Annotated in this window: 48 protein-coding genes and 1 pseudogene; 30 read left to right on the top strand and 19 right to left on the bottom strand. The window is 64.3% G+C overall.

Annotated elements, in window-relative coordinates; genetic code table 11:
- Positions 1–350: 350 nt before the first annotated feature.
- The 3 genes from H7F36_RS02500 to H7F36_RS02510 all read left to right on the top strand — a co-directional run bounded on the left by H7F36_RS02500 (position 351) and on the right by H7F36_RS02510 (position 5,509).
- Positions 351–2,252: an ATP-binding cassette domain-containing protein gene (locus H7F36_RS02500; RefSeq protein ID WP_187053190.1), complete on the top strand. Its 1,902-nt coding sequence runs from the start codon at positions 351–353 to the stop codon at positions 2,250–2,252.
- Positions 2,253–2,354: 102 nt separating this feature from the next.
- Positions 2,355–4,100, top strand: a complete 1,746-nt coding sequence (locus tag H7F36_RS02505; RefSeq protein WP_187053191.1) for a phospholipase D family protein — start codon at positions 2,355–2,357, stop codon at positions 4,098–4,100.
- Positions 4,101–4,207: 107 nt separating this feature from the next.
- Positions 4,208–5,509, top strand: a complete 1,302-nt coding sequence (locus H7F36_RS02510) for an OmpA family protein (protein ID WP_187053192.1) — start codon at positions 4,208–4,210, stop codon at positions 5,507–5,509.
- 29 nt (positions 5,510–5,538) lie between these two features.
- Here the strand turns inward: H7F36_RS02510 and H7F36_RS02515 are convergent, their stop codons facing one another.
- Entirely contained in the window at positions 5,539–6,963 is a 1,425-nt protein-coding gene (locus H7F36_RS02515; protein ID WP_187053193.1) for a PLP-dependent aminotransferase family protein, read from the bottom strand.
- Between the two features lie 119 nt (positions 6,964–7,082).
- Between H7F36_RS02515 and H7F36_RS02520 the strand changes: the two genes are divergently transcribed.
- Genes H7F36_RS02520 through H7F36_RS02555 form a run of 8 tightly spaced genes read left to right on the top strand, consistent with a single transcriptional unit; the run spans position 7,083 to position 13,852 of the window.
- On the top strand, positions 7,083–7,682 hold the full coding sequence (locus tag H7F36_RS02520; RefSeq protein WP_187053194.1) for a LysE family translocator: 600 nt from the start codon (positions 7,083–7,085) through the stop codon (positions 7,680–7,682).
- Positions 7,679–8,629, top strand: coding sequence for a DMT family transporter (locus tag H7F36_RS02525; protein WP_187053195.1), 951 nt, complete (start codon positions 7,679–7,681; stop codon positions 8,627–8,629). The genes H7F36_RS02520 and H7F36_RS02525 overlap by 4 nt, the downstream gene beginning before the upstream one ends.
- 52 nt (positions 8,630–8,681) lie before the next feature.
- Positions 8,682–9,890 (top strand): PLP-dependent aminotransferase family protein, encoded by a 1,209-nt coding sequence (locus H7F36_RS02530; RefSeq protein ID WP_187053196.1) that lies wholly within the window; start codon positions 8,682–8,684, stop codon positions 9,888–9,890.
- Positions 9,891–9,921: 31 nt separating this feature from the next.
- Entirely contained in the window at positions 9,922–10,563 is a 642-nt protein-coding gene (locus tag H7F36_RS02535) for a glutathione S-transferase family protein (RefSeq protein ID WP_187053197.1), read from the top strand.
- Between the two features lie 7 nt (positions 10,564–10,570).
- Entirely contained in the window at positions 10,571–11,512 is a 942-nt protein-coding gene (locus H7F36_RS02540; protein WP_187053198.1) for a PhzF family phenazine biosynthesis protein, read from the top strand.
- A 2-nt stretch (positions 11,513–11,514) separates the two neighbouring features.
- Positions 11,515–12,207, top strand: a complete 693-nt coding sequence (locus tag H7F36_RS02545; protein ID WP_187053199.1) for a VOC family protein — start codon at positions 11,515–11,517, stop codon at positions 12,205–12,207.
- Positions 12,208–12,209: 2 nt separating this feature from the next.
- Positions 12,210–12,842 carry a LysE family translocator gene (locus H7F36_RS02550; RefSeq protein WP_187053200.1) on the top strand — a complete coding sequence of 211 codons (633 nt, stop codon included), beginning with the start codon at positions 12,210–12,212 and terminating at the stop codon, positions 12,840–12,842.
- A 47-nt stretch (positions 12,843–12,889) separates the two neighbouring features.
- Entirely contained in the window at positions 12,890–13,852 is a 963-nt protein-coding gene (locus tag H7F36_RS02555) for a threonine dehydratase (protein ID WP_187054769.1), read from the top strand.
- 4 nt (positions 13,853–13,856) lie between these two features.
- On the opposite strand, the gene H7F36_RS02560 is transcribed toward H7F36_RS02555, so the two are convergent.
- Positions 13,857–17,987: an autotransporter outer membrane beta-barrel domain-containing protein gene (locus tag H7F36_RS02560; protein ID WP_187053201.1), complete on the bottom strand. Its 4,131-nt coding sequence runs from the start codon at positions 17,985–17,987 to the stop codon at positions 13,857–13,859.
- Between the two features lie 241 nt (positions 17,988–18,228).
- On the opposite strand from H7F36_RS02560, the gene H7F36_RS02565 reads away from it, so the two are divergent.
- Positions 18,229–18,903 (top strand): histidine phosphatase family protein, encoded by a 675-nt coding sequence (locus tag H7F36_RS02565; protein WP_187053202.1) that lies wholly within the window; start codon positions 18,229–18,231, stop codon positions 18,901–18,903.
- A gap of 21 nt (positions 18,904–18,924) precedes the next feature.
- Here the strand turns inward: H7F36_RS02565 and H7F36_RS02570 are convergent.
- The 8 genes and pseudogenes from H7F36_RS02570 to H7F36_RS02605 form a co-directional block, all read right to left on the bottom strand.
- A pseudogene (locus tag H7F36_RS02570) lies at positions 18,925–19,149 on the bottom strand (methyltransferase); the annotation flags it as partial.
- A gap of 45 nt (positions 19,150–19,194) precedes the next feature.
- Entirely contained in the window at positions 19,195–19,578 is a 384-nt protein-coding gene (locus H7F36_RS02575; RefSeq protein WP_261802473.1) for a hypothetical protein, read from the bottom strand.
- A 4-nt stretch (positions 19,579–19,582) separates the two neighbouring features.
- Positions 19,583–19,918 (bottom strand): DUF4124 domain-containing protein, encoded by a 336-nt coding sequence (locus H7F36_RS22435; protein ID WP_410003064.1) that lies wholly within the window; start codon positions 19,916–19,918, stop codon positions 19,583–19,585.
- Entirely contained in the window at positions 19,860–21,029 is a 1,170-nt protein-coding gene (locus tag H7F36_RS02585) for an ABC transporter substrate-binding protein (RefSeq protein ID WP_187053204.1), read from the bottom strand. The genes H7F36_RS22435 and H7F36_RS02585 overlap by 59 nt, the downstream gene beginning before the upstream one ends.
- 178 nt (positions 21,030–21,207) lie before the next feature.
- Complete coding sequence (locus H7F36_RS02590) at positions 21,208–21,720, bottom strand: hypothetical protein (protein ID WP_187053205.1); 513 nt, start codon at positions 21,718–21,720, stop codon at positions 21,208–21,210.
- 22 nt (positions 21,721–21,742) lie between these two features.
- Entirely contained in the window at positions 21,743–21,991 is a 249-nt protein-coding gene (locus H7F36_RS02595; protein ID WP_187053206.1) for a GlsB/YeaQ/YmgE family stress response membrane protein, read from the bottom strand.
- A 58-nt stretch (positions 21,992–22,049) separates the two neighbouring features.
- Positions 22,050–23,786: a response regulator gene (locus H7F36_RS02600; RefSeq protein WP_187053207.1), complete on the bottom strand. Its 1,737-nt coding sequence runs from the start codon at positions 23,784–23,786 to the stop codon at positions 22,050–22,052.
- Positions 23,787–23,788: 2 nt separating this feature from the next.
- Positions 23,789–25,306 (bottom strand): ATPase domain-containing protein, encoded by a 1,518-nt coding sequence (locus H7F36_RS02605; protein WP_187053208.1) that lies wholly within the window; start codon positions 25,304–25,306, stop codon positions 23,789–23,791.
- A gap of 107 nt (positions 25,307–25,413) precedes the next feature.
- On the opposite strand from H7F36_RS02605, the gene H7F36_RS02610 reads away from it, so the two are divergent.
- A complete protein-coding gene (locus H7F36_RS02610) occupies positions 25,414–26,052 on the top strand; it encodes a YbhB/YbcL family Raf kinase inhibitor-like protein (protein WP_187053209.1) in 639 nt (212 codons plus the stop codon).
- A gap of 37 nt (positions 26,053–26,089) precedes the next feature.
- Here the strand turns inward: H7F36_RS02610 and H7F36_RS02615 are convergent, their stop codons facing one another.
- Positions 26,090–26,893, bottom strand: coding sequence for a molybdate ABC transporter substrate-binding protein (locus H7F36_RS02615; RefSeq protein ID WP_187053210.1), 804 nt, complete (start codon positions 26,891–26,893; stop codon positions 26,090–26,092).
- On the bottom strand, positions 26,890–27,741 hold the full coding sequence (locus H7F36_RS02620) for a creatininase family protein (protein WP_187053211.1): 852 nt from the start codon (positions 27,739–27,741) through the stop codon (positions 26,890–26,892). The genes H7F36_RS02615 and H7F36_RS02620 overlap by 4 nt, the downstream gene beginning before the upstream one ends.
- A 34-nt stretch (positions 27,742–27,775) precedes the next feature.
- Between H7F36_RS02620 and H7F36_RS02625 the strand changes: the two genes are divergently transcribed.
- A complete protein-coding gene (locus H7F36_RS02625; RefSeq protein WP_187053212.1) occupies positions 27,776–28,573 on the top strand; it encodes an SDR family oxidoreductase in 798 nt (265 codons plus the stop codon).
- Between the two features lie 58 nt (positions 28,574–28,631).
- A complete protein-coding gene (locus tag H7F36_RS02630) occupies positions 28,632–29,642 on the top strand; it encodes a zinc-binding alcohol dehydrogenase family protein (protein WP_187053213.1) in 1,011 nt (336 codons plus the stop codon).
- A gap of 38 nt (positions 29,643–29,680) precedes the next feature.
- Here H7F36_RS02630 and H7F36_RS02635 read toward each other — a convergent pair whose 3' ends face one another.
- Positions 29,681–31,039: a PQQ-dependent sugar dehydrogenase gene (locus H7F36_RS02635; protein ID WP_187053214.1), complete on the bottom strand. Its 1,359-nt coding sequence runs from the start codon at positions 31,037–31,039 to the stop codon at positions 29,681–29,683.
- A 127-nt stretch (positions 31,040–31,166) separates the two neighbouring features.
- Here H7F36_RS02635 and H7F36_RS02640 point away from each other — a divergent pair, with 127 nt between their 5' ends.
- The 4 genes from H7F36_RS02640 to H7F36_RS02655 all read left to right on the top strand — a co-directional run bounded on the left by H7F36_RS02640 (position 31,167) and on the right by H7F36_RS02655 (position 36,517).
- A complete protein-coding gene (locus tag H7F36_RS02640; RefSeq protein WP_187053215.1) occupies positions 31,167–31,985 on the top strand; it encodes an alanyl-tRNA editing protein in 819 nt (272 codons plus the stop codon).
- Positions 31,982–34,264 (top strand): protein-disulfide reductase DsbD family protein, encoded by a 2,283-nt coding sequence (locus tag H7F36_RS02645; protein ID WP_187053216.1) that lies wholly within the window; start codon positions 31,982–31,984, stop codon positions 34,262–34,264. The genes H7F36_RS02640 and H7F36_RS02645 overlap by 4 nt, the downstream gene beginning before the upstream one ends.
- Positions 34,265–34,501: 237 nt before the next feature.
- Positions 34,502–35,104: a redoxin domain-containing protein gene (locus tag H7F36_RS02650; protein WP_187054771.1), complete on the top strand. Its 603-nt coding sequence runs from the start codon at positions 34,502–34,504 to the stop codon at positions 35,102–35,104.
- A 114-nt stretch (positions 35,105–35,218) separates the two neighbouring features.
- Entirely contained in the window at positions 35,219–36,517 is a 1,299-nt protein-coding gene (locus H7F36_RS02655) for an MFS transporter (RefSeq protein ID WP_187053217.1), read from the top strand.
- A 13-nt stretch (positions 36,518–36,530) separates the two neighbouring features.
- On the opposite strand, the gene H7F36_RS02660 is transcribed toward H7F36_RS02655, so the two are convergent.
- Entirely contained in the window at positions 36,531–37,646 is a 1,116-nt protein-coding gene (locus H7F36_RS02660) for an NADH:flavin oxidoreductase/NADH oxidase (RefSeq protein WP_187053218.1), read from the bottom strand.
- Between the two features lie 91 nt (positions 37,647–37,737).
- Between H7F36_RS02660 and hemE the strand changes: the two genes are divergently transcribed.
- Together hemE and priA are read left to right on the top strand one after the other, a co-directional pair.
- Positions 37,738–38,877: a uroporphyrinogen decarboxylase gene (gene hemE / locus H7F36_RS02665; protein ID WP_187053219.1), complete on the top strand. Its 1,140-nt coding sequence runs from the start codon at positions 37,738–37,740 to the stop codon at positions 38,875–38,877.
- 357 nt (positions 38,878–39,234) lie between these two features.
- Entirely contained in the window at positions 39,235–41,364 is a 2,130-nt protein-coding gene (gene priA, locus H7F36_RS02670) for a primosomal protein N' (protein WP_187053220.1), read from the top strand.
- Positions 41,365–41,374: 10 nt separating this feature from the next.
- On the opposite strand, the gene H7F36_RS02675 is transcribed toward priA, so the two are convergent.
- Positions 41,375–42,544, bottom strand: coding sequence for an OmpA family protein (locus H7F36_RS02675; protein WP_187053221.1), 1,170 nt, complete (start codon positions 42,542–42,544; stop codon positions 41,375–41,377).
- A 56-nt stretch (positions 42,545–42,600) separates the two neighbouring features.
- Positions 42,601–44,169: a serine/threonine protein kinase gene (locus H7F36_RS02680; RefSeq protein WP_187053222.1), complete on the bottom strand. Its 1,569-nt coding sequence runs from the start codon at positions 44,167–44,169 to the stop codon at positions 42,601–42,603.
- 193 nt (positions 44,170–44,362) lie between these two features.
- Here H7F36_RS02680 and H7F36_RS02685 point away from each other — a divergent pair, with 193 nt between their 5' ends.
- Both H7F36_RS02685 and H7F36_RS02690 read left to right on the top strand, forming a co-directional pair.
- On the top strand, positions 44,363–45,244 hold the full coding sequence (locus H7F36_RS02685) for a hypothetical protein (protein ID WP_187053223.1): 882 nt from the start codon (positions 44,363–44,365) through the stop codon (positions 45,242–45,244).
- Between the two features lie 178 nt (positions 45,245–45,422).
- Positions 45,423–46,169, top strand: a complete 747-nt coding sequence (locus H7F36_RS02690; RefSeq protein ID WP_261802474.1) for a hypothetical protein — start codon at positions 45,423–45,425, stop codon at positions 46,167–46,169.
- 12 nt (positions 46,170–46,181) lie between these two features.
- Here H7F36_RS02690 and H7F36_RS02695 read toward each other — a convergent pair whose 3' ends face one another.
- Positions 46,182–47,162: a hypothetical protein gene (locus H7F36_RS02695; RefSeq protein WP_187053224.1), complete on the bottom strand. Its 981-nt coding sequence runs from the start codon at positions 47,160–47,162 to the stop codon at positions 46,182–46,184.
- A gap of 111 nt (positions 47,163–47,273) precedes the next feature.
- Positions 47,274–48,263, bottom strand: a complete 990-nt coding sequence (locus H7F36_RS02700) for an AEC family transporter (protein ID WP_187054773.1) — start codon at positions 48,261–48,263, stop codon at positions 47,274–47,276.
- Between the two features lie 102 nt (positions 48,264–48,365).
- Between H7F36_RS02700 and H7F36_RS02705 the strand changes: the two genes are divergently transcribed.
- From H7F36_RS02705 to H7F36_RS02715, 3 genes are all read left to right on the top strand, one after another.
- Positions 48,366–50,474 carry an ATP-dependent helicase gene (locus H7F36_RS02705; RefSeq protein ID WP_187053225.1) on the top strand — a complete coding sequence of 703 codons (2,109 nt, stop codon included), beginning with the start codon at positions 48,366–48,368 and terminating at the stop codon, positions 50,472–50,474.
- A 98-nt stretch (positions 50,475–50,572) separates the two neighbouring features.
- Positions 50,573–50,929 carry a hypothetical protein gene (locus H7F36_RS02710; protein WP_261802475.1) on the top strand — a complete coding sequence of 119 codons (357 nt, stop codon included), beginning with the start codon at positions 50,573–50,575 and terminating at the stop codon, positions 50,927–50,929.
- 14 nt (positions 50,930–50,943) lie between these two features.
- The gene (locus H7F36_RS02715; RefSeq protein WP_187053227.1) at positions 50,944–52,101 is read left to right on the top strand and encodes a phospholipase A; all 1,158 of its coding nucleotides are present in this window, start codon (positions 50,944–50,946) and stop codon (positions 52,099–52,101) included.
- Positions 52,102–52,108: 7 nt separating this feature from the next.
- Here the strand turns inward: H7F36_RS02715 and H7F36_RS02720 are convergent, their stop codons facing one another.
- Positions 52,109–52,408 carry a hypothetical protein gene (locus tag H7F36_RS02720; RefSeq protein ID WP_187053228.1) on the bottom strand — a complete coding sequence of 100 codons (300 nt, stop codon included), beginning with the start codon at positions 52,406–52,408 and terminating at the stop codon, positions 52,109–52,111.
- Positions 52,409–52,645: 237 nt separating this feature from the next.
- Between H7F36_RS02720 and H7F36_RS02725 the strand changes: the two genes are divergently transcribed.
- The 4 genes from H7F36_RS02725 to H7F36_RS02740 all read left to right on the top strand — a co-directional run bounded on the left by H7F36_RS02725 (position 52,646) and on the right by H7F36_RS02740 (position 57,387).
- Complete coding sequence (locus tag H7F36_RS02725; protein ID WP_222620426.1) at positions 52,646–53,338, top strand: Crp/Fnr family transcriptional regulator; 693 nt, start codon at positions 52,646–52,648, stop codon at positions 53,336–53,338.
- A 476-nt stretch (positions 53,339–53,814) separates the two neighbouring features.
- Positions 53,815–54,534, top strand: coding sequence for a DUF6088 family protein (locus H7F36_RS02730; RefSeq protein WP_222620427.1), 720 nt, complete (start codon positions 53,815–53,817; stop codon positions 54,532–54,534).
- A complete protein-coding gene (locus tag H7F36_RS02735; protein ID WP_187053230.1) occupies positions 54,531–55,604 on the top strand; it encodes a nucleotidyl transferase AbiEii/AbiGii toxin family protein in 1,074 nt (357 codons plus the stop codon). Before H7F36_RS02730 ends, H7F36_RS02735 begins: the two co-directional genes overlap by 4 nt.
- 454 nt (positions 55,605–56,058) lie before the next feature.
- Positions 56,059–57,387: a tyrosine-type recombinase/integrase gene (locus H7F36_RS02740; RefSeq protein WP_187053231.1), complete on the top strand. Its 1,329-nt coding sequence runs from the start codon at positions 56,059–56,061 to the stop codon at positions 57,385–57,387.
- The last annotated feature ends 65 nt before the right edge of the window (positions 57,388–57,452 follow it).

The raw sequence follows: 57,452 nt of genomic DNA on the forward strand, positions 1-57,452 counted from the left end.
ATGACATGTTTACTTGAAACCCGTCAACCCCTGGGGCCTTTACCTTTTTCGACTTCTAAGAAAGTTCAATCAGAACTTTTATTTCCGTCGCATCCAGCGCAGCCTTCGATTATGACGTGGTTTTCGCAGCCCCGTCAACTTCTGCAGCTTTTCTTTACCTGGCCCGCATTTCAGGTCACCCATCTGTCCGCCAAGACGCTAAACAGATTGCGCCAGGCCATCGAGTATAAAAAATCTCGATGCTCGCGCAAGGAGGGCAGCACACAGAGGGCGAACTACAGCGTCGTTTCGAACTCTGCACCGCGTGCCGCAAGTGAAGAGACCGTCTCGCCTCCGATAATCCGTGCCACATGGCACTCATCACTCTCCTCGACGCACAACTCGCGTACGGTCACGTTCCGCTGCTCGATCATGCGGACTTCTCTCTCCTTGAATCCGAACGAATCGGCCTGATCGGCCGCAATGGCACGGGCAAGTCTTCGCTCCTCAAGATCTTGGCCGGCCTTGAAAAGCAAGACGACGGAACGCTGCAGCTCCAGCAGAACCTTCGCATCTCCTACGTCGCGCAGGAACCGTTACTGGACATGGATGCGGACGTCTTCACAGCCGCGAGTGCCGGCCTCGCCGAAGTTATCGCAGTTCGAGACCTCTACCTATCAGGTGCGGACGGGCTGGATCTCGATGCGCTCCAGTCGAAGATCGAAGCTTTCGACGCCTGGAATTGGGAGCAGCGCGTAGAAGAAACGCTGCACCGGCTGCACTTGGACCGCAACGCCCGCGTCGGATCCCTTTCGGGCGGTACGCGCAAGCGGGTCGCCCTGGCACAAGCGCTGGTGGCATCACCCGACGTGTTGCTGCTGGACGAACCCACCAATCACCTTGACCTCGATTCAATCGAATGGCTTGAGCAGCTATTGATCGACTTCAAAGGCAGCGTCGTGACTATCACGCACGACCGCAGCTTTCTGAATCGTGTTGCCACTCGCATCATCGAGCTGGACCGGGGCAAGCTTGGCTCTTATCCGGGCAATTTCGAGCAGTACCTCATACAGAAGGAGGAGCAACTCGCTCAGGAGGCGGTGATCAGCGCCAAGGCCGACAAGCTGCTCGCTCAGGAAGAGATCTGGATTCGCAAAGGCGTGGAAGCACGCCGTACCCGAAGCCAGAGCCGCATCAGCCGACTCGAGGCGCTACGCGACAACCGCACCGCGCGCCGCGATGTGCAGGGCAGCGTCAATATGGATGTTGCGTCAGGCCAGTCGAGCGGGAAGATCGTGGCCGAGCTCACAGAAGCCTCAAAGTCGTTCGGTCCCAAGACTGTCATCCGCAACTTTACCGGCACGATCCTGCGTGGCGACAAGGTGGGGCTGATGGGCCCAAACGGCGCCGGGAAGACCACTCTGCTCAAGCTGATCCTTGGCGAACTCGAGCCCGACAGCGGGAAGATTCGCCGTGGCACCAATTTGCAGGTCGCGTACTTCGACCAAATGCGCGACAAGCTCGATCTCGACGCCACGCTCGAGGATTTCATCAGCCCCGGCAGCGAGTGGATCGAAATCGGCAACCAGCGCAAGCACGTCAAAAGCTACCTGGCCGACTTCCTGTTCTCGCCGGCCCGCGGAAACTCACCCGTTCGATCGCTCAGCGGCGGTGAACGAAATCGCCTGCTCTTGGCGCGCCTGTTCGCGCGGCCAGCCAACGTGCTGGTACTCGATGAGCCAACCAACGACCTGGACATCGACACGCTCGAACTGCTTGAAAGTCTGCTGCAGGACTACGACGGCACGGTCTTCCTCGTGAGCCACGATCGCACCTTCCTCGACAACGTCGTCACCAGCACGATCGCTTTCGAAGGCGACGGCCACTGGCGCGAGTACGAAGGCAGCGTCCGAGACTGGATGATTCAGTCGAAGCGCGCACGAGAGATCGCTGAACAGCGCGCCGCAGCGGCGCCGCCCGCCGCGCCTGCCGCAGCGGCCGCTGCGCCGAAAACCGCAGCCGCACCGGCGCGCGTCGTCACACGCAAGAAGCTGAGCTACAAAGAACAGCGCGAACTGGAAGCGCTACCGACACAAATCACAGCGCTCGAGGACGAACAAAAGCGGATTGCAGAAATGCTGGCAGTCGACGGCGGCGCGATCTATTCGAGCGAAGCCTCGCGCGCAGCCGAACTGGGCGAGCGCCATTCGCAGATCGACGAAGAGTTGCTGGTCGCGCTCGAGCGCCAGGAAGAGCTCGGCACTACGCGTTAGCAATTGCGGGCGCCAAGCCCGCAGCGATTAGCCTGGGTTGTCCGACGCGTCAGCGTCGGCGACTGCGCTATACAAACGCACCTCACATCACACCGCCTCAGCATGTCCTTGTCCAGTGCCCCGCAGCATCCGATCAAAACCATGCAGCGCTGGTGTGCCGCAGTGGCTGCGGCGCTGCTCCTTTCGGCCTGCGCACAGTTGCCCAAGAATGTCGAACGGCCGGTGTCGAGTGCATTGGCATCGAAAGGGGATACCGCGCTTGCCATGCTGGTCCAGCGACGGCATGACGCCGCCTCGGCCCGGTTCGACTCCGGCTTCGTTTTACTCGACGGACCACAGGCGGCCTACGGCAGTCGGCTCGCGCTGGTCGAATCTGCGCAAAAGACGCTCGACCTCCAGTACTACGCCATCCACGCCGATGCCAGCACCGGCCGGTTGCTCTCTGGTGTACGTGATGCGGCGGCACGTGGCGTACGCGTACGCATCCTGATCGACGACTTCCACAGCACCGGACGCGATGCGCTCGTGCTGCGTTTGGCCTTCGAGAAAAACATCGAGATGCGAATGTTCAACCCTTTGGCCGGCGACCGCGACTCAGCTCTTTCTCGCATGGCCAACTCGCTGGGAGAAGCGTCGCGGGTACAGCAGCGCATGCATAACAAGCTCTTCATCGCCGACAACGCCATGGGTGTGGCCGGTGGTCGCAATTTAGGCGACGCGTACTTCGGCAACTCCACCGTCGGCAACTTCGTCGACCTCGACGTGCTCGCAGCCGGTCCCATCGTGCGCGACTTGTCCAGGAGCTTCGACACCTACTGGAACAACGAGCGTTCCTATCCTGTCGAGTCGTTGGTGTCGCAAGCGGAGCTCGCCCAAATTCGGGAGCGCTCCCGCGATGCCACCGCCGCGGCGCGCGAGGGAGCCAGCGCAACAGCATCAACCTCGCCCGCAACACGCACCGACGACGGTCCGACGCCCGAACAACGCTCGCACGCATGGGACGAAAAGCCAATCGACCTCGCAACCGCCGCTTTCGTCTGGGCGCCCGCCGTCGTACTGGCAGACCAGCCTGGCAAGATTCCGCCGGACAACAGTAGCCCCAACGCCGGCGACGGGCGGGCGCCGGCCCTGGTCATCAGCCAGCAGAACGGCACGCAAAATTCCCCGGCCAACCGGGCCCTCGATGCGGCTGCAGACCTTGCCGCCGGAAGCGACACCGTCGTCGAAGGTTTGCTCCAGCTGATCGGCCAGTCGCGCCGCGATCTGTTGATCATCTCGCCGTATTTCGTGCCGGGCGACGATATGAAGCAGGCGTTTGCCGCGGCGCGGGCGCGCGGCGTGCGCGTTCGCGTGCTCACCAATTCACTCGCGTCCAACGATGCGCCTGTCGCCCACGTCGGCTACGCGCGGCATCGCGAAGAAATGCTGGCGATGGGCGTCGAGCTGTATGAGTTGCGAAGCGGACGGGCAGACTTCGGCAGCGCCTTCGGCGCGTCCGGTGCAAGCGTGACCGGCGCGTCCAAAGCCATGTTGCATTCCAAAGTGCTGGTGCTGGACGGTCGCTTGCTGGTGGTCGGCTCCATGAATCTCGACCTGCGCTCACAGCTGCAAAACACCGAAGTGGCATTGCTCATTCGCAGCGACGAGCTTTCACGCATCGCCACGAGACAGATCGAGGCTGCGCTGCACGAAGGGGCCTGGCACGTCGAACTCACTGACGGCAAGCTCATCTGGCGCGCGCCGACGGGTAGCGGTTTGCAGGACACGACGACCGAGCCAGATGCCAGCGCCAGCCTGCGTTTACTGCTCAAGCTCTTCGGCCCGCTGGCGCCCGACAAGCTGCTCTGAGCAGCCGGTGGGCAGCGAGCGGACGGCGAGGTTGGTGGTCGATTGGCTGAGTCGACTCGGCCAAACGGCCTGTTGTCCGCCCATGGGCGAGACCGGATGATCGCTCGATGAAATCTTCCGCATTGGTCTTTGCGATGATCGCCAGACCGCTCGCCATGCTTGCCCTCGTGACCCTGACCGCATGCGGCACGCAGCAACCTGCCGCTTCCGCTTCGCCACCCGCTGCTGCAGCGGCGACAGCATCTGCGCAAACCAGCGACAGACCGCCATCGCCGGCCGCGGTCACTGCGGCACCACCCCCGCCACCCATCATGGCGTTCGACGACGCCGTAACCTTTGCCGCCACCAACCTCTTCGGCAAGGCGGTGTTGCCGGACGGCGCCCGCAGGTTGCCGCTGGTGATCGACCCGCTGATCGACGGCAACACCGGTGCCCAGTCTGTGTCGACCCAAGCAATGGAGCAACGCATCGGCGCGATGCTGCGCGCGAACTTTCCGCGCTACGACCTGCAGCCTTTCACGACCACGGCATTGACGCGTTCACCGCTGCTTTTCATCGGCACGGTGACGGCTGTCGACAAGGCCGGCAGCAATGCGCCGGGGCCGCGCGAGTGGTACCGCGTGTGCCTTGCGCTGATCGACTTGCAGAGTGGCAAGATCGTGTCGAAAGGGCTGGGGCGCGCCCGCCCCGACAGCGTGGACTCCACGCCCATCGCGTTCTATCAGGACAGTCCGGCGTGGGTTCCCGATGGCGCCACCGACGGCTACGTGAAGACCTGTCAGGGCACCAAGGTCGGCGATCCGATCAACCCGGCGTACTGGGACAAGATCGTTGCCGCCGCCATGATCAACGACGCGATGAACAGCTACAACGCGGGCCGCTATGAAGACGCACTCGACCTGTATCGCGGCATTGCGCGCTCGGGCGGCGGCGACCAGCTGCGTGTTTACAACGGCGTCTATCTGTCCAGTCTCAAGCTCGGCCGCAAGGACGATGCAGCGCAGGCCTTCGGCAAGATCGTCGACTACGGCATCGCGCAAAAACGAATTGCGATGAAGTTTTTGTTCAGGCCCGGCTCGACGCTGTTCGTGAATGATCAACAGATCAACACGCAGTACCAGGTCTGGCTGAAGCAGATCGGTGCGCGCACCGGAACAGCCAACGCCTGCATGGAAGTGTCGGGCCATACCAGCCGCACCGGGCCAGAACCGTTGAACGATCGATTGTCATTGGTGCGGGCGCAATACATCACTCAACGCCTCGATAACGGTCTGCCCGGAACGGCCAGGCGAACCGTCGCCGTTGGCAAGGGCTCGCGTGAGCCGATCTCCGGACTCGGCACCGACGACGCGCGCGACGCGCTCGACCGGCGCGTGGAGTTCAAGGTGATCGCCTGCCCGACGACCTGAGCGCTGAACGCCGCAGCCAGCCCATCACATCACATCAAATCGCGAACCCGGGAAAAAGTCTTCCAGAACGTCGCGTCCTGCGCGGTCGCAAAGTTGATGCGCATCAGCGTCGATGGCGGCCGCCTTGCATGGAACAACGAACCCGGCGCCAGCAGATAGCCTTCGTCGAGCATGCGCTGCGTGAGCGCATCGGTGTCTACGCCGGTATCCACCCAACCGAACAAACCCGCCGGCTCCGACACGAAGCTGCAGTCGTGCGCCAGCGCGAGCTTGACGCTGCGGGCACGCGCACCGTCGAGCCGAAGGCGGATGCGGTCGGCGTGCCGGCGCAACTGCCCCTGGTCGATGCACCACGCCAGCGCCCGCTCGAACAACGCGGGCGTCGTGAGAGTCGTGAGCAGTTTGGTTTCGAGCAAGCGGCTGAACACATCGGGAGGCGCCGCCAGAAAACCGATGCGCCAGTTGGGCGCCAGAATCTTCGCGAAGCCGCTCACGTAGATCGTGCGCTGCAGCCCGTCGAGCGCGCTCAAGCGCGTCGCATGTTCGGGCGCGAGGTGGCTATAGGTGTCGTCTTCGACGATATGAAAGTCGTGCTGATTCGCAAGCTTCAGCACACGGTGCGCGCTGCCCGGCGTCAGGCTGTAGCCGGTCGGGTTGTGCAGCACGCTCACGCTGACAAAAAGCTTCGGCTGATGCGCTTCGCAATACCGCGCCATCACTTCGAGATCGGGCCCATCGGCACGGCGCGGCACCGGCAGGATGCGCATGCCGAGCGATTCCAACCGTGCAAATTCAATTGCCCAACCCGGCTCTTCGACCATCACAGGATCGCCCGCACGCAGCAGCGTGCGGCTCACGATGTCCAGCGCGTGCGTGGCGCCGATGGTCGTGATGATCTGGTCGGGCGACGCCGGCACGTTGATGCTGGCGAGTTTTTGCGAAAGGCTGCGCCGCAGCGCAGAGTCGCCAGCCGGCTCGCCGTACTGCAAAGACAACTCTTGCAACGCGCTCGTACTGGTCAACCGCCGCACCGAGGCCGGCATGAAGGTCGACTCCATCCAGTCCGGCGGAAAAACGCCCATGCCCGGTTGCGGCTTGTCGCTCTGCCGATGGAACATGCCGCGAATCAACGAGCTAGCGTCGGCCGGCACACCGGAAATAAGCAACGGCTTCAGCACAGCGCTGGCCTCCCCGGCCGCACGGGCGTCCTGCGATTGCGTCGGCGCTGAATCGCGCACGTAGAAGCCGCGCTGCTTGCGGGCCTCCACCAGGCCTTGCGCCAGCAACTGGTCGTACGCCGCCACCACGGTGTGCGGGCTCACGCCTTGCTGCCGCGCGCATTCGCGCACCGAGGGCAAGCGCGCGCCTGGCGCCAGCAGCCGGTTTCGGATGCGCTCGGCAAAGCGTCCGGCGAGCTGTTCGGTGAGCGATTGGGTCGAAGTACGTGTCAGCATGCGTGTCCGTCTGTGCCCCGTTTTTCACCTCTGTACCGAAGGGCCGGCCAATACAGACGAGATCCTTGTCCGACGATCTGTGTCGGTACTGTAATGGTCAAGAGTTTAGAGTCTGTTCCATGGACTGGCAAGAATTCACCGCGCTGATGGTGTTGGCTACGGCGATGAGTTTTTCGCCGGGGCCGAACACGACGCTGTCGACCGCGCTCGCGGCCAACGGTGGTCTGAAGCGCGCGATGCGTTTCATCGTCGCCGTGCCCGTGGGCTGGACTTTGTTGCTGGTGCTCTGCGCTGCCGGCATCGGTTCACTGGTGGTTGCGGTGCCCGCGCTGCGCCTGGTCATCAAGGCACTCGGCATCGCTTACTTGCTGTGGTTCGCCTGGAAGCTGAGCCGCAGCGCAACGCTCGGCAGCGCCGATGAGGCGCAGCTGTCGGTCGGCTTCGTCCAGGGCGTGATGCTGCAGTTCATCAACATCAAGGCCTGGTTGCTGGCACTCACGCTGGTGGCGGGCTGGATCGCCGGGCAGCCCGATGCGCTGGGTCGCTTCGCCATCGTCGCGCCAGTCATGCTGTTTTATGCATTCGCGAGCAACCTGGCCTATGCGGTGGTCGGTGCCGTGCTGCGCACCTGGCTTACCGAAGGAAAGCGCCTGTTGTGGTTCAACCGCGGCATGGCCGCCGTGCTGGTGCTCACGGCCTGGTGGATGGTGGGCGTATGAAGGGCTTGCAGCTCAAGGACGAAACGCTGGGCATGTGGCTCGGCGTATTAGGCGTCGCCATCTTCGCCGTCACGTTGCCGATGACGCGGCTGGCGACGGGTACGCAGGCAGCGCCGCAGCTGTCGCCGTGGTTCGTCACCGTCGGCCGCGCGGCGCTGGCCGGCGCGCTCTCCGTCGTTTTCTTGCTGGCGACGCGATCGCCGCGGCCGCAACGTCATCAATGGAAGCCGCTCGGCATCGCCGTGCTTGGCAACGCGGTCGGCTATCCCTTGTTGCTCGGGTATGCGTTGCGCGTCGTCACCGCGAGCCATGCGGCTGTCATCACTGCGCTGCTGCCGCTTGTCACCGCCGCCGTTGCAGCTTGGGTGTTGCATCAGCGCGCGCGGCTCGGCTTCTGGGTGTGCGCCGTGGTCGGCAGCCTGCTCGTTGTCGCGTTTTCGATGCTGCGCGCCAGCAGGCACGGCGGCGGGTTCGGTTTCGAATGGGCCGACCTGTTGCTGGTCGGCGCGGTGATCGCGGCGTCGTTCGGCTATATCTACGGCGCGCAGGTCACGCCGTCGCTCGGTGCCGAGCGCGTGATCTGCTGGGTCTGCGTGATGGCGTTGCCCTTCACCTTGCCGGCGACGCTCGTCTTGTGGCCGGCACAAGTCGTCGCGGTTTCGGCGTGGGTCGGCTTCGTCTACGTCGGCGTGTTCTCGATGTGGATGGGCTTCTTCGCCTGGTATCGGGGCCTGGCGCTCGGCGGTGCACTGCGCGTGAGCCAGGCCCAACTGTTGCAACCGTTTCTGTCGATCCTCGCGTCGATCCCGCTGCTGGGCGAACCGCTCGACGTCGTCACACTGGGCTTCGCGGTCGCAGTGGTCGCGACCGTGGTCATCGGCAAGAAGCTGTCGCAGCCGCGCGCGATGCCGACGGTTGCCACCCCCGCGATCGACACGCTCCGTTGAAAATCGACCGCTACCAAAAATCACCCGCTCATCAGGCAATCAAGGAAAAAGCATGAACTGGAAAATGGCCGCACGAGCCGAAAAGATGAATCCCTCGGTGTTGCGGGAAATTCTGAAGGTCGCCGAACAGCCCGGCATCATCAGCCTGGCGGGCGGCCTGCCCTCACCCAAGACCTTTCCCATCCAAGAGTTCGCCGACGCATGTGCCGAAGTGCTGCACACCGATGGTCAGGCAGCCTTGCAGTACGCGGCGAGTGAAGGCTATGGGCCGCTGCGGCAAGCTGTTGCCGACATGCTGCCGTGGAACGTCGATCCTTCGCTGGTGCTCATCACCACCGGCTCGCAGCAAGGACTCGACCTGGTCGCCAAGGTGCTGATCGATCCGGGCAGCAAGGTGCTTGTCGAAACCCCGACCTATCTTGGCGCGCTGCAGGCTTTCGGCCCGATGGAGCCGGTGCCGGTGAGCGTGGCGAGCGACAACGACGGCGTGCTTGTCGACGACCTGTTGGCCAAGGCCAAAGACGCGCGCTTTGTCTATCTGCTTCCCAACTTCCAGAACCCGACCGGCCGCACCTGGACCGAGGCGCGGCGCGCCGCCGTCTCGGCCGCCGCAGCCAAGGCAGGCCTGCCCATCGTCGAAGACAACCCCTACGGCGACCTGTGGTTCGACGCACCGCCGCCGCTCTCGCTCACCTCGCGCAACCCGGAAGGCTGCATCTACCTCGGCTCTTTCTCCAAGGTATTGGCACCGGGACTCCGCCTGGGCTTCCTGGTCGCGCCCAAAGCGATCTACCCCAAGCTGTTGCAGGCCAAGCAGGCGGTCGATCTACACACACCGATCTTCACGCAGCGCATGGTGTCGTCGGTCATGAAAGACAACTTTCTGGACCGCCACGTGCCGACGATCCGCGCCCTGTACAAGCGCCAGCGCGACGCGATGATCGCTGCCCTGCGCCGCGAGATGAAGGGACTCGACGTCGAGTTCAACACGCCGGTCGGCGGCATGTTCCTGTGGGCGCGCATGCCCGAAGGCATCGACACCGTGGCGCTGTTGCCCAAGGCGGTGGCGCGAGGGGTGGCTTTTGTGCCGGGTGCGCCTTTCTTCGCTGGAGAAGGCGATCCGCGCACGTTGCGACTGTCGTTCGTGACGGCCAGCGTCGAAGAAATCGACATCGCCATCGCCGCGCTGGCCGCCACGTTGCGCGAACAGTTGGCGCACAACGCCGCGGCCGAGGTCGAGCGCGAGCTGGCCTCGACCTGAACGACTGAAACAGAAACCTAAGAACCGAACCATGCTCAATATCTGGGGCCGCATCAGTTCACTCAACGTGCGCAAGGTCGTCTGGTGCGCGCAGGAGCTCGGGCTCGACTTCCAGCGCACCGAAGCCGGCGGCCGCTTCGGCGTGGTGCAAACGCCCGAGTATCTGGCGCTCAATCCGAACGCGATGGTGCCGATGATCGACGACGGCGAGGGTGCCGAGCGCGTCGTGCTGTGGGAGTCGAACGTCATCGTCCGCTACCTGTGCGCGAAGCATTCGCTCGGCAAGCTCTATCCAGACTTGCTGGGCGAACGCTTCGATGCCGAGCGCTGGATGGACTGGCAGCAAACCGCGTTGAACCCGGTGAGCGCGGGCGCTTTCGTGCAGTGGATTCGCACGGCGCCGCATGAGCGCGACGATGCAGTGATTGCGCGTTCGGTCACCGCAGCCGAGCCTCTCTTCACCCTGCTCGACACGCATCTGGCGGACCGGGCCTACATGGCGGGCGACCGCTTCACCATGGCCGACATCCCGATCGGTTGCGAGGCGCATCGCTGGTTCGGCTTGCCCGTCACCGAGTACACGCGGCCGGCCTGGCCGAACCTCGAGCGCTGGTTCGCCGACGTGTCGGCACGCATCGGCGCACGCGGCGTGCTCGACCTCGCACTGGAATGATCTGCCCATGAAAACCCGCGCCTTCAAACAAGTCGACGTGTTCACCGCGGTGCGGTACCGCGGCAACCCGCTGGCCGTGGTGCTCGATGGCACCGACCTCGACGACGCCGAGCTGCAACGCTTCGCGCACTGGACCAACCTGTCGGAAACGACCTTCGTGCTGCCGCCGACCAACGATGCCGCCGACTACCGCGTGCGCATCTTCACGCCCGGCGGCGAGATGCCCTTTGCGGGCCATCCCACGCTGGGCAGTTGCCATGCCTGGCTGGAGGCCGGCGGTCGACCGAGATCCGAAGGCCACGTGGTGCAGCAATGCGCCGCCGGGCTTGTCACGGTGCGGCGCGAAGCCGGCGCCAACGGCGATCGGCTTGCCTTCGCGGCGCCCAAGCTCAAGCGCAGTGCGCCGAGCCCCACCTTGCTGGCCAAGGTGGCGAGTGCGCTCGGACTGAAGGCGCATCAGATTCTGTCGGCCCAACTGCTCGACAACGGACCGGTGTGGCTCGGGCTGCTGCTGAACGATGCGGACACGGTGCTCGCGCTGACGCCGGACCATCGCGCGCTCAAGGAACTGGGACAAGCGGTCGGCGTCGCCGGCGTTCCTGCGCCTGCCAAGAACGGCGCGCTTATCGGTCGGTCGAACCGCGAGGCACGCGCCTTCGGCAGTGCGGACAAGGCGAGCGTGAAGCCCATCGCCCCGATCGCGGCCGACCTGGAAGTCCGCGCGTTCGCTGCCAACATGGGCATCGAAGAAGACCCGGTCACCGGCAGCTTGAACGCCGGTCTCGCCGAATGGCTCATTGCCGACGACCACCTGCCGGCCCGCTACCTCGTCGCACAAGGCCAGACGCTGGGCCGCGACGGCCGCGTGACCGTCGAGCGCGATGCCGACGGCACGATCTGGATCGGTGGCGATTCGGTCACCTGCATCGACGGCACGGTCACGTTGTAGCGATGCCAGCCCGCCTCGACCACCTCGTCATCGCTGCAGCCTCGCTGGACGAAGGCGTGGCCTGGTGCGAGGCCACGCTCGGCGTCACGCCCTCGCCAGGCGGATCGCATCCGATGATGGGCACGCACAACCGCTTGCTCGCCATTTCGAGCGATGCGTTTCCGCAGAGCTACGTAGAGATCATCGCGATCAATCGCAAAGCGACGCCGACGCGCGCAGCCAGATTGCGCCGCTGGTTCGACTTCGACGATGCGGTGCTGCAGGCGGGCCTCGCACGCCACGGTCCGCACCTGATCCATTTCGTCGCCCGCGTGGACGATGCGCGCGCCTCGCTGGAGGCGCTGTCGCGCCACCACGCACACATCGATCGCGGCCCCTTGATCGAAGCCGCACGCGACACGGCCGCCGGCCGCCTCGAATGGCAAATCACCGTGCGCGACGACGGCCAGCGCCTTTTCTACGGCGCGCTGCCGACGTTGATCCAGTGGGGCGCAGTGCACCCGGTCGAGAGCCTGCCAACTTCGGGGGTCTCGCTGCGTTCGATGCATCTGACACACCCGCGCGCCGACGACCTTGCAACCGCGCTGACAGCCATCGGCCTCGTTGACATGAACGTGCTCGCCGGCGCACCGAATCTTGTCGCCGTGCTCGACACGCCGCGCGGCCCCGTCACGCTCGAATCCAAGGGACTCTGACCATGCTTTCTGTCACCGAACTCACCTGGTTCGCCATCGCCTCGCTGCTGCTGGCGCTGACCCCGGGGCCGAACATGATCTATTGCGTCTCGCGCACGCTGGTGCAGGGGCGGCGCGCGGGGTTCGTCTCGCTGGCGGGCGTGTTGCTGGCGTTTCTGGTGCATCTGGTCGCCGCGGCGCTCGGGCTGACGGCGCTGTTGCTCGCCGTGCCGCTGGCCTTCGATGCGATACGCCTGATCGGCGCGGCTTACCTGCTTTGGCTCGCATGGCAGGCGGTGAAGCCCGGCGGCACAGCGCCCTTCGAGCCGCGTGCACTGCCGGCGGACCGGCCGGGCAAGCTCTTTCGCATGGGCTTCCTGACCAACCTGTTGAACCCGAAGGTGGCGATGTTCTACCTCTCGTTCTTTCCGCAATTCATTCACCCGGAGCGTGGCTCGGTGTTGCTGCAAAGCGCGATGCTGGGCGCGGTGCAGATCACAGGCAGTGCGCTGGTCAATGCGACGCTGGTGTTCGGCGCGGCGGGCATCACGGCAGTGCTGTCGCAGAGCACCGGCTGGCTGCGTACGCAGCGCTACGTGATGGGCGCCGTGCTCGCAGCCATCGCAGTGCGCATCGCGCTGACGGAGCGCAAATGACCGCCGTGCTTTTGTCGGAGAACACGCCCGCACCCGCACCCGCACCCATGCTGTTCGACCGCGAAGAAATCGAAGCCGCACAACGAACGGTGTATGCCGCCATGCCGCCGACGCCGCAATACGCGTGGCCGCTGCTGTCCACACGGCTCGGCGCTACGGTGTGGGTCAAGCACGAGAACCACACGCCGGTCGGCGCCTTCAAGATCCGTGGCGGCCTCACTTACTTTGAGATGCTGGCGCGGCAACAGCCCACCGTGCGCCATGTGATCAGTGCAACCCGCGGCAACCACGGGCAGTCGGTCGGCTTCGCAGCACGGCGCCACGGGCTCGCCGCCACCATCGTCGTGCCGCACGGCAACTCGGTCGAAAAGAACGCTTCCATGCGCGCGCTCGGCGTCACGCTGATCGAACACGGCAACGATTTTCAGGAGGCGAGCGAACATGCCGGCATGCTGGCCACGCGCGACGGCCTGCACCGCGTGCCGTCGTTTCATCGCGATCTGGTGCGCGGCGTCGCCACGGCGTATGTCGAATTCTTCGACGCCTTGCGCGACACGCCACCCGACGTTCTGTTCGTCCCGATCGGGCTCGGTTCCGGCTTTGCAGCCGCCGCCGTGGCGCGCGCGCATTGCGGCGTGTCGACGCAAATCATCGGCGTGGTGTCGTCGCACGCCACGGCCTACCGCGATTCCTTCAAGGCAGGACGGATGATGGAGGCGCCTGTCAGCACGCGACTGGCTGACGGCATGGCCTGCCGAACGCCCGTGCCCGAGGCACTTCAGGTCATCCAACGCGAAGCCGACGATGTGATTGCGGTGAGTGACGACGAAGTCGCCGAAGCCATGCGTGCGCTATTTATTGATACGCACAACGTGGCCGAGGGTGCCGGTGCTGCGGCGCTGGCAGCGGCCCTGCAACAGCAGGACCGCTGGCGCGGCAAGACGGTGGGCATTGCGCTCACCGGCGGCAATGTCGACACCGGCATGTTCGCCGGTGTCCTTGCAAGCTAGCCAGTTAGAACGCGAACTTCACACCCAGCGATCCCTGCACCGAAGTCTTCACCCGCGCATCGCTGCCACCGGAGTGAAACAGCTTGCCCACTTCGCCGTACAGGCTCACCGACTTGGTGACCGACAGCGTGGCGCCGACAGCCAATTCGGTCGACGTGTAGCCGATGCGGCTTGAGATCGTGGTCGCACCTGCCAGTCCGACGAAGGTCGCCGTATCGGTACCACCGAATCCGTGCCACAGGTTCACCCGTGCGTACGGCTGGAAGCGACCCATAGACGTCATCATGTCGCCCGCAAAGCGCACGCCGATGCGGCCGAGGATCTGACTGTCCGGGTTTTGCTGCACGTTGGTGAAGCCGGTGATGCCGGTGTTGTCCAGGTTCAGGCGGTGATACACCAACTGGGCCTGCGGCTCGATCGCCCAGCCGTCGCCGATCGCAAAGCGCTGGCCGACTTCAGCCGAGGCCAACAGGCTGTCGCCCTTGGTCTTGGCGCTCGGCTTGAACAGCGCATCGGCGGTCACGTCCTGGCGGCCGTACTGCAGCACAAAGTCGGCGTACATGCCTTGCGGGATCTGGTAGGTCGCGTAGCCGGCCAGGTACTGGCTGTCGGCGCGGAAGCTGCCGGCATAGCCGCTCAGGCCACCGAGGCCGAAGTTGCCGTTGACGTTGGCATCGGTGCGCAGTGCTCCGATGTAGACGCCGGCGTTCCAGCGGTCGTTGGCGAAGAGGTCGACGCCAGTCTGGAAGCCGGTGGTGCTGGCGCGGGTGTCGGTCCCGACGGTGCCGTTTTGCGCGATGGTGGTGGTGCCACCGAAAACACGACCCCAGGCGCGGCGATTGCCACTGCCCCAGCCGGTGTCGCCGGTTGCACTGCTTGCGCCGGTGGCGGGCGCCGCAGCGACGTTGGCTTCGTCGCCCATGCGGCGGTGCAGGTTGCCGAGCATCGCCAGGTCGCCCTGGCGCAGCACATTGCCCATTGCCGAATACACCGGCACTTCGGCGCGGTAGCTCGGGACGCTCAGCGTCGGGAAGGTCGGCGTGACGGGCGTGCCTGGCGTCACGGGCGCGACCTGCGTGGTGTCCTGCGAACGCAAAAAGAAACTGCTGCCGTTGCCGGCCGCATCGGCTGCGTACAAACGGTACTGGAAAGCGCCGGCATCGACGTGGCCCCCGGCCAGTGCGAAGGCGGTCTTGGTGCTGGTGGCGCCGCCTTGTGCGGTCACGACTTCGATGCCATTGCCGGTGGTCAGTGCGCCCAGGCCGCCGAAGTTGGTGATGGCGACGTTGGTCGAGCCCGAGGCGCTAGCACCCGCGCCGTTCAACACCAGGCGGTCGGAGGTGCCGTTGGCGCCGAGCAGGGTGCCCAGTGCCAGCGTACCGCCGTTGCCCACGTACGCGCCGTTCACCGTCAGCGTGGTGCCGGGTGTGGTGCCGACGATCGATACGATGCCCGAGTTGGTGAGCGAGGCGACGGTCTGGCTGTTGCCGTTGAGCGCCAGGGTGGCGCCAGAGGCGACGGTGTGGGCCGAGGCGGCGCTGAGGGCATTGGCTGCGGTCGCCGAGAGCGTGCCCTGGGCCACGGTGGTGGTGCCGGTGTACGTGTTGGCACCTGAGACGGCGAAGACGCCGGTGCCTGTCTTTATCAGCGAGCCGCTGCCGAAGATCGCGCCAGTGAAGGCCGTGCTGGTATTCGCGCCGCCGGTGGTCAGTGCGGCAGAGCCGAGCGTCACGGCGCCTGCGCCGGCCAGCGAGCCGATGGTCTGCGCCTGGTTGGCGAGTGCGAGCGTAGCGCCGTTGGCCACGGTCACGGCCGTATTGGATGGCAGCACGTTGGCCGCACTGGCCTGAAGAGTTCCGGCATTCACGTTGGTGGCACCGGCATAGCTGTTAGCGCCGCCGAGCGTGAAGGTGCCGGTGCCCGTCTTCACCAGCGACCCGGTGCCCGAGACCACACCGTTGAAGGCCGTGCTCGCGTTGTTGCCACCGGTCGTGAGCGTTGCACTGCCGAGCGTGACAGCGCTGCCGGCGACGCCGGCCAGGGAACCGATGGTCTGCGCCTGGCCATTCAGGTCGAAGGTGGCAGCATTTGCAACGGTGAGCGCCGTACCGACCGGCAGCACATTGGCGGCACCGGCGCGCAAGACGCCCGCGTTGACCGTGGTCGCGCCGCCGTACGTGTTGACGCCCGACAGGACGAGGGTGCCGCCAGTGTTCTTGATGAGGCTGTCTGCGCCCTGGATCGAGCCAGCGAAGTTGCCAGCGTTGACCGTCAGCGCCTTGGAAGCGTCCGTGCCCGTCAGTACCGTTCCAGCACCTTGCAGGTTGGCAACGCTCGTGTTGAAACTGTTGAGATCGAGCGTTGCGCCCTTGGCAACCGTCGTCGATGCATTGATCGAGGTCAGAGCGTTGAGGCCGGTGGCGTCGCCGGCGCGCAGTGTGCCGCCGGCCACGTTCAGGCTCGCCACGTTGGTCGTTGTGACGGACGCAGGCGTGAACAGCACCACGCCGTTGTCGGTCGCGTTGCCGAAGGTCGCGACCGATGCCTTGTTCGTGATGCCAGCCGTGAAAGTAAACGTCTTGCCTGTCGCTGCGGCCACGGTGGCCGATCCGTTGAAAGTGATGCTCTGCAAGGCATCGCCGAACGCCACATCGTTTGTCGCCAGCAATTCACCACCGGTCATGACGACCGCGCCAGTGCCCAAAGCTTGCGCGTTATTGAACGCCAGGGTTCCCGCAGTGATGCCCGTACCGCCCGAATAGGTGCTGGCGCCGGTCAGCGCCAGCGTTCCGGCGCCGACTTTGACGACTGAACCGCCGGTCGCAGTGGCGGCGTTGTTGTAGCCGTTGCCATTGAGGTCCTTGAACTGCTTGCCCAAGTCAGAAATGACGCCGCTGACGGTGTCGCTGTCACCCAGAATGCTGGCAGCGCCGACCGTCAACGCTTTTCCGCCCAAGACCACGTTGCCGGCGCCTGACAGCCTGCCGATCGCAACGCCGGTGGTGGAGTCGCTGATATAGACCGTGCCGGCGACGGCGTTGTTCACCTTGGCACCGCTCAGATCTACCGTGCCCAGGAGATACAGCCGACCGTCGGTGTTGTTGATCGTGGCAGTGCCGCCCGTGCTGTTGCCCTCGAAATAGATTCGACCGCCGCCGCTGTTGTTGAGGGTCGACGTTGCCGCCGTCGTACCGGCTTGAAAGTCGATCAACGCGCCGGCAGCCTTGCTGCTGATGGTGGCATTGCCAGCCGACGCGCCGGCAGCGAACGTCACGCCGGAGTTCGTTCCCAGCGTGTCGGTACTTCTCAGCGTTTGGATCTGCAAGTTGCCGGCAGTAACACCAGTGCCCGTGAAGTCGAGCTCGCCGTTGTTGTAGATGCTGACCGCGTTGCCGCCCGTCCCGAGGGCGCCGTTGCTCGTGATCGCGATATTGATGCGGCCCGAAGCGGGGACATTCGGCACATCGTTGCGGCCGACTTGCGTGGTTCCGGTAAACCCTGCGCTGCTGCCCGACAGTGTCAGTCGCGTCGTTTCGCTCGGGCTGGTCCCGAGGTTGACCAGCGCCAGTGCACCGCTGCCGGCGAAGCCGCCGCTCAGGACATTTGCGAAGGCGTCGTTGACGTCAATCGAGCCACCGCCAACCGATACGGTTATGGCCCGCGCGCTCGTTACGCCGCCGGCTCCGAACTGGAGTGTGCCCCCGTTGAGTTGCAAGCCGTTGGCCGCGTTTCCCAATACAAGATCACTGGAAATGCGCAAAATGCCGGCCGCAATCGAGGTGACGCCGACGTAGGAGTTGCCTGTGTTACTCAGTTGCAGCGTGCCCGTACCGTCCTTGACGATTCCACCGGCAGTCGTGAAGTTACTGATCAAACCGGTCTGGTCTGCGACAGCCGTCGGAGCCACCGTGAGCGTCACGCCGCCCGATGCGTTGATCGGAGTGTTGTACGTGCCGGTCGCCCCATAGGAAGTCGACTGCGCAAGCGCCCCGGTCGCACCCAATCCACCAATCAGCGCTGCGGCCACGATGGCCACAGTCGACCCGGAACGTTTGCCGCGCGAACGTGTGACTTCAGAAACGGCAACCCATGCGCCGAGTGCATGGTTCCAGACGCTGCGATACGAGGTGTTCAAAAGAGGCTCCGATGACGGTGAAAATGTCCGCTACGCCCAGTAACAACTAAGCCTGCGAAATAACGAAATTGAGTATCTTAGTGTTACACAGGTTTGGCTTGTTGCTGTTGCTGATAAGTACCAAGTACTACCTTCTAAAGCGAACTGCCAATTTGTTCCACCTCATTGAATGCTATAAAAACGATAGCAAAAGTCGCAAGCGGGACAAGCTTTTCCAGCCTTGCTATTGCCAAATAGACCCATGGGAACCCTCTACTTCGTGCGCCACGGACAAGCAAGCTTCGGGGCGTTGGACTACGACAACTTGAGCGATTTGGGAATCCGTCAGGCCGTGCGGCTTGGCGAGTACTGGCGCGAACGGGGCGTGAAGTTCGACGCGGTGATCACCGGAACGCTCAAGCGCCATGTCCAGACATGGAACGGCATCGCCGAGGGTTTGGGCATCGAGCGCGACGACGTGCTGCCGTGGCCGGGGCTGAACGAGTACGACAGCGAGGCCATCATTGCGACGATTCACCCGGAGAAGCTTGAAAAAGCCGATTCACCGGAGATGTACCGCCATCATTTCCGGCTACTTCGCACTGGCCTCGCCGCGTGGATGCAGGGCAAGACCGAGCCGGTCGGCATGCCCAGCTACATCGACTTTCTGGCGGGTGTCACGACCGCGCTAGACCACGTGCGAGACAGGCACCATGGCGCCAAGGTGCTGGTGGTGTCGAGCGGTGGGCCGATCAGCACGGCGGTCGGCCACGTATTGGGGACCAGCCCCGAGACGACGATCGAGCTCAACATGCGCATTCGGAACACCTCGATCACAGAGTTCGCGTTCACACCGAAGCGCCACATGCTGGTCACCTACAACACGCTGCCGCACCTCGACGGGCCGGACTACGAGAGTTGGGTTACGTACGCCTGAAACGTGCGCCTGAAGCCGCCTTCAGCGCAGCGGCTTCACGAACTTCAAGGTCATGCGGTCGGACTCGCCGATGCCTTCGAACCTTTTCCGGTCGACATCACCACCGCGCAACGTCGGCGGCAGCGACCAGACGCCGTCCGGATGGTCTTTGGTGTCGAGCGCGTTGGCGTTGATCTCGTTGCGCGCGGCCAGCTCGAAGCCCGCTGCGCGGGCGCGGGCGATGACGAAATTTTCGGGCCCGTAGCCGCGTCCGGCAGCGGACATCGTGTGCCAGCCGAGGCACCTCGTGCGTCAAGCCTGCCAGACACCGAAACCGAGTCTGCGCAGCGAGATGCCGAGCTCGACCTCCATGTCACGCGCTGCGTCGTATGGCATCGGGTTGTAGCGATCGTAGAGTTTCGGCAGCAGCCGCACACCGAAGTCGCGCACGAACACGTTGGCCTGGATACCGGCCTTGTGCTTGTCGAAGCGCACGTCGGGATCGAGCCCCGTCATGCCGACGTAGACGAAGGGCTTGCCCAGCGTCCAGCCAGAGTTGGCCTTGCGAAAGCGCGTGCTGTTCCAGACCTGGTCGTCGAGCTCCACGACATACACGTGGTAGTGGTGACTGCGGGGAATGCGCGGGACTTTTGGCGCCTTGGGGACTTTTGGAACGCTGGGAACGCGAGGCGGCATGCGGTCATCGTATTTGACGAACCTGCACAGGTCGGGCGTTCGGTGGTGGAACCATCGGCAGCGGCGCACGATAGCCCTCCGGCTTCCACTGCTGGCTTGCCGTCGACCCCGAACTGAAGACTTTGACAGCGCGGTTGCCGTCGCATAACGCGTCCGAAAACGAAACCTTGCCGTTCTCGTCGGTGCATCGCTGCACCTGCGCTTGAACGCTGCCGACGCTGACGGCTGCGAGTACAGCTGCGCACGCCATAAGCCACTGCCTCCGCGACGCGTGCACGGCATCAGCGCAGTACGCGCCCCTCGGCCGTGATGTAGACCAGGTCGACCGCGCGCGCCGCATCGTGCAGTGGCGGACGCAAATTCACGCGAAAGCCGCCGACGTCGTAGTCGGTCATGCCGGTCATGGCTTTTTGCAGCGCCACGCGTGTGGGGGACGGCCCGGCTCGACGCGCAGCCTCGGCCAACGCCTTGGCGGCGATGAAACCTTCAAGTCCTTCGTACGATGCGATCTGATCCGAGTCGCCGACCGCCACCAGATATTCCTTGACGATGGCGACCGTGGCCGAACTGCGCGGCGACGGCACCACCTGCGAAATGATGACGCCACGGATTTCCTTGCCGAGCGCTGTGTAGAGCGGATCGATGCCAACGACGGAGAACGTCATGAACGCGCTCCCGTAGCCGGTCTTGCGCATCTCGCGGACGAACGCTGCGGTGGTCGATGAGAGCGACGCCTGAATGATGGTCTGCGGTTCAGCCTTGGCGATGACGGCTACCGCCGCGGCCACTTGCGTGCTGCCCGGCTTGACGAAAACGGTCGCAACCGGCGGCGGCAGCTTCAGCTCGACCGCGGCGTCTTCTACCGCCCGCAATGCGGCGCGGCCCATCGCGTCGTCGTCGGCGACGACTGCGATGCGTTTTTGCCCGAGGATGCCGCAGTGCCGGAGCATCGCGAAGGCCTCGTCGGCCATGCTCGGCCGTACATGGAAAACGTTGGCGTGCGCCTTGTCACGCAACAAGTCGGGAGCCGCAAAAGGGGCGAAGAACGCTGCGCCCTGCTGCTGCGCCACTTGTGCGCCGGCCATGCTGCTGGCGGTACCGACATAGCCGAACAACACATCGGCGCCGTTGCCCAGCAATTTGGTGGAATTGGCCTTGGCTCGCTCTCCGTCGTAGCCATCGTCGAGCTGGCGCAGTTCGAGCGTCGGGCCGGTGGTGCCATGCTCGTTCCATGCGTCGACGTAGAGCTTGGCGCCCGCCGCAAATGCCATGCCGATTTCGTTGGCCGCGCCGGTCATGGGAATGGACTGGCCGACGATGATCTTCCAACCCGGGACGCGACGCGCAGCCTGGGCAAACGACGTCGTCCCGATCAGGGCGGCGGCGCCCGTCGCCCCCAACAACCCGATGGCAGCAGCCGTCCGGGCAAATCCTCTTCGAGTGGCTTGCATGATCGTGTCCCTGGAGCGCATGAAAACGGTTGCAAATTGATTGCCATGAAACAATCAATTACAAAGGTCATCATACGCAAACCTCAGGGTTTGTACGACTGCAGCGCATGGCCGCCGGGCGCGCCTGTGACTTTATGCGCACTCTGGCAACCCGGCGCCATGCGCGCCTGACTTCAGGCTATCCGCGCGTTGTCGCGTTCTCTTTCATCTTTGCGAGCGTGACCATCAACGCAGCGCTGCCGAGCATCTTGATGAGCCCCGAATGCTGCGCATAGAACTGGCTCACCTGGTCGACGATGCCGGGGTGCGCCTGCTCGGCATGCGCCGCGATGTCGGTCACCTGGGCCGGCGACAACTGCGATGCCTGGTCCGGTGTGACCTGTGTCTGGCCGGGCGACAGGATGCGGCCGAGCGCACCGCCTGCGATGGCCGATGCGGCAGCCGGCCCGAGCGTGGCAAGAATCTGGTTCAGCACGCCCGCCTGCTGCGTGGAAGACGATTGGCCGAACAGCTTTCCGACCATGTCGCCGAAAGGCGGCGTCTGGTCGGAGCGCATCGCGCCCGCCAGGCCGGCTCCCAATTCGTCGGTCGACGCGTGCTGAGCCACTTGATCGAAATGCTGTTCGGCATTTGCTCCGTTCGCAGCGCCGTTACCAGCCAGCGCGCTCTGAAGAATGTCCATCAATCCCATGATTTTCTCCTTGTCTTTCGGTTCAGCTCTTGCGCGCGACGAGCCCGTAGAGCACCAGCAACACGATCGCGCCGACCACCGAGGCGATGAAGCCCGCGCCCGCACCCGCCGTGTACCAACCCATGGCCTGCCCGATGTAGGTCGCGATGAGCGATCCTGCAATTCCGAGGACCGTGGTCAGGATGAAGCCCAGTGACTGGTTGCCCGGCAGCACGGCACGTGCCACCAAACCGGCGACGAAGCCGATCAGAATTGTCCAGATGATTCCCATACTTTTTCCTTTTGTCGGTTGTTGAGCCCGCCCGATGATAGAGCGACCAAGCTGACGGCTAACTGTGTTCTGCCGGCGCGACGAGCGCAGGCTGGAGCGCCTTTGACACGGCCGTTGCGAGCGTCGAAATATCGAAAGGCTTGATCAGGATCGACTGCGTACCGAGCACACGTCCGACCTCGGCCATGTCGGCATAGCCGGTCGCCAGGATCACCGGAATATCGCCTGCCTGCTCGCGCGCCCTGGCAATCACTTCGGCGCCATTCATGCCGGGCATCGCGTAGTCGACGATCAGCAAATCCTGCGGCGCAGCCCCGAGCGCGGCCAGTCCACTGGCACCGCCAGCCGCTTCGCTCACCGCGTAACCCAGCATCGTCAGACTGTCGACGATGGCGCGACGAACCTCGGCGTCGTCCTCGATCACCAGCACCCTTTGCCGCTCGGCGGCGACCTCCGGCGTCGGTATCGCGGCGTTCGAGGCCCCGGCTTGGACCCGATCGTTGGACGCCGGAAAGCGCATCTCGACCACGGTGCCGCGACCTTCCTCGCTGCGCACCGTGGCAATGCCGCCCGACTGCTGCGCGAAGCCATAGACCTGACTCAGCCCCAGGCCCGTGCCGCTGCCTACCGGCTTGGTCGTGAAGAACGGGTCGAACACCTTGGTCAACAGATGAGGAGGAATGCCAGCGCCGGTGTCGACCACCGACACGGCGACATAGGAACCGGGCTTCAACAAGGCGCCCACAGGATCAGCGACATGCCCGGCGTCTCGGCCGTCCGCACTAGAAGCCATGTGGGCCACCGATGCGCAGATGGTCAGGGCGCCACCACCCGGCATGGCATCGCGCGCATTGACCGCCAGATTGAGCACGGCCATTTCCAGCTGATTGGCATCGAGCACGGCCCAGGCGGGTTCGTCGGCCAGCTGCAGTTCGACGTTGACGGACGGGCCGACCGACACCGCGACCAGTTCGCGCAACCCTTCCAGTAGCGCATTGACGTCGGTCAGCCGCGGCAACAGCGACTGGTTGCGAGCGAAGGAAAGCAGTTGCCCGGTGAGCTTGGCACCGCGTCCGACCGCACCCTTCGCGCGCGCCGCGATGCCCAGCACCTTGTCGTCCTTGGCGACACGCGACACCATGTCGAGGTTCATGTTGACCACGTGCAGCAGGTTGTTGAAGTCGTGCGCGATGCCGCCCGTGAGCCGACCGATCGCCTCCATCTTCTGCACCTGGATCAACGCGGCCTGGGCCCGCTCCCGTTCAGCGATCTCAGCCATCAGGCGGTCGTTGGCGCCGGCCAGCTCGCGGGTGCGCGACTCGATGCGTTCCTCGAGCGCGCCGTTCAGCCGTTCGACTTCGGCACGCGTGTCCTGCAGTTGCTGCAGGTTGAGCCGCGTCGCGTATTGGCGGCGACGCGCACGCACTGCGGCATCGGCCGCCCGCGCCAATGTTTCGGAATGCACTGGCCGCTCCAATACGAATACGTTGCCGAGTTTCTGCAGCAGCGCAAGCGCCCTTCGCGACCGACCATTGGCATCTCGCGAAGCCAACACGATAAAAGGAAAATCAGACCAGCTGGGCTGCGCGGTGACCCAGGCGCTCAACGGCATCTCCGGCACTTGCAGCAAAGACTCTTCGGTCAGGATCGCGGTCGCCGCGCCTTCATCGAGATTGGTCAGCATCTCCTCGGCCGACTCGCACACCAACGCCACCAGATCGCGACCGGCCAAGACCTTTTGAACCACCGCGGCATCGCGTCCGCGCGGCGTATGAATCAGTACGCGCCCTTCCATGCTCAGGCGACGGCAACCATCGCGTCGCCGAGCAAACGAACACCACCGTTGTAAGACGGCACGCCCGACAGAACGCCCTCGAAATCGGTCAAGGCAGGCCCCACTTCGACGCCCGCATCGCCCAGCCTGAACTCGCGAATCGTCAGCTCGTGCCGGTTAGTCCGGCTCTTCACCACCGACACCGCCTTCAACAGTTGCCCGCGCGCCTCGAAAAAACGGAACAGCACGATGGCGTCCGACAAGTAGCTCAGGTCGAGGTCGCTGCGCACGTCGCCGACGATGCCATGCTGCCCGAGCACCAGCAAAGTAACGATGCCCTGCTGATTCAAGAAGTTGAGCAGCTCGTGCATCTGCAGCAGCAGGAACTTGGCGCCCGGCATGGCCTGCAGGTACGCGTTGAGACTGTCGATCACCACGGTGCAGGCGCCGCGCTTTTGCACTGCATTGCGAACCATGTTGGTGAACTGCCCAGGTGATACCTCGGCCGGGTCGAGCGCGAACACCTCGAGCTGACCGTTTTCGAGGTAGCTGCGAATCGGCAGATTCAGCGAGTCGCAGCGCTGCAGCAAGGTGCCCATCCCTTCGTCGAACAGGTAGTAAGAAGCGCGCTCGCCACGTTGCAATGCCGCGAGCACGCAAGACATCGCGGTCGTCGTCTTGCCCACGCCCGACGGACCAACGAACAAGGTATTGCTGCCACGCGCCAGGCCACCGCCGAGCAACGCATCGAATGCGGTGGTACCTGTGCGGACCGATGACGCCTCGAACTCGGTCCTGTGTTCAGCGGCGATGAGGCGCGGGAATACTTCGAGGCCACCGGTGTCCAAGCTCACGTCGTGGTCGCCACCGCGGTACTTCACGCCCCGCATCTTCACGATGCGCAGATGGCGCCGTACCGGGCCGTAGTCTCCGCTGGCCTGATCCAGCCCCAGCACACCGTGAGCAATGCTGTGCAATTGCAGGTCGCCCCCGGAAGCCGTCATGTCGTCGAGGAGAAGCACCGTGCATTCGCGCGCGGCGAAAAAATGCTTGAGCGCCAGAATCTGGCGGCGGTAGCGCAACGGGTCTTGCGCCAGCAAACGCATCTCGGAAAGACTGTCGAAGACGACACGGCTGGGCGTCAGCCGCTGGACCGCTGACATGACTCCGCGCGTCGTTTCTCCCAGCTCGACTTCGGACGAATAGAGAATCGACTGCTCCGCCGACGCACTCAAGCCCTCCTCAGTCACGAGCTCGAAAACCTCGATGCCTTCGAGCGACCAGCCGTGCGAAGCGGCGACGATGCCGAGCTCGGCAGCGGTCTCCGAAAGGGTCACGTAGAGACCGCGCTCGCCGCGCTCACGACCGTCCAGAAGAAATTGCAGGCCGAGCGTGGTCTTGCCAGCGCCCGGCGTTCCTTCGAGCAGGTAAAGATGGCCCCGCGGCAGGCCGCCGCCCAGCACGCTGTCGAGTCCGGCAATGCCGGTAGAAGCGCGCGGCTGCGCCGGAAAAGATGCGGGAGACGAGGGCGGGGTGCGCATGGAGAATGGCTTGTTCGTTTCGAAAACATTCTGGTGGCAAGCTTGTGCTGCGCATGTCATGCACCGTCCTACAACCCGCGCCGGACAGGCGCGCTATACCTCGTCCCATGCTTGAAAAATTACCCGACGTCATCGGTCACGCATTGCACGATGTGCGTGCCGGCCTCGACCAACTCGTATTCAACACGCTCGGCCTGCGCAGCGGGCTCGCGGCGATCGAAGTCTCGAGCCTCGCCTTCGTCGATCACGCACCCATTCCCGATCGCTACACGGCCGACGGCATCGGCCACTCGCCCCCGCTGCAATGGGCCAAGGTACCGGCCGATGTCGCGAGCCTGGTGCTGCTGGTGGAAGACGCCGACTCGCCGACGCCCAACCCGCTGGTGCATGCGATCGTGGTCGACCTGCCACCGCAGGACGGCGGCATCGCCGAAGGCGCACTCGCGAGTTCGGAGCACGACGGCACTGGCCTGCACACCGGTCGCAACTCTTATCTGCAGTCGGCCTGGTTGCCGCCCGATCCGCCACCCGGTCACGGTGTGCATCGCTATGCATTTCAAGTCTTCGCGTTGAAGCCCGGCGAGGCGTTTTCCGAAACACCGGGGCGCGACGAGCTCGTGGATGCGCTGCGTGCGAGAGCCGTGGCGAGCGGATTGCTGATCGGCACCTGCGAGCGGCCTGACGGCTCGGTCAAGGTGGGCAAGACCGAATCCGTGCCTTTCGGAATGACGCCAGCCGCCGGCTGATCAGGGGCCGGTGAAGGCCGAGCGGCGACCGATAACGTCAGGGCGCCAACATGCCTTTGGAACGAATGACGTCGGCCGCGCCCGCACCGGTCATGCGCGACATGAAGGCTTGCGCCGTGGCCGCATGCATCGACGCCGCACCGACCCCGCCGGCATAGCTGGTGTAGTTCTGGATTTCTTCAGGCAGTGGCCCGACCAGCGTGACGCCGGCTACCGGCAGGATCTCGCTGATCTGCTGGATCGCCAGATCGGCCTCGCCTGTCACGAGCTTGGCCGCAGAGTACCCACCCTGCACGAGCACCGCCTTGGCCGCGACCTGCGAACCGATGCCGAGCCGATCGAACAAGCCTTGCAGGTAGATGCCGCTCGAGCCCCCCGCTGCCGGGTCGATGTACGCGACAGCGCGGGCGTTCAGAACCGTCTGCTTGAACTGTTCGACCGTGCGGATCTCCGGCAACAACGAGCCCGCCTTCACACCCACGCCAGCGCCGACTTTTGCCAGGGTGGCAACGCTGGACGGCACGACCTTTCCTGTCTCGGCGTATCGCGCGAGTGCCGCCGGCGTGATGACCACCACGTCGAATGCCTCACCGCCGTCGACACGCTTTTGCAGGGCGCCGGCGGTGCCATCCGCGACTTCGACCTTGTTGCCGGTTTCAGCTTCGAAGGCGGGCACGAAGGCCAGCACCACTTGCTTGAAGGCGCCCGATGTCAGCACCTTGATCGTGTCGGCGAAAGCAGCCGGCGTGAAGGCCAGGGACGCTGCGCAGGCAATGCCAGCAAGCGATCTTCCCGCCGATCGGATAGGTGTGCTTGTTTCTGTTTTCGTTTTCGTTTTCATTCCGGGTCCTTTCCCAAAATCGACAAGGGCAAGCGTGCCACTTCGGCGAGCAGCAGCGCGAGTTGTCGCGCAGCAGCTTCGACCACCGCGCGCCCCTTCACCGCCGTCGCCGCAAGCGCGTTGCCAGCCGCGCCCTGCGCGTTGTAATCCTGCATGGCCCAGCCCAGCTTGGCGCTCTTGCCGTTGCCCAAAATGGCGTAGTCCGCGGCGCGCTGCCGAGATGCGGACGCAAAGTCTTCTGCCGCCTGCATGCGGACGAGTTCAGGATGCAGCGCCAGCACCATCGAGGTCTCGATGTCGCCGGCATGCACGCCGAAGCGATGCTCGTCGGCACCGAACTGCGTGCCTGCGTCGCCCAGCGGCAAATTGAACCAGCTCACGCTGTAGACGATGAGGTCGTGCGCCTCGCGCAGTTCGCGCGCCACGACGTCCATAGCACCGACATGCCCACCGTGGGCGTTGAACAGAACCAGCTTCTTGATGCCGGCACGCGCCACGCCGGCGCCGATCTCTTTCCACATTCGGATGAGCGTTTCGGCCGACAGCGTCAGCGTGCCGGCAAAGCGTGCGTGCTCCGGGCTCAGGCCGATCGCCTGCGTCGGCAGCACCAGCACCGATGCATCGGTCGGCAACAACGGGAGCATGGCGGCGACGATGCCATCGGCCAGCCGCGTGTCGACACCCAGCGGCAGGTGCGGCCCGTGCTGCTCGGTCGCGCCGAGCGGCAGCACCGCGACGGTGCGGGTCGCGTCGAGCGCCGCGAAGTCGCGCGTCGTCAGGTCGGCCCAGAAGCGATGCGGCGCGATAGTGTTGGCGGCACTGGGGGCACTGGCGTTGGATGCGGTCATGCAGCAATCTTAGAGCGGTGTTTCAATTGGCGGCATGGACCTTCAACTCGAACACCAGCACATCCTCATCACCGGCGGCAGCAAAGGCATCGGCCTGGCTTGCGCGCTCGGTTTTCTGCGCGAAGGCGCGCGCGTCAGCCTGGTCTCGCGTGACCAGGCGAATCTCGACCAGGCCAAGCGCACGCTCGTTGAGCAACTGGCCGACGCCGCCAGCCGCGTGGCGCTGTATGCCGCCGATCTCAAGCTGCCCTCCGAGGCGATCGAGGCGCTCGACGCTGCCGAAGGCAACTTCGGCCCGGTCGACGTGTTGGTGAACTCAGCCGGTGCCGCCAAACGCACACCGCCGGATCTGCTCGACGCCATGGTCTGGCATGAAGCGATGGAAGCGAAGTACTTCACCACCATCCACATGATCGATCCGGTGGTCAAGCGCATGGGCCAGCGAGGTCGTGGCGCCATCGTCAACGTCGTCGGCGCCGGCGGCAAGGTCGCGAGCCCCGTGCACATGCCGGGCGGCGCGGCCAACGCGGCGCTCATGCTGGTCAGCGCCGGCATGGCTGTCGCCTACGCGCCGCGGGGCGTACGCGTGAATGCGGTGAACCCCGGCCTCACGCTCACCACCCGGCTGCAGGAAGGCCTGGCCGTCGACGCCAAGGCACAAGGCATCGACATGGACGAGGCGCTGAAGCGCGCCACCGCGCGCTTGCCACTCGGCCGTATCGCCACGCCGGAAGAAATCGCCAACGCGGTGGTGTTTCTGGCATCGTCGAAAGCCAGCTACATCACCGGGGCGATCCTGGCGATGGACGGCGCCGTGACACCGATGGTGTGATCCCACAAACAACGACAACAACCGATCGATACCGATCGAAAGCAAGAGAGAACGATTCATGAAAGCTGTCGGATACCGCCACGCATTGCCCATCGACGATCCTGCGGCGCTCGAAGACTTCGAGCTGTCCGCGCCCAGCCCCGGCCCGCGCGACCTGCTGGTGCGCGTGAAAGCGATCTCGGTCAACCCGGTCGACACCAAGGTGCGCAAGAACGCCGCACCCGAGCCCGGCCAGACCAAGGTACTGGGCTGGGATGTGGTCGGCCTCGTCGAGGCGATCGGCGCCGAGGTGAAGAACTTCAAGGTCGGCGACCGCGTGTACTACGCCGGCTCGATCACGCGGCCGGGGGCCAACAGCGAGCTGCACGCAGTCGACGAGCGCATCGTGGCAAAGGCACCGACGAGCCTGGACGATGCGCAAGCGGCCGCGCTGCCGTTGACCACGATCACCGCCTACGAACTCCTGTTCGATCGGCTCGGCGTGCCGAAGGGCGGTGGCGCCGGACAGACGCTGCTGATCGTCGGCGGTGCCGGTGGCGTCGGCTCGATCCTCATTCAGCTGGCCCGTCAGCTCACGCAGTTGAAGGTCATCGCCACCGCGTCGCGCGCGGAGACACGCCAGTGGTGCCTGGACCTCGGCGCGCATGCGGTCATCGACCATTCCAGGCCGCTTGCAACCGAGCTCAGGGCCGGTGGTTTCGGCGAGGTCGACATGGTCGCCAGCCTCACGCAGACGGTGCAGCACTACGCGCAGATCATCGAAAGCCTGAAGCCGCAGGGCAGCATCGCAGTGATCGATGACATGCCGACGCTGGACGCGATGCCGCTCAAGACCAAGTGCCTGTCACTGCATTGGGAAATGATGTTCGCGCGCTCTCGTTTCGAGACGCCCGACATGGACGAGCAGGGCAAGCTGCTGGCCGAAGTCGCAGCGCTGGTCGACGCTGGCAAGGTCCGCACGACTGTCAACGCCAATCTCGGCACCATCAACGCGGCCAACTTGAGAAAGGCACATGCGCTGGTCGAGAGCGGCAGGGCACAGGGGAAGGTCGTGCTGCAGGGGTTCTAGCCCAGACGTCTAGCCCGTCTCGGCCCGGCCCGGCGCTCTTACCTCGCCTTCGACACCCGCCAGACAGCGTTACCCACGTCGTCTGCCACCAGCAGCGCACCCGACTTGTCCAGCGCGACGCCGACCGGTCTGCCTTGCGCTTTCTCGTCGGCAGTCAGAAACCCGGTGAGCACATCGACCGGCGCGCCGCTAGGGCGGCCGCCGATGAAGGGCACGAACACCACTTTGTAGCCCGACAGCGGCTTGCGGTTCCACGAGCCGTGCTCGCCGATGAACACGCCATTGGCGAAGTCGCCCGGCATGCCACGCGCGTTGGAGAAGGTCATGCCGAGCGGCGCCACGTGGGAACCGAGTGCGAAATCGGGCGGGATCGCCTTGGCCACCATGTCGGGCCGCTGCGGCGAGACGCGCACATCGACATGGCCCCCGTAGTAGCTCCACGGCCATCCATAGAAAGCGCCGTCCTTGACGGAGGTGAGATAGTCGGGAACCAGGTCGCTGCCGATCTCGTCGCGCTCGTTGACCACGGTCCAAAGCACCTGGGTGTCGGGCTCGAAACCCAAGCCGTTCGGATTGCGCAGGCCGCTCGCGAAGAGTCGCTTGGCGCCGCTCTTGACGTCGACTTCCCAGATGGCGGCTCGGCCTTCTTCAGCCGGTATGCCGTTCTCGCCGATGTTGCTGTTGGAGCCGACCGTCACATAGAGCTTGGTGCCGTCGCGGTTGGCGATGACGTTCTTGGTCCAGTGGTGGTTGATGCCAGCCGGCAGGTCGGTCACCAGCGTGGGCGCTGCGGTGATCTTGGTCTGGCCTTCGGTGTAGGGCACCTTTACCAGCGCATCGGCGTTGGCGATGAAGAGTTCGTTGCCGACCAGCACCATGCCGTAGGGCGAAGTCAGGTTCTGCAGGAAGATTTCCTTGACCTCCGCCACACCGTCGTTGTTAGTGTCACGCAGCAGCGTAATGCGGTTGGCACTGGGCGTGCCGGCGCCGGCACGCTTCATGACCATGCCCATGATCTTTTGCCTGATCTGCGCGAAGAGGCCGTCGCCACCGTCCTTGGGCTCGTTCGGCTTCGGGGGCTTGTTGCTTTCGGCCACCAGCACGTCGCCGTTCGGCAGCACGTAGACCCAGCGCGGATGGTCGAGCCCGCGCGCCAGGGCCGTCACCGCGAACCCGCTGGCGGGCGTCGGCCCGGCGGTGTCGGTCCAGCCGACGGCGGGTGCGATGTTGACGGTGGGAATCAGCGTCGGGTTGGGGGCGGCCAGCTGGGGTGTGGGGCCGGTCGTGCGTTCGGGCGGCAGCTTGGCGGTTTCACTGCAAGCGGCGAGCAGCACTGCACTGGCGACAGCCATGACGGTCAGCACCCCGGCGGGCCGGCGCGTCGTAAATCGGTTCATTCGGAATTCTCCTTGCACGTCGATCGGACGTCCCAACAGCTTGCTCCACTGGCAGGCGAACGCTGTCGGCGACAGGCGCTTTCTGCCGTGAGCGCCCCCCTTTGGCGCATCGCCGCTACCATGCCGCATGACCGAAGACCTGTTCCGCACCGACGCCTACCTGCGCGAATGCGAAGCCCATATCGTGCGCGTCGACGATGCGGGCATCGTGCTTGACCGCACCGTGTTTTATCCGCTGGGCGGCGGTCAGGCCGGGGACAGCGGCGTTTTGACGCTGGCCGACGGGCGCGAAATCGTCATCGTCGACACCCGCAAGGCGAAAGATGCCGACGGCAAGCCGACCGCCGAGATCGTTCATTTGCCGGCGCCCAATCAGGCTGACGATGCCGTTTTGCTCGCCACGCTGCAGCCGGGCGATCGCGTCATGGCTCGCATCGACTGGGAACGCCGCCATCGACTCATGCGCTTTCACACCGCCACCCATCTGCTGTGCCATCTGGTGCCGCAACCGGTCAACGGCTGCTCGATCACGCCCGACTACGCGCGGCTCGACTTTCATATGACCGAGCCGCTCGACAAGGACGCGCTGACCGCCGGCCTCGCACGGCTCGTGGCCGCAGCGCATCCGCTGGCGGTGGGCGCCATCACGGATGCCGAGCTCGATGCCAACCCGGCGCTGATCAAGAGCATGAGCGTGCAGCCGCCGCGTGGCAGCGGCACAGTGCGCACGATCCGCATCGGGCGCACTGGCAACGGCGAGGAGGAAAGCGAGCAGATCGACTTCCAGCCCTGCGGCGGCACGCATGTTGCAAACACGTCGGAGATCGGCGCCGTGGTGGTGACGAAGATAGAGAAGAAAAGCGCTAACAGCCGACGGGTCGTCCTCGGTTGGGCCGCGCCGACCGGAACTAACCCGATCACTCCCCGCTCCGACACTCCGGCATGAACCCCTCCCCATCGCTTCTCCCCGCTCGACCGACGTCCGGCGTGAGGGGACTGTCCCGGACGTTGTCCAGTGACGCGTCCAAAGCGGCACGCATCAGCGCTACGGCGGCTCTCGTTTCCGTCGCAGCGTTGCTGTCGCTCAGCTTTCCGGCCCACGCCCAGTTGTCGCCCAAGACCAGCGCGGTCGTCACCACCTCGCACGTGCGCGCCGAACTCATCGCCTATGCGCCCGATGGCGTGGCGCCTGGCGCCCCAGTATGGGTCGGCCTCCAGATCGCCCACCAGCCGGAATGGCACACCTACTGGAAGAACGCTGGCGATTCCGGCTTGCCAACCGAGTTGGCGCTGACGCTGCCACCCGGCATCACCGCGGGCGACATTGCCTGGCCGGTGCCCGAAAAGATCGCGGTCGGGACGCTGGCCAACTACGGCTATGAAGGCACGGTGGTGTTGCCGGTGCCGCTCACGGTCGCGCCCGACTTCAAGCCCGCCACCTCGCTGACTGGCAGCCCCGACATCGACATCCGGCTCAAGGCGTCGTGGCTGGTGTGCCGGCAGGAATGCATTCCCGAGCAGGGCGATTTTTCTCTCAAACTTCCGGTTCAGGGCTCGACCGCGCTCGACAAAGCCGGCTTCGACGCGGCGCTGGCAGCGCAGCCGGTCTCGCTCGCCCGGCCCGGCACGATCGAGGTGCAGGGCAAGACGCTCAAGGTGCGCCTCGACGGCCTGCCCGCCGCGGTGCAGGGCAAGACGCTCGGCTTCTTCCCCGAAACCGGCGACGTGATCCATACCGCGGCGATTCCGGGCAAGGACTGGACGCAGGCGTGGGACGGCGCGGCGTGGACCGCCACCATCCCGTTGGCCGACCAGCGCAGCGCCCGCCCGACCGTCATGCCGGTGGTGGTGACACTGGCAGTGTCGGACCGGCAGCCCGGCCAGCCCATCGCATGGCGTGCCGAAGCGCCTGTCTCCGGCATCTGGCCGACCTCCGCACCGCGCGCTGAAGTCTCGCCGGCCCTGCAATCCGCGCTGGCTGCCAACGCGGCTGCGGTACCGGCTGCGGCCCCGAACTCAGCCACTGCTGGCAGCTTCATCGCCGCCCTCTTCGGTGCCTTCATCGGCGGCCTGCTGCTCAACCTGATGCCGTGCGTGTTCCCCGTGCTGGCGATCAAGGTGCTGGGTTTCGCACGCCAGGCTGGCGACAAGCGCGGCCACCGCAGCGCCGGCGTCGCCTACACGGCCGGCGTGATGTTGTCGTTCCTGGCGCTGGGCGGTGCGATGCTGATGTTTCGTGCCGCCGGCGAACAAATGGGTTGGGGCTTTCAATTGCAGTCGCCGGTGGTCGTTGCGGTGCTGGCCGGCCTCTTCACGATGATCGGGCTCAACCTGGTCGGCGTGTTCCAGTTCGGCATCCTGGTGCCGCATTCGCTGTGCGCCGCGCAGGTCAAACACCCGGTCGCCAACGACTTCTTGTCGGGCATCCTGGCCGTCGTCATCGCCTCGCCCTGCACGGCGCCTTTCATGGGCGCCTCGCTCGGCTTCGCCATCGCGCTGCCGGCTGCGCAGGCGCTGATGCTGTTTGCCGCACTCGGCTTCGGGCTGGCCTTGCCGTACCTGGCAGCGGGCTTCATTCCAGCGGTCGCACGGCTGCTGCCAAAGCCGGGCGCCTGGATGGAAACACTGCGGCATGTCATGGCGTTTCCGATGTTCGCCACCGTCGCCTGGCTGGTCTGGGTGCTCGGCCAGCAAAGCGGCATCGACGGTGCTGGCGCGTTGCTCGGGCTGCTGGTGTGCCTCTCTGCCCTCGCCTGGTCGTTCACGCTGCGCGGCCGCACTCGCATGCTCGTCTCGGGCTTGCTGGTGGTGTGCAGCGCGGCGGTGGTGGTCGCCATCGGCGGCAACATCGTGCGCACGGTCGAACCGGCGGTCGCTGCGAGTGGCGCGCGCTGGCAACCGTGGTCGGCGGCGCGCGTGGCCGAACTCAATGCCGAAGGCCGGCCGGTGTTCGTCGACTTCACTGCGGCGTGGTGCGTCACCTGTCAGTACAACAAGAAGGCGACCTTGAACAACGCCGCGGTGCTGGCTGATTTCGAGGCGCGCAACGTGGCGCTGCTGCGCGCCGACTGGACCCGCCAGGACCCGACGATCACCGCCGCCCTGACGGCGCTGGGCCGCAGCGGCGTGCCGGTCTATGTGCTGCACGTTGCAGGGAAAGCGCCGGTCGTCATGACAGAAATCCTCAGCGCAGAAGAGGTCCGGGCAGCGCTCGCGGCGCTGTAAGACTCGGGCGGCTACGGGTTGTCACACCGGCGTTAGAAAAGCGGCCTAAGCTGTCGTCAGTGTTAGATTTTTCACTGTCAGGAGTCCAAGTTGGCCCAGCCATCTCCTTCCCAAACTGAATCCAGCGAATCCCGCGGATCAGCGACGCCCTCGTCTTCTCCATCCCGCACCCGCCGTGTCGCGCAGACCGCGCGCAACGCCCGTGCCGCCCTCGATCGCGCCTCGCGCCGCGCCGTCATGGCGGCGGCTGTGGCGCTTGGCGCCACCTTCTTGGTGGGCACCACCGCCTTCGCAGCGCCGTCCGTCGGCCAACAGGCGCCCGACTTCATCGCCGTCGACACCCGCGGCCAGCAGCACAAGCTGTCTGACTTCGCCGGCAAGTTCGTGGTGCTCGAATGGACCAACCCTGGCTGCCCTTTCGTTCGCAAGCACTACGGCAGCGGCAACATGGCCGCCACCCAAAAGTCCGCAACGTCCAAGGGCGTGGTCTGGCTGTCCATCAGCTCGACCGAACGCGCCGCCAGCGACTACCTGAAGCCGGCCGCGCTCGACAGCTGGATGAAAGAGCACGGTGCCGCGCCGAGCGCTGTGCTGATGGACGAAGACGGTGCCATCGGCCAGGCTTACGGTGCGCGCACCACGCCACATATCTCCATCGTCGATCCCACGGGGATGCTGGTCTACGCGGGCGCCATCGACAGCATCGCATCGTCTCGGCCCGATGACGTCGAGACCGCGACCAACTACGTGAACCAAGCGTTGGGCGAAGCCTTCGGCGGCAAGCCGATTTCGGCTGCAACGACGCGCGCCTACGGGAACTCGGTCCGGTACAAGGCCTAGCCGGTCCAGGCCTGAACGCAGGCGTGGACCAAAGCTGACCAATAGAGTCAGCCTCCGGTCAAGTGCGGTGAGCTAGCTTCGCGAGTTGCCCGCCAACGACGTGAGACGCTGACCATGACCCCAGGGACGACTTCCATCGCCTCCTCCTCGAAATTCGCCACCGTCCTGCGCGTGACCGGCGGTAATTTCATGGAGATGTTCGACTTCTTTCTGTTCGGCTTCTACGCCACGCAGATCTCGAAGGCGTTCTTTCCGACCGGCAACGAGTTCGCATCCTTGATGCTGACTTTCATGACCTTCGGCGCGGGCTTTCTGATGCGCCCGCTCGGGGCCATTTTTCTCGGCGCCTACGTCGACCGGGTCGGACGGCGCAAGGGCCTGATCGTCACGCTGGCGCTGATGGCGGTCGGCACCCTGCTCATCGCCTGCGTGCCGGGCTACGCGACCATCGGCCTGGCGGCGCCCGTTTTGGTGCTGATCGGCCGCTTGCTGCAAGGCTTTTCGGCCGGCGTGGAGTTGGGCGGCGTGTCGGTGTATCTGTCTGAAATGGCGACGCCTGGCCACAAGGGCTTTTACGTGGCGTGGCAATCGGCCAGCCAGCAGGTGGCGATCGTCGTCGCGGCGGCGCTGGGCTACTGGCTCAACGTGACCTTCACTCAGGTCGAAGTCACCGACTTCTACTGGCGCATTCCGTTTTTCGTCGGTTGCCTGATCGTGCCGGTGCTGTTTTTCCTGCGCCGCTCGCTGCAGGAAACCGAAGAGTTCATGGCGCGCAAGCACCGGCCGGATGCGAGGGAAATTTTCCAGTCGATGGTCGCCAACTGGCGCCTGGTGGTCGCCGGAATGATGCTGGTGTCGATGACGACGGTGAGCTTCTATCTCATCACCGTGTACACGCCGACCTTTGGCAAGGCGGTGCTGCACCTGAGCACGACCGATGCGCTGATCGTCACGCTGTGCGTGGCGATTTCGAACTTCATCTGGTTGCCGGTGATGGGCGCAGTGTCGGACCGCGTGGGCCGCAAGCCGCTGCTGATCATCTTCACGGTGCTGGCGATCTTCACCGCGTACCCCTCGCTGAAATGGCTGGTCGGTTCGCCAAGCTTTATTCACATGCTCGAAGTCGAACTGTGGCTGTCGTTCCTGTACGCCAGCTACAACGGTGCGATGGTGGTGGCGCTCACCGAGGTGATGCCGGTCAACGTGCGCACCGCCGGCTTCTCGCTGGCATACAGCCTGGCGACGGCCATCTTTGGCGGCTTCACGCCGGCCATCGCGACCGGTCTGATCGAGATGACGGGCGACAAGGGCGCTCCCGGTTTGTGGATGACGGCGGCTGCGATGTGCGGGCTGATCGCCACGCTGGTGCTGTACCGGCGGCAAGCGCCGCGGCCTTACGGCGTGCCGGCCTGAGCTGAAGCCCGCGTCAACGCGCGCCGAACGCGGTCTTGCCGAATACGGCCTGATGCTCGCGCGGCGGCGCGCGCCAATACGGCGGCGGCGCTTCGACGGTCGCACCCAGTTCTGCCGCGGCATGCCAACCCCAGCGCGGGTCGTACAGCATCGCTCTGGCGAGCGCGACGAAGTCGGCCTGCCCGCTGGCAATCAAGTCCTCGGCTTGACGCGCTTCGGTGATCAGGCCGACAGCCATGGTCGTCACGCCCGCGGCGTCTTTGACCGCCTTGGCGAAAGGCACCTGGTAACCGGGACCAACGGTGATTTTCTGCAGTGGCGAGATGCCGCCCGAGGAGACGTCGATCCAGTCGACGCCGCGCGTCTTCAGCTCCTTGGCGAACGCAATGGTCTGCCCGATGTCCCATCCGCCTTCGACCCAATCGGTCGCGGAAACTTTCAGCCCGACCGGCTTGTCGGCGGGGAAAGCGGCACGGACCGCGTCGAACACTTCGAGCGGAAAGCGCATCCGGTTCTCGAGCGACCCGCCGTATTCGTCGTTGCGCTGGTTGCTAATGGGCGACAAGAACTGGTGCAGCAAATAGCCGTGCGCGCCGTGAATTTCCAGGCCGTCGATGCCGAGCCGCGCTGCACGCTTCGCCGTAGCGACGAAGGCATCGCGCACGCGCTGCAAGCCGAAGGCATCCAGCGCCAGTGATGCCGCTTCGCCTGCTTTCTGCGGCACGGCCGACGGCGCGTGCGGCACCCAACCGTCCGGCGCGTCGGCTGGAATAAGTTGCCCGCCATCCCACGGCACGTGGCTCGATGCCTTGCGGCCAGCATGGGCGATTTGCATCACGACAGCCGTGTTCGAAACCTGTCGGATGGCGGCCAGCATGGGCACCAGTGCCGCTTCGGTGACGTCGTCCCACAGGCCGAGGTCACCCGGTGTGATGCGGCCGAGTGCCTCCACGGCAGTCGCTTCGATGATCAGCATGCCCGCCCCCGACAAGGCGAGGCCGCCGAGATGAATGAGATGCCATGCATTGGCTTGCCCGTCGGTCGCGGAGTACTGGCACATGGGAGAGACGACGATGCGATTGGGCACCGTGAGATCACGCAAGGTGAAAGGCGAAAAAAGGGCACTCACGAGCAAACTCCGGTAGGGGGGCGTTTCAAGCATGCCAACAATGCGGCCCCTCGACGCACCCGCCCTCAAAAGCCCCTGCGACAATCCCACGATGCCCTCCGCCTCCACCTTCGCACCTCTTCAAAACGACACGTTTTTGCGCGCCTGCTGGCGTCAGGCCACCGACCACACGCCCGTCTGGCTGATGCGCCAGGCCGGCCGTTATCTGCCCGAATACGTCGCCACCCGCGCACGCGCCGGCAGTTTCATGGGGCTTGCGACCAACGTCGACTATGCAACCGAAGTGACGCTGCAGCCGCTGGCTCGCTACCCGCTCGACGCCGCGATCCTGTTCTCGGACATCCTTACCGTGCCCGACGCCATGGGCCTCGGCTTGTCTTTCGAAGCAGGCGAAGGCCCGCGCTTTGCCCGACCGCTGCGTGACGAAGCCTCGATCGCCGCGCTCGAGGTACCGGACATGGAAAAGCTCAGGTACGTATTCGACGCCGTGACGTCGATTCGCCGTGCGCTCGATGGACGCGTGCCGTTGATCGGCTTTTCAGGGAGCCCGTGGACGCTCGCCTGCTACATGGTCGAGGGCGCAGGCAGCAGCGACTATCGGATGGTCAAAAGCATGCTCTACGGTCGCCCTGACCTCATGCACAAACTGCTCGCGGTCAATGCCGACGCCGTCGCCGCCTACCTCAACGCCCAGATCGAAGCCGGCGCGCAAGCCGTGATGGTGTTCGACAGTTGGGGGGGCGTGCTGGCCGATGGCGCTTTCCAGGAATTCAGCCTCGCCTACACCGCGCGGGTGCTTGCCAAGCTGCGGCGCAACGGTGTCGACGGCACGCCGGTGCCGCGCATCGTCTTCACAAAGGGCGGAGGCCCGTGGCTGGAGGCCATGCGGTCGCTCGATTGCGAAGTGCTGGGGCTCGACTGGACGGTGAACCTCGGCAAAGCGCGCGCGCTGGTGGGTGAAGGCCAAGGGGCCAAGGCGCTTCAAGGCAACATCGACCCGAACGTGCTGTTCGCGCCGCCGGCGCAGATCGAAGCAGAGGTCGTGAAGGTGCTGAACAGCTTCGGCGTGCCGCACACTGACCGCACGACAACCGGCCCGACGCACATCTTCAACCTCGGTCACGGCATCAGCCAGTTCACGCCGCCGGAGCACGTTTCTGCGTTGGTTGATGCGGTTCATTCGCACTCTCGCATGGCGCGCAGTTCCCTGAAGAATTCGAAAGAACTGTGAGCGGCTGTAAGGCCGACCAAGCCAGTTCACGTTTGTCAACCCTTAAAAACCACGAGCGCCGATTGACTTATGCACAAAAGTCTTGCTGCGGTGCGCAAAAACAGCATGCGTGAAGTATTCCCTGCTACCAAAGCGATAGCGCTCCTAAGTCATTGATTTATATGGATTTCCAGATTTGCTTTTTTTGTGGGCATTCCAGCGAAGCCCTTGATTTGCGGGGCTCTGCGACGTCTCAGGCAAGGATATCAACAAAGTTATCCACACAAACTCTGGATGATCTGCAAAGGGCAAGGAAATCAACGACTTAACCCGTCTTGTTCAACTTCGCTTTAAGAAACACGCGTACCGGAGGCGGCCATGAACTGGCACGTTGAGGTGGCGGTGCAGACCCCAGCGCACAGCGCGATGGGAGAACTTTTGACTTACGCAAGCTCCGTGCCACTCGTTGCAGGCACCCTCGTCCGTGTGCCTTTTGGTTCACGCGAGGTGCTCGGCGTGGTATGGGGCGAAGCGCTGCCGGACCCGCAGCTGACACTCAAACCCGTGGGTGCCGCATTGGATGCCCTGGCGCCGTTGGGCGATGCGTGGCGCGATCTCGTGGCGTTCTCTGCGCGCTACTACCAGCGCTCGCTGGGTGAAGTGGCGCTGGCAGCGCTGCCGCCGCAGTTGCGCGATCTGAGCACGGCGCAACTTGCGCGGCGGCTCAAGCGCAAGGTGTCTGGCCGGGTCGATGTGCTGTCCGAAAGCGCCGAGAGCGCCGTGGCGCTCAGTTCCGAGCAGCAGATTGCGCTGACACGATTCGATGCGGAGGCCGGCCCGTTCCTGCTGTTCGGCAGCACCGGCAGCGGCAAGACCGAGGTCTATCTGCGCGCGGTCGCCGAGCTGCTGGTACGCGATGCCGCAGCGCAGGCGCTGGTCATGGTGCCGGAGATCAACCTCACGCCGCAGCTCGAAGCTCGCTTCAAGACACGCTTTGGCGCCGACGCCGTCGTGTCGCTGCACAGCGGCATGACCAACCCGCAGCGCCTCGCGAGCTGGCTGGCGGCGCACAGCGGCACGGCGCGCATCGTGCTCGGCACGCGGATGGCGGTGTTCGCGTCGATCCCGGGGCTGAAGCTCATCGTGGTCGACGAAGAACACGACCCGAGCTACAAGCAGCAGGAAGGCGCGCGTTATTCGGCACGCGATCTGGCCGTGTGGCGCGGCCAGCGTGAAGGCGCCAAGGTCATCCTCGGCTCGGCCACGCCGTCGTTCGAAAGCTGGCACCAGAGCCGTCCCGCGGAAGGCGACGACGCCGGGGGCCGCTATGTCCGACTGGCGATGCCGTCGCGCATCGGCGCTGCAAGCAGAGGCAGCAGCGACGGCGGGGCCGCTGCAGGCGCCGGCGAGCTGCCCACGGTACGGCTGGTCGACATGAACCTGCAGCCGCCGAAAACGGTGCTGTCGGGCGCGCTGCTCGCCGCCATCGGCGAACGCATCATGCGTGGCGAGCAGAGCATGGTGTTCCTGAACCGCCGCGGCTACGCGCCGGTGCTGGCCTGCGGCGATTGCGGCTGGAAAAGCGAGTGCCCCCACTGCAGCGCATACCGCGTGTTCCACAAGATCGACCGCACCCTGCGTTGCCACCATTGCGGCTTTACCGAGCGGGTGCCGCGCGCCTGCCCGGCCTGCGGCAACCCTGACATCGCGCCGGTGGGACGCGGCACCGAGAGGCTGGAGGAACACCTGGCAGAGCTCTTCGCCGATGTGAAGCGACCGGATGGCAGCGCCGTTCGCATCGCGCGAATCGACGCCGACAGCACACGCAAGGAAGGCGCGCTCGAATCGCAACTGGCGGCCGTGCATTCCGGCGAGGTCGACGTGCTGGTCGGCACGCAGATGATCGCCAAGGGCCACGACTTTCGCCGAATTACGTTGGTTGCCGCGGCGAACCCGGACGGCGCCTTGTTTTCCAGCGATTTCAGGGCACCCGAGCGTCTGTTCGGATTGCTGATGCAGTCGGCAGGACGCGCAGGGCGCGATGCCGCCTACCTCGCGGCGCAAGGCAGCCGCGCCGAGATGTGGCTGCAGACCTCGCACCCGCAGCACCCGTTGTTTGCAGCCCTGCGCCGGCATGACTACGCGGCGTTCGCGGCGTCGGAACTCGAGCAACGCCGCGCCGCCGGCATGCCGCCTTTCGCGTTCCAGGCGCTGTTGCGTGCCGACGCGCGAACGCAGGAGTCGGCGCAGGCCTTTTTGACTGCCGCGAACACGGCGGCCGATGGGTTACCTGGCGCCGAACACGTGACCCGCTACCCGGCGGTGCCGCTCGCGATCCAGCGGGTCGCCAACGTGGAGCGCGCGCAGATGCTGATAGAGAGCGGCTCGCGAGCCGCGTTGCAACGCCTGTTGGCGGCGTGGCAGCCGCTGTTGCAGACCGTGCGGCGCAGCGCCGAGGGCAAAGGCGTGATCCGCTGGCTGGTCGATGTCGACCCGCAGCAGATCTGACGGGTTCGGATCAGCCGGCGCGGTCGCAGCCGACGATCTTGAACTCGACACGGCGGTCCAGCGCATCGACCGCGTTGTCTGTTCCGCTGCCGATGAGGTTCTCCCGAAAGCCCATGCCGGCCGCGCGCGTGCGGTCGCCCAGCACGCCAGAGACGCCTGTCAGGCGCTGGCGGATGTAGCCGGCTCTTTGCAGCGACAGCGCATCGTTCAGCGACTCCGCGCCGGTGCGACTGGTGTGGCCGACGATGTCCATGCAGACGTTCGCTTGCGTACTGACCTGCGCGATGCGCGCGAGCCACAGACCGTAGGAACCGCTGACCTTGGGATCGGACCAGAACACGGTGGTGCCGGGGTTGAAAAGAAACTTCACCCCGAGTTGCTTGTTGGCGATGCCGAAAGCGACGATGTTCCCAAACGCCTTGTCGGCTTCGGCGGCGCGATCGAGCTTGACCGATGCAAGGTAGATCCCGCTCAGCACCCGAAGTTGCTCACCAGCGGGTGTCGCGTTGGCCAGGTTGTATTGATTCAGTGCGTCTTCATAGCGGCCCGCGTTGTAGGCGGTGCCGGCCTCGCTCACGATCGGCGCCACCGGCAAGCGTTGCATGTAGTACGCGTCGGCCGGCTGCCCGGCCGGCGTGACGGTGGTGCGCGCATAGCCTTCGATGAGCTGGTCTTTGGGCAGCACCGGGCTGTCTTGCTCGAAAGCCAGCGGCGTGTTGTCGAGCTCGTCGTCGCGCAACACGGCCGACGATTGCGCGACCACCATGCCCTTGCGCAAATCGGTCAACGCGAGGTTGATCTGTAGTGCGCCGCGTGACTTGCCGACCTGCCGCTGACGTGTGAGCGTGCCCGTCAAAAGATAAGTGGCCTTGTCGAGGTTGGCGCGTTGAAACGGCAGCAGCTCAAGCGACGCGTGCTTCGACCGGATGCGATCCGAAACACGACCTTGCAGCAGCTGCGTCGATACGGTCTGCTGCCCACTGTTCGCATCGATCATCGGATCGAGCACCACACCGCGGCGACCTGTGTCCAACATGCCCGACAACGATTGCGTTTGTGACACCAGCGCGTCGGTGACCTGCGCGACGGCCTGGTCGACACGTTGCGCTGCAGTCGTCGGTGCCGACCCGGTGCTGGCACAGCCTGCGATGGTCAAGCCGAGCATCAAGGCTGCGGACAAGGACACTGCTTTGAGCCCCCGCAGCCGAGGAAAGGAGAGCACGGATACGGAAAAAGTCATGGTCGACATTCGCTTTTGAGAAGAGAGGTATCGCCGGCCCGAAGTGGTCCGAGCGAAGCGGATTGAAGAAGCTCGCTGCATCTACTGCGAGAGGCGACGGTTGGATGGACGGTCGCGCTGGCGGCCGCCGCTTTTGCTTTGGCCGATGCGGTCGACGCCATTGAAGAAATCACCATGGGCTCCGGCAATGTCGACGCCTTTGGCTCCGTGGCCAACCCGGTCATTGCGGACGGCGCAGGTGGTGCGGCCTGGGCGGGAAGTCCAGGAAGCGGAGAGACCTCCGTGTGAGTGCGCGTGACCGCCTCGCGCATCTGCCTCAACTTCAACGCCTGTTTCTGCCCGAGTGCAGAGCGTGCTTCAGCGTCGGCATGGCGCGCCTGGAACATCGTGCCGCCGATGACTGCAGCGACCAGTGCGACGCAAAGCGCTGCGATCACGAAGTAACGTGCACTGCCCTGCCGCCGGACTGCGCCACGCGATGTGGCGGAGAGCGCGGCGCCGCTCGACCAGAGTGGGTCCATCTCACTCAGATCGAGCCGCGTCTCAGCAGTCGACTGCCATGCGCCTTGCTCGATCGGTTCGAGCGGGGCCGGGTAGGTCGGATACGTCCCGGTGTTATCCGATGAGCTACCGGAGTTCGTCGATGGCGTTTCGGTTTCGCGGCCATTCAGTTGCGCCCAAAACGCTTCAGTCGTTTGCGTTCGGTCTTGCGGTCGCAGCGCCAATGCGTTGTCGATGGCGGCGAGAAACGGCACGCCGTAGCGGCCTTTGGCCCGCTCTGAAATCGGCGCCAACCGGTCTTCCATCAAACGCTCGATCGCGGCCATCGGCCGCTCGCCGGTGATCGCTGCGTACACCACGCCCGCCAGTGCATACACGTCGGTCCAGGGGCCTTGCTTCATCGACGGCGCCTCGCCGTATTGCTCGATGGAGGCAAAGCCGCGCTGGCGCACAGCATTGGGTGTCTGCGCGATGTTGCCGATAACGCGACGTGCCGCGCCCAGGTCGAGCAACACCGGGCCACTGCGCGATACGATGATTTTTTCGGGCGCTACGTCGCGGTGCAGGCAACGCACCGCGTGCATCGCGGAAAGCCCGGCAAGCAACGGGTGCAGCAGATCGAGCAGCTGCTTTTCGTCCGGAGCGTGACCGAGATCGGCGAGCCACTGCGCCAGCGTCGGGCCTTCGTAGTACGGCATGGCCATGTAAGCCGTGTCATTGGCCTCCCACCAACGCAGCACCTTCACGACGGCCGGATGATCGAAGCGCGCGAGCGTCCGGGCTTCGTTGATGAAGCTGCGCAACCCTGACTGATAAAGGTCGACATGCCGCTCCGACTTGACGACCACCGCGGGCGATGCAGCCGACCGAGCAGCCAGCGCAGCCGGCAGGTATTCCCTGATGGCAATGCGCTCTCTTGAAGAAGGATCGAAGGCAAGGTAGACGATGCCGAAGTCGCCTTCGGCGATCAGACCCGTGATCTCGTATTCGAACGGCTTCGTGCTCTCGGCCGATGCAGCCGCGCCCGCCCCGTTTTCCTCGATGCGATGCCGCGTCGACGTCATTGAACCCCCCTGTTTTGGGAGGCACTCTAACAGTGTCATGAATACAAAATAGCTACACGATTCGACACATTCAAGTTTGAATGTGAACCGCTGCAGACGTCCCGCCCAACCCTGTCGAGGTTTGTTTTTGTCCGTTCTTCCTACGCCGCGAGAGGCGCTCGCGCCCTAATCTCTGGCGATGAAAAATCAGTCGATGCCAATGCCGAGACGTCTGCTGCGTTGGGTCATGCCTTTGATGATTTCCCTGGCGCCTTGGTCGGCCCATGCGCAGGAAGACTCGAGCGCCGAGGGCTTGCGAGCGCAATACAAGACGATGACGCCGGCCCTGGCCAGCAATCCGTTTCATCGCAAGTTGGTGCTTCAGTCCGAGGAAGGTTCGGGCAAGCTGAGCGGCAATATCTATGCGGTGGTGGACCATCCGTATGCCGACGTCGCCAGCGCCTTCAAGCTGCCGGCCACCTGGTGCGGTGTGCTCATGCTGCATCTCAATACCAAATACTGCGGCGTGCAGGGAAGCGGCGCCAGCCCGACGCTCAATGTTGCAGTCGGGCGCAAGTTCGATCAGCCTGTGGCAGACGCCTCACAAGTCAATTTCGTTTACTCGCTCAAGGCCGCGACAGCGGACTACCTCGACGTCAATCTGAATGCCGCGAGCGGGCCGATGTCGACGCGAGACTACCGCATCGTGCTCGAGGCAACGCCTATCGACGCCAGCACGACTTTCATTCATCTCGGCTATTCGTATGGCTACGGCGCGGCGGCCAAGATCGCGATGCAGGTCTACCTGGGCACCATCGGAAGCGACAAGGTAGGTTTCACCGTCACAGGCAAGAACGGCAAAGGCGAACCCGATTATATCGGCGGCGTGCGCGGCGTGGTCGAACGCAACACCATGCGCTACTACCTCGCGATCGACGCCTATCTCGATGCGCCCTCGCCGCAGCAGCAAGACCAGCGTACCGCGGCCTGGTTCGATGCCACAGAGCAATACGCACTGCAGCTGCACGAGATGCCCAAGGACGACTACGTCGCGATGAAGAGAAGCGAGTACCGCCGACTGATTGCCAAGCAATAGGCCAGAGGCATGGAGCGGCAAGGAGGCGGGCATAGAGAGCAAGACTATGCGGGCGACGCAGCGCGAATGTCGTGTCGCCTTGGCGATCAAATAGTCTGCAAAATGAAGCGATGCCTTGACCCTGCTCAGCAAACCGTAAGCAGGTAGGTGTCTGATGTGTCGACTACCGGAGAACGCCGTGAAAACGCTGTCAGCCTTGTTGAGTGGCCTCGGTGCCCTCGCCGCCTTTGCCGTTGCCAGCACAGCATTGCCTGCGTCGGCGGCGGAGCTGGAACTTGAAGGTCCGCGCCTGCGCGTCAGCGGCATGCTCGATGGCAGTGCTACCAAAGCATTCATCGAGCACCTCGGCACCGGAAAAGTTCGCGTTGTCGTCTTCGAAGACTCGTTCGGTGGCACCGCGGAGGCAGCCGAGATTTATGCCAAGGCCATCCGGGCCAGCGGCGTCAACACAGAAGCACGCGGCCAGTGTTACGCCGCCTGCGCCTACGCGTTTCTGGCCGGCAAGGAGCATCGCTTCGGCCGCGGGATACAGGTCAACGGCTTGCTGATTCCGGTCGCGATGCGTCCCAATCCCAGTGAGTTGCAAAGCCGTTGGCGCGGCGACGAAGCACAGAAAACGTTGGCGGAGTTCACCGCCGTTTCCTCGTCGGGGCCCGCGACACTGCCAGTGTCGACCTCCGACTCGCCGAGGGGCGCACTGTCTGCGACCACCGTCGCATCTCCCGCTACGGTCTCGTCCACAGCCCCATCGGCGCCACGCGAAAATTGGCAGCCAGACCATGGTCTGCTGTTCAGTTCGACTCCGACGCTCTTCGGCCGCGTCTACAACACCTATTACTGCGATGGCTCGCAGGGCCGCGACGTTTCGAAGTGCGAAGCGTTGAGCGATGCCGACCCTTACAAGCTCGGCGTGTTGACGCCTTAGCGGTACCAGCAGTTACCAGTGGCCCGGGTCCGGCACAAAGCCGTACTGCGGGTTGCGTGGATTGGCCGGGAAAGGGCGAGGCCGGTCCGGCACATCGACGTCGGCCGGCAGCACACCCATTCGCACAAGATTTGCACGGCTGTCGTATCGCACCGCAATGACTGCGTCGGGCGCGCTTGCAGCCCGCTCGAAGCGCGTGTGCCCCACCACCGATTCTTCGCGTTGGCCATGCCCTGTGCCTAGCTTGGCTGTGCTGTCTGCGCTGAATTCGCCAGATGGGCCAGATGGGCCGGCAGAGGCTTTGGCTTCGCCACGCGTTTCCGGGGCGGGCGATGCCGACGGCGCAGGTGCCTCTTGCACACTTCGCTCACGTCGCTCGCTGCGGCCATCCGACTCGCTGCGCTCGTTCTGCGCCGCGCCTTGATCGCTGCCGTCACGCCGCAGTGCCTGCCGTGGTGCCACCTGCATCGGTGCCGCCACGGAGCCCCGCTCACGAAACACCGCAATGCCGATCACGCCCACGTCGAGCGGCCGACCCGTCCGCGCCGCATAAGACTGCGCCTGCGCGGTGAACTCGAAGGCGGCGATCTCGCGGTCTGTCTTACGCCAGCCATCGATCTGGCCTGCGTCGAGCGGGCCGAGCACATAACCGTTCTGCTGCCAGCCCGCGGTCTGCCCCGTCAGAACGTTGACTCCGTCGACCGCCATCACGACAAGCACGCGCTCGCGTCGCAAGTTGCGAATGCGAAGCCCGTATCGCGCACCTGGCCGGCCAGGCACATAGCGCTCACCGCCGCTCGCATAGACCGGAAGCGATTGGCCGGTGTCGCGGTCGACCACTTCGAGTTGCAACCAGCGGCCGCCCGTCGTCGTCGATGCGAGCGGCGCTGAGCTCGACCAGCTCGGCCCTGCGCAGGCGCCCAGAAACGCCATGGCCGGCAACGCCAGCAACAAACGCCGCCTCGGTGCAGGAAGGTCGATAGAACGGGCCATGGAAGTGCTCCTGAAGAACGGTCGAAATTGAACCGTCCGACTTCTACGGCCGACGCGCAGCAATGGGGTTAAGTGCCGGTCGATCGGTGTCCAGGCCCAACGACCAGGATGTCAGCGAATCCATGCGACCGCGAGCGGAAAGCTGAAGAACGCCGCCACCGTGGTCCACAGAATGATCCGCGCAATGCGCCCGTTGTCTGCGCCGAAACGCTCAGCCAGCATCGCCACATTGCTGGCGCTCGGCAAGGCCGCGACCAGCACGATCGCCGCCAGAGCCATTGGGCTGATGGGCAAACCCAGCGCCATCGCGCCACGTGCCACCGCATAGACCAGCAGCGGATGCACCACCAGTTTGACGATGACCACAGGAAGCACATCACCGATGCGTGACAGGCCGCGGTGCGGCGCTTCGGGAAACTGCAGAGCGTGACCGCGGCTCAACAAAGCCGAGCGCGCCAGCACCGCGCCGATAGTGAACAGCGCCGCAGGCGAGGCGGCATCGGCCAGCATCGCAATCGTGTCCGCAATGGGCGCGGGCAATTTGAGTTGCACCGCAGACACCAGCGCCCCGAGCAGGATGGACCACGGCAGCGGATTGACCGACATGCCGCGCATCGCCTGACGGACCGCTTTCGCCGCACCGTGTTCGTCGGCGCCGTCGAGTCGCGACAACGCGATGCACACGGACGACGTCACCAACGTATCGAAGGCGATCGTGATGATGACCGGCCCCGCCACCTGCGGCCCGAGCAGCGCAGCCAGCAACGGCACACCCATGAACCCGGTGTTGGGAAAAGCCGCTACAAGCGCCCCGAAGGCCGCGTCGTTCCATCCGATGCGCGCACTCCGCGTACCCCACACCACGGCACCGACCACGATCAGCGCACACACGCCCCACACCAGCGCAACGCTGCCGTCGAGCAACTGGGCGATGGGCGTGCGGGCGCCGAAGCGAAACAGCATGCACGGCAACGCAAAGTAAAGAACGAAGGTGTTGAGGCCCGGAATGGCATCCAGCGGCAGCACCCGACTACGGGCTGCCGCATAGCCAGCTGCGATCAGCGCGAAGAACGGAAAGGTGACAAGAAAAATCTGCAGCACGCGGCGATTGTCGGCGCTGCTGGTGCCGCTGCTGGTGGCCCGTATCATTGATCGCTTTGCGCTCGCGGCCCCGCTGGCCGACCCGTTCAGTACCCTGCCCCCATGTCATCCGGTCTCAATCTCGCGCAACAGGAAGCGGTCAACTATCTGCACGGGCCGTGCCTGGTGCTGGCCGGCGCCGGCTCCGGCAAGACCCGGGTCATCACGCACAAGATCGGACGGCTCATCGAAACCGGCATGGCGCCGAACCGCATCGCGGCCATCACCTTTACGAACAAGGCCGCTACCGAAATGCGCGAGCGCGCCAAAGGGTTGATCGGGCGTGACGCAAAGAAGGTAGTGATCTGCACCTTCCATGCGCTGGGCGTTCGCATGATGCGGGAAGACGGTGCAGTGCTCGGCCTGAAGCCCGCCTTCAGCATCCTCGACAGCGACGACGTCACCAAGATCCTCAAAGATGCCGGCGGCACCACCGATGCCGCGACCGCGCGCATCTGGCAGTGGACCATCAGCAAGTGGAAGAACATGGGCCTGAATGCGGCTCAGGCCGAGGCCATCGCGGCGGACGACAACGAGCGCATCACCGCCAAAGTGATGGGCCGCTACGAAGAGCGGTTGTCGGCCTACCAGAGTGTCGACTTCGACGACCTGATCGGTATGCCGCTCAAGCTGCTGCAGCAACACGCCGATGTGCGGGTCAAGTGGCAAGCCGCACTGGGCCATGTGCTGGTCGACGAATACCAGGACACCAACGCGACGCAGTACGAAGTGCTGAAGGCGCTCGTCGGCGAGGGCGGGCGCTTTACCGCGGTGGGTGACGACGACCAGTCGATCTACGGCTGGCGCGGCGCGACGCTCGACAACCTGAAAAAGCTGCCGATCGACTATCCGACACTTAAGGTCGTGAAGCTCGAACAAAACTACCGCAGCACATCCGGCATCCTGCGTGCGGCCAATAACGTGATCGCGCCGAATCCAAAGCTGTTCCCGAAAACGCTGTTCAGCGAACTGGGCGAAGGCGAACCGGTGCGCGTGGTCGATGCCGACAGCGAGGCGCATGAAGCCGAACGCGCAGTGGCGCGGATCCAGAGCCTGCGCGCCGGCGAAACCATCACGCAAAGCTCTACCGGCACGCAGCACCTGGAGTGGCGCAACTTCGCGGTGCTGTATCGCGCCAATCACCAGGCACGGGTGTTCGAGCAGGCGCTGCGCAAAGCCAACATTCCCTACAAGGTATCCGGCGGGCAAAGCTTCTTCGATCGGGCCGAGATCAAGGATCTGTGCGGCTGGTTCCGGTTGTGGGTCAACAACGACGACGATCCGGCGTTTCTGCGCGCAGTGACGACACCCAAGCGCGGCATCGGCCATACGACGCTGGCCAGCCTGGGCACCTTCGCGAGCCAGTACAAGCTGAGCTTGTTCGAGGCGCTGTTCAGTCCTTCATTGCCCAGCGTCATGGCCAAGCGCGCGCACGAGCAGTTGCACGAGTTCGGCCGCTACATCAACGACCTCGAATACAAGGCGCGCCGCACCATGGGCGCCGAAGATTCGCGCGCTTTCATGACCGAATGGCTGAAAGAGATCGACTACGAGAAGCACCTGTACGACGGTGAAGACAGCGAGCAGGTCGCGGCTGCACGGTGGACCAACGTGCTGGAGTTCTGCGACTGGATGTCGGCCCGCGCCGGCGGCGAGATCGACGATGCGTCGGGCGCGACGGTCGAGAGCGAACGCAAGAGCCTCCTCGAAGTGGCGCAGACCATCTCTTTGCTCTCGACCATCAGCGAACGCGAGAAAGACCAGAACGTCGTCACGCTGTCGACGCTGCATGCCTCCAAGGGTCTGGAGTGGCCGCACGTCATGCTCGTCGGCGTGACCGAAGGGCTGTTGCCCTTCAAGCTCGACGACGACAACGGCAAGCAGGAAAAGATCAGCGACAGCACGTTGGAGCGGCTGCAGGAAGAGCGCCGGCTGATGTACGTCGGCATCACGCGTGCACAACGCACGCTGGCCGTGAGCTGGACCAAGAAGCGCAAGAAGGGCCGCGAGATGATCGCCGGCATTCCGAGCCGCTTCATCGCTGAAATGGCACTCGACAAGACCACCGCCAAGGAAGACCCGCGCGAGAAGCTCAAGGCCCTGCGTGCCGAGTTCGCGCGCAAGGCACTGGACAGCGCAGCCGCTGCAGCGGCCGCCGCCGCGGCGCCATGAGAGCTTTGGCTGCCACCTTGTTGATGTCAGGCTGCATCGCCTCAACGACTGCTATGGCGCAGAGCGGACCGGGCACGTGTCCTGCAGGCGCGAGCGACATGTCGACCGAAATGCTCTACGGCACCTGGCAAGTCCGCTTCGACGATGCGCCCGCGGTAGCCATCGTCACGCTCGGCAAGCACCCGGACTACGACGGTGTGCGCGGCACGATCACGCGCGATGGCGCCCGAAGTGGCGACGCTGCTTTGCGCTCGGTAGCGCAACTTGCAGGTGACATCGACGCCGAAGGTCAGCTTGCAATCGACGAATCGCAAGACGGGCGCAGCATCAGCGGCGTGTGGGACGGCACGCTGCAGCCCGGCTCTTGTGGCGAGGAATTCAGGGGGACGTGGCGCAACGTCGCCGACGAGAGCACGCATCCGTTCGTGCTCCACAAGACCGGCCCATATCGATGATCGCAAGGACAGCAATGACTTCACGCATTCGTACACTCGCCGCGCTGCTGGCCCTATTTGGCTTCGCATGCGCAAAGGCGCAAGCTGCGGACAAGCCACCGAGCCAACTCGCCAGCGCGCAACTCACCTGGCAACAGTGCAGCGCGCTGGGGGCGAGCAACGACGCACGGCTCGCGTGCTACGACCGCTGGGCTCAGCAGCAGACGCTGCCACCGACGTCCGTACCGACCGCGCCGCCCGTGCTGGCCACGACACAGCCGGCCACCCCCGTCGATGCGTCCATACCGGCAACCCGCGTGGTGTCGGTCAGCACCGAAGAAGGTTGCCGCGACCGCCAATATTCCGAGCTGTCGCGCTTCTGGGAATTGGAGAACGGCAGCGACTGCGGCACCTTCGTGTTCCGTGGCTATCGCCCGATCAATGTCTCGTTTTCAGCGGCCAACGACAAACCGGGAATTCCGACGTCACCGGCCGAAGGTCACACCGGCACCGCGACCGCGTATCAGGCCAACGAGATGCGCATCGGTGTCTCGATCAGAACCAAACTGGCGCAAGGCCTGCTGACGCAAAACGATCCACAAAAAAAGGATTCGCTCTGGTTCGGCTACTCGCAGCAATCGACCTGGCAGATTTTCAACAGCGAGCTGTCGCGCCCCTTTCGCACTACCGACCATGAGCCTGAGCTGATGTACGTCTACCCCACCGACTTCGCCTTACCCGGGGGGTGGAGATGGCGCTATGCCGGCCTCGGTCTGGTACACAACTCGAACGGCCAGAGCCTGCCGCTGTCGCGCAGCTGGAACCGTACGTACCTGATGGGCGGCATGGAATTGGATGACCGCTTTACCGTCACCGGCCGCATCTGGAAGCGCATCAACGAGAGCGCCCAGAGCGACGACAACCCGGATATCGAGAACTTTGTCGGTCGCGCTGAGATCACCGGCCGCTGGAACTTGAATCGCGACAACACGCTCGGCGTCACGGTGCGCAACAACCTGCGTGACAGTGGCCGCGGGTCGGTGCGCTTCGAGTGGCTCAAGGCCATCGGGGATCCGACCAAGAGCAACCTGCGCTTTCATACGCAGCTGTTCCATGGGTACGGCGATACGCTGGTCGACTACAACCGCAAACGCACTGTGCTGAGCATCGGCCTGAGCCTGGTCGACTTCTAGCGCAACCCTAGCGCATCGGCGCCGGGGCTGCACTCCAGCTCGGGTCGATGCGGCCCGGCAAGCCTAGCTGCTTGTCGACATGCAGTTCGTGATTGATCTGCTCCAGCAAATGTCCGAGGCGAATGGCCTCGGGACGCGCGGAGGCAGCCCCGGTTTCGAGCAAGCGCATCTGCTCGGCGAAAGCTTCGGTCAGCTGCACCCATGCATCGAACGACGCGCTGACACTGCTCGATGGCATGTGCGGCACCGTCGTGGTGCCCATCGCATCATCGACGGAATAGTCCGCAGCAAAACCATCGTCGTTCATGGCTTGGAGTCTCCGTCTGAATGTTGCAAGCTTGAGTTGCTTTTGTAGACCCGCAAGTTGAATCGGTCTGTACGGAAGCGAACGTGCGTGCAGCACGAGGGCACGTGCAATGACAAACGGTTTCGCGGCGCCTATCGACCGGCCTCATACTGTCCGTTCGCTTCGAAACGGCATTCGACACGGCCTGCAACTGCTGGCTCCTCCCCCTTTCGGATGCGCCAGCAACCGAAAGCCTTCTTGCCCACTTCGTCGAATCAAATGATCGAGCGGCTGCCGCGCGCCGCCCGTTCCAGGCTCATCGCACTCTGCGAACCGCACCCGCTGGTACTGTCCGAAGTCCTTTGCGAGGCCAAAACGTCCACGCGGCACGTTTACTTTCCGACGGAGGGCTTTATCTCGCTGGTGTCCGTCATCGATGGGAACCAAGGCATCGAAGTCGGAATGGTCGGACAAGAAGGCATGCTGGGTGCGCATCTGGCGCTCGGCGTGGCGTCGCAGCCTCTGCACGCGCTGGTACAGGGTACCGGGTCGGCATTGCGGATCAATGCTCGCGCCTTTCGCGTCGAATTAAGCCAAAGCCCGGCGTTGCAAAGCGCGGTCTTTCGTTATCTCCATGTGCTGATGGCTCAGCTCGCTGTATCGACCGCCTGTGTGCGCTTTCACTCCGTGCAACCAAGATTGGCCCGTTGGCTCTTGATGAGCCAGGACCGAGCAGCCTCGGACGGTTTTCGTGTCACGCATGAATTTTTGGCCTACATGCTCGGCGTTCGAAGGGTGGGAATCACTTCTGCAGCGAGTGCATTGCGGCGCGATGGGCTGATCAGCTATCACCGTGGTGACGTGACAGTGCTCGATCGCAAAGGCCTGGAAGCCGCTGCCTGCACTTGCTATGCGGCGGATTGCCGGTCTTACGCAGCTGTCATGGGGTGAGGCGACGCGCCACTGCGGCGCGCATAAAAAAACGGATTGCGCTGACGCGCAATCCGTTGATTTCAATTTGGTGGCCTGGGGGCCGGTTCGAAAGTTCTTGCGCAACCCGTGCGCGTAGACCTTGACCGCGAGAGCGGTGTGCAAGGATGAGGGGAACTGCAAGCAAGCCCTCACGCCACAGGGCGCACCCGCGTTTTACTGGCAAGCGCAGCGCGCAGCGGCACCGCTGCGAAGGCATCTGCAATGGGGGCCGAAGGGGCGAGACGCCGCAGGTGGCTCGATGCGCAGCACGCACAGCGCGAAAGCCGTCCGCTTGGGCCGTGTGCAGCGTTCCGAAAACGATCGAGACGTCCGAAATAAATTACAAGTTTCGGACATATTAAATGGATAACGTATTCAAAAGTCCGAAGACAACCACATCTTTCGGACAAAATATTGCTTTACGTCCAAAAAACAGTTACAAATATCGGACAAGTATGTCCGACCTTAAATCCGCTGTCCTATCCCTCGTCAAAGCTGACGGGGCCAGCCGTGTCTGGGTGCCGACGGACTTTGCCGCCTTCGGCAGCCGCGATGCGATCGACAAAACACTGCAACGCCTGGTCCACGACGGTGAGCTGAGACGCATCGACAGAGGGTTGTACGACAGGCCGACCCTCAACAGCCTCACAAAACGCCCCACCAGTCCGGACTACCGCGCCATCGTGGACGCCATCGCTCGTCGGGATCAACTTCGCCTGCTGGTCGACGGCCTGACTGCGGCGAACGACCTTGGCCTGACCGACGCGGTGCCCGCCCGCGTCACGATCCACACCGACGCCAGACGGCGATCCGTGAAGCTGGACAACCTGGTCATCGAGTTCAAGCAGACGGCCCCCAGCCGTCTGTATTGGGCCGGCCGGCCAGCCATGCGTGTTGTGCAGGCCCTGCGCTGGCTGAAAGACACCTTGGCCACCGACCGGCAGCGGATCTTGGGCAAGTTGGGCAAGCTGCTGGCTGATCCGGTCCACGGCGACGCCATACGCAAAGACCTTCTGGAAGGCTTCAGCACGTTGCCGACCTGGATGCAAAGCCTCGTACGCGAACTGCCGGGATGCGATCCCAAGATCACGGCCGCCGCGCTACTCAAACGAGCCAAATCCAGCACAAGTGCGAAGCGCCCCTGTCCGAAGAGCGCGATCGGGGAGGCTGCATGAACGCCGACTTCCAGACCGTGATCGCGGCTGCAGATGCCGAGCGACGAGATCTTTTCCTCGGTGCTGCGGCGCGCCTCGGCTCCGCCGTCCAGAACGTCGAGAAAGACTTCTGGGTCTGCTGGGCTTTGGACGCGCTGTTCAACGGCCTTCCGGCTGGTGGCCCGCGGCTGCTCTTCAAGGGGGGCACATCCCTCTCGAAGGCCTTCGGACTCATCTCCCGTTTCTCCGAAGACATCGACATCACGGTCTTCCGCGATGACCTGGGTCAGGGCGTCGAAGCGGCAGACCTGGACGCGCTCAGCGGCAAGAAGCGCCGCGCCCGGCTTGACGCCATCCGCGATGCCTGCAAAAGCTACATAGCCGGGCCGCTGACCACCCAGTTCACCGAAGCCGCAGCCGCTGCGATTCCCGAAGAGCGATTCCTGCTGGAAGCCGATCCGGAAGATAAGGACGGTCAAACCCTTCTGTTCTGGTATCCCCAAGTCACGGCGGCCGAAGGCGACTACATTCGCGCCGCCGTCAAGATCGAGGCTGGCGCGAAATCCGCCCTGGACCCGCACATCGCCGCGACTGTGACGCCGTACGTTGCGGCCGACTTGCCCGATCTGAATCTCGTCGTCTCCGGCGTGACGACAGTCCAACCGGAACGAACGTTCTGGGACAAGGTGATCATCCTGCACGGTCTGCGCCAGTGGTACGACCGTCGTCAGGAACTGCGCCACGAAGGGCAGCGGGTATCACGTCACTATTACGACATCCATCGCCTTTTGCAGGCGGAAGGCGCACCAGCCTGGCAAGCCAATCTCGATCTTGCCGCAGACTGCGCAACACATGCCAGGTTGTTCTTCGGGAGCCCTGACCTGGGGCTGGACTCAGCAGCCGCAGGCACATTCACGCTGACCCCCGACGCTGCGATGCACGACGCGCTCGGGCGAGACTACGCGGCCATGTCCGGAATGATCTTCGGCGACATCCCGCCTCTGGATACGGTACTGGCAAGTGTTGCGTCGCTTCAAGAAGCGATTAACGCCGCGGCCAAGTCACCCTTGGGCAGAGGGACGTCAGCATGATCGACTATTTCAGCAACCGCAAAAACGGGCCTGTCGTTTCGCCCGTACTCAGGACGTGATTACTCCGACGGAGGCTTATGGTGTACCCAAAAAGACTGCGCGTGAAAAGCAACCTGAGTACACCGTTAGGTACACGCAAGAACGGGACGTTGTGGGATTCAGAGATACCGCTTGAGCCGCCCTTTCGGGCTAAGTCCTTGATTCACAAGGACTTCTGAGCTGACTTGGGATCTACTGAGAAAGAAAGATGGTGGCCTGGGGCGGAATCGAACCACCGACACGCGGATTTTCAATCCTCAAATAACACTGTTGATCACTGTTCAGTGCTGTTGATAGAATCAATATAAATCAACATCTTACAGAGACTGTGCTGGTCAAAACACCAGTAATGCATGGATTGATGTTGATCTAAATATTGGTGAAGTGGCTACATGGTGGCTACACCAGGATCAACATGGCCCGCCCCCGCAAAGACCAGCCCCTCGACCTCACCCAAGCCATGGAGCTGACTGCTGGAGCCATAGAGCGCCTTGTCTGCCCGCCCGGCAAGGACCAGGTTTTCCTGCGGGATAGCAAGTCGCCGGGTCTGCGAGTGCGCGCCACGGCCAGCGGCGCCAAGTCGTTCGTCTTCGAAGCCAAGCTCGACCGCAAGACGATCCGCCGCACCATCGGCGATGTGAAGGCGTGGCCCATCGAAGAGGCGCGCGTCGAGGCGAACCGACTTCGCGTCACGCTGGACAAAGGGCACGACCCGCGCGAACTGGATCGCGAGCTTGAAGCGGTGAAGGCTGCAAAGGTCGCTGAAGGCGTCGCCAACGCCCTGACGGTGCAAGAAGCGTGGGACAGGTACACCAAGGAGCGGAAACCTCACTGGGGCGACCGGAACTACGCCGACCACGAGAAGATGACGCAAGAGGGTGGCAAAGCGCACAAGCGCCACGCCGATGTCAAAACAATTGCCGGCCCTATGGCGTCTCTCATGTCCATGCGCCTTGTCGACCTCGACGCCGCGGCCATCGAATCATGGGCGGCACACGAAGCCAAGACCCGCCCTGCCCGCGTGCGCCTCGCTCTCCGGCTGCTGAAGGCTTTCCTTCGCTGGGCCGGTGGCGAAGCCGATATGAAGGGCAAGGCAGATCCAACCGCGGCCAGCGCCAAGAAAACGCGGGAGATCGCTGGGAAGCCGCAGGCCAAGAACGACTATCTGCAGCGGGAACAACTGGAGGCGTGGTTTTCCAAGGTGAAGCAGATCCCCAACCTCACCATCTCCGTGTACCTGCAGGTGCTGCTGCTGACCGGCGCTCGGCGGGAAGAGTTGGCCGCGCTGCGTTGGGCCGACGTGAACTTCCAATGGAAAGGCATGAACATGAAAGACAAGATCGAAGGTCAGCGGCCTGTTCCGTTGACGCCCTACGTGTCGTCGCTGCTTCGCTCCCTGCCACGACGCAACGAGTGGGTGTTCTCCAGTCAGACCAGTAAGTCGGGGCGCCTTGCAGAGCCGAGCATTGCGCATCGCAAGGCATGCACAGCCGCAGGGCTCAAATTGACGCTGCATGGCTTGCGCCGGTCTTTCGCCAGCCTGTGCGAGTGGCTGGACATCCCTGGCGGCATCAGCGCCCAGATCCAAGGACACGCACCGCAAGGCGTGCGCGAGCAGAACTACATCCGGAGGCCACTGGATCTCCTGCGGGTGCACCACGAGAAGATCGAGGCGTGGATGCTGGAACAGGCAAAGATCACGTTCGACCCGTCGGCCGATGCCCAGCTCAAGGCCGTCGCCTGAAAAAGTAAAAAGGTGCCCGGAGGCACCCTACAGAACCTACAAAAGGTCCGCAACTCCAGGCCGAC

Origin of the sequence: Variovorax sp. PAMC28562, assembly GCF_014303735.1 — a bacterium.
Taxonomy (GTDB): Bacteria; Pseudomonadota; Gammaproteobacteria; order Burkholderiales; family Burkholderiaceae_C; genus Variovorax.

Excerpts from the sequence above, each read along its gene's own strand:
- H7F36_RS02535 (WP_187053197.1), top strand. The coding sequence starts at position 9,922 with ATGCTCAATATCTGGGGCCGCATCAGTTCACTCAACGTGCGCAAGGTC.
- hemE (WP_187053219.1), top strand. The coding sequence starts at position 37,738 with ATGCCCTCCGCCTCCACCTTCGCACCTCTTCAAAACGACACGTTTTTG.
- H7F36_RS02550 (WP_187053200.1), top strand. The coding sequence starts at position 12,210 with ATGCTTTCTGTCACCGAACTCACCTGGTTCGCCATCGCCTCGCTGCTG.
- H7F36_RS02650 (WP_187054771.1), top strand. The coding sequence starts at position 34,502 with ATGGCGGCGGCTGTGGCGCTTGGCGCCACCTTCTTGGTGGGCACCACC.
- H7F36_RS02735 (WP_187053230.1), top strand. The coding sequence starts at position 54,531 with ATGAACGCCGACTTCCAGACCGTGATCGCGGCTGCAGATGCCGAGCGA.
- H7F36_RS02500 (WP_187053190.1), top strand. The coding sequence starts at position 351 with ATGGCACTCATCACTCTCCTCGACGCACAACTCGCGTACGGTCACGTT.
- H7F36_RS02740 (WP_187053231.1), top strand. The coding sequence starts at position 56,059 with ATGGCCCGCCCCCGCAAAGACCAGCCCCTCGACCTCACCCAAGCCATG.
- H7F36_RS02715 (WP_187053227.1), top strand. The coding sequence starts at position 50,944 with ATGACTTCACGCATTCGTACACTCGCCGCGCTGCTGGCCCTATTTGGC.
- H7F36_RS02730 (WP_222620427.1), top strand. The coding sequence starts at position 53,815 with ATGTCCGACCTTAAATCCGCTGTCCTATCCCTCGTCAAAGCTGACGGG.
- H7F36_RS02615 (WP_187053210.1), bottom strand. The coding sequence starts at position 26,893 with ATGAAAACGAAAACGAAAACAGAAACAAGCACACCTATCCGATCGGCG.
- H7F36_RS02645 (WP_187053216.1), top strand. The coding sequence starts at position 31,982 with ATGAACCCCTCCCCATCGCTTCTCCCCGCTCGACCGACGTCCGGCGTG.
- H7F36_RS22435 (WP_410003064.1), bottom strand. The coding sequence starts at position 19,918 with ATGCGGCGCGCGCGGTCGACCTGGTCTACATCACGGCCGAGGGGCGCG.
- H7F36_RS02605 (WP_187053208.1), bottom strand. The coding sequence starts at position 25,306 with ATGCGCACCCCGCCCTCGTCTCCCGCATCTTTTCCGGCGCAGCCGCGC.
- H7F36_RS02655 (WP_187053217.1), top strand. The coding sequence starts at position 35,219 with ATGACCCCAGGGACGACTTCCATCGCCTCCTCCTCGAAATTCGCCACC.
- H7F36_RS02625 (WP_187053212.1), top strand. The coding sequence starts at position 27,776 with ATGGACCTTCAACTCGAACACCAGCACATCCTCATCACCGGCGGCAGC.
- H7F36_RS02640 (WP_187053215.1), top strand. The coding sequence starts at position 31,167 with ATGACCGAAGACCTGTTCCGCACCGACGCCTACCTGCGCGAATGCGAA.
- H7F36_RS02610 (WP_187053209.1), top strand. The coding sequence starts at position 25,414 with ATGCTTGAAAAATTACCCGACGTCATCGGTCACGCATTGCACGATGTG.
- H7F36_RS02545 (WP_187053199.1), top strand. The coding sequence starts at position 11,515 with ATGCCAGCCCGCCTCGACCACCTCGTCATCGCTGCAGCCTCGCTGGAC.
- H7F36_RS02680 (WP_187053222.1), bottom strand. The coding sequence starts at position 44,169 with ATGACGTCGACGCGGCATCGCATCGAGGAAAACGGGGCGGGCGCGGCT.
- H7F36_RS02530 (WP_187053196.1), top strand. The coding sequence starts at position 8,682 with ATGAACTGGAAAATGGCCGCACGAGCCGAAAAGATGAATCCCTCGGTG.
- H7F36_RS02695 (WP_187053224.1), bottom strand. The coding sequence starts at position 47,162 with ATGGCCCGTTCTATCGACCTTCCTGCACCGAGGCGGCGTTTGTTGCTG.
- H7F36_RS02705 (WP_187053225.1), top strand. The coding sequence starts at position 48,366 with ATGTCATCCGGTCTCAATCTCGCGCAACAGGAAGCGGTCAACTATCTG.
- H7F36_RS02555 (WP_187054769.1), top strand. The coding sequence starts at position 12,890 with ATGCTGTTCGACCGCGAAGAAATCGAAGCCGCACAACGAACGGTGTAT.
- priA (WP_187053220.1), top strand. The coding sequence starts at position 39,235 with ATGAACTGGCACGTTGAGGTGGCGGTGCAGACCCCAGCGCACAGCGCG.
- H7F36_RS02620 (WP_187053211.1), bottom strand. The coding sequence starts at position 27,741 with ATGACCGCATCCAACGCCAGTGCCCCCAGTGCCGCCAACACTATCGCG.
- H7F36_RS02520 (WP_187053194.1), top strand. The coding sequence starts at position 7,083 with ATGGACTGGCAAGAATTCACCGCGCTGATGGTGTTGGCTACGGCGATG.
- H7F36_RS02515 (WP_187053193.1), bottom strand. The coding sequence starts at position 6,963 with ATGCTGACACGTACTTCGACCCAATCGCTCACCGAACAGCTCGCCGGA.
- H7F36_RS02600 (WP_187053207.1), bottom strand. The coding sequence starts at position 23,786 with ATGGAAGGGCGCGTACTGATTCATACGCCGCGCGGACGCGATGCCGCG.
- H7F36_RS02540 (WP_187053198.1), top strand. The coding sequence starts at position 10,571 with ATGAAAACCCGCGCCTTCAAACAAGTCGACGTGTTCACCGCGGTGCGG.
- H7F36_RS02635 (WP_187053214.1), bottom strand. The coding sequence starts at position 31,039 with ATGAACCGATTTACGACGCGCCGGCCCGCCGGGGTGCTGACCGTCATG.
- H7F36_RS02525 (WP_187053195.1), top strand. The coding sequence starts at position 7,679 with ATGAAGGGCTTGCAGCTCAAGGACGAAACGCTGGGCATGTGGCTCGGC.
- H7F36_RS02575 (WP_261802473.1), bottom strand. The coding sequence starts at position 19,578 with ATGCCGCCTCGCGTTCCCAGCGTTCCAAAAGTCCCCAAGGCGCCAAAA.
- H7F36_RS02505 (WP_187053191.1), top strand. The coding sequence starts at position 2,355 with ATGTCCTTGTCCAGTGCCCCGCAGCATCCGATCAAAACCATGCAGCGC.
- H7F36_RS02585 (WP_187053204.1), bottom strand. The coding sequence starts at position 21,029 with ATGCAAGCCACTCGAAGAGGATTTGCCCGGACGGCTGCTGCCATCGGG.
- H7F36_RS02685 (WP_187053223.1), top strand. The coding sequence starts at position 44,363 with ATGCCAATGCCGAGACGTCTGCTGCGTTGGGTCATGCCTTTGATGATT.
- H7F36_RS02595 (WP_187053206.1), bottom strand. The coding sequence starts at position 21,991 with ATGGGAATCATCTGGACAATTCTGATCGGCTTCGTCGCCGGTTTGGTG.
- H7F36_RS02565 (WP_187053202.1), top strand. The coding sequence starts at position 18,229 with ATGGGAACCCTCTACTTCGTGCGCCACGGACAAGCAAGCTTCGGGGCG.
- H7F36_RS02710 (WP_261802475.1), top strand. The coding sequence starts at position 50,573 with ATGTCGACCGAAATGCTCTACGGCACCTGGCAAGTCCGCTTCGACGAT.
- H7F36_RS02630 (WP_187053213.1), top strand. The coding sequence starts at position 28,632 with ATGAAAGCTGTCGGATACCGCCACGCATTGCCCATCGACGATCCTGCG.
- H7F36_RS02720 (WP_187053228.1), bottom strand. The coding sequence starts at position 52,408 with ATGAACGACGATGGTTTTGCTGCGGACTATTCCGTCGATGATGCGATG.
- H7F36_RS02510 (WP_187053192.1), top strand. The coding sequence starts at position 4,208 with ATGAAATCTTCCGCATTGGTCTTTGCGATGATCGCCAGACCGCTCGCC.
- H7F36_RS02590 (WP_187053205.1), bottom strand. The coding sequence starts at position 21,720 with ATGGGATTGATGGACATTCTTCAGAGCGCGCTGGCTGGTAACGGCGCT.